Annotated in this window: 57 protein-coding genes and 1 pseudogene (2 of these 58 running past the window's edge); 30 read left to right on the top strand and 28 right to left on the bottom strand. The window is 72.0% G+C overall.

What is annotated here, in order from left to right; translation table 11 throughout:
• The 3 genes from WJM95_RS30520 to WJM95_RS30510 all read right to left on the bottom strand — a co-directional run.
• On the bottom strand, positions 1–535 hold the 5' portion of the coding sequence (locus WJM95_RS30520; RefSeq protein WP_339133575.1) for a glycoside hydrolase family 15 protein. It extends 1358 nt beyond the left edge of the window; only the first 535 of its 1893 coding nucleotides appear in the window; it begins with the start codon at positions 533–535; its stop codon lies off the left edge, out of view.
• Positions 536–677: 142 nt separating this feature from the next.
• A complete protein-coding gene (locus WJM95_RS30515) occupies positions 678–1202 on the bottom strand; it encodes a hypothetical protein (protein ID WP_339133574.1) in 525 nt (174 codons plus the stop codon).
• A 293-nt stretch (positions 1203–1495) separates the two neighbouring features.
• Positions 1496–1915 (bottom strand): ATP-binding protein, encoded by a 420-nt coding sequence (locus tag WJM95_RS30510; RefSeq protein WP_339133573.1) that lies wholly within the window; start codon positions 1913–1915, stop codon positions 1496–1498.
• A gap of 405 nt (positions 1916–2320) precedes the next feature.
• Between WJM95_RS30510 and WJM95_RS30505 the strand changes: the two genes are divergently transcribed.
• Positions 2321–3106: a hypothetical protein gene (locus WJM95_RS30505; RefSeq protein ID WP_339133572.1), complete on the top strand. Its 786-nt coding sequence runs from the start codon at positions 2321–2323 to the stop codon at positions 3104–3106.
• Between the two features lie 109 nt (positions 3107–3215).
• Here the strand turns inward: WJM95_RS30505 and WJM95_RS30500 are convergent, their stop codons facing one another.
• Complete coding sequence (locus WJM95_RS30500) at positions 3216–3707, bottom strand: FBP domain-containing protein (protein WP_339133571.1); 492 nt, start codon at positions 3705–3707, stop codon at positions 3216–3218.
• 79 nt (positions 3708–3786) lie between these two features.
• Between WJM95_RS30500 and WJM95_RS30495 the strand changes: the two genes are divergently transcribed.
• Positions 3787–4356, top strand: a complete 570-nt coding sequence (locus WJM95_RS30495; protein WP_339133569.1) for a WHG domain-containing protein — start codon at positions 3787–3789, stop codon at positions 4354–4356.
• Between the two features lie 394 nt (positions 4357–4750).
• Positions 4751–5809: a helix-turn-helix domain-containing protein gene (locus WJM95_RS30490; RefSeq protein ID WP_339135954.1), complete on the top strand. Its 1059-nt coding sequence runs from the start codon at positions 4751–4753 to the stop codon at positions 5807–5809.
• 1 nt (position 5810) lies between these two features.
• Here the strand turns inward: WJM95_RS30490 and WJM95_RS30485 are convergent, their stop codons facing one another.
• Positions 5811–6551, bottom strand: coding sequence for a flavodoxin family protein (locus WJM95_RS30485; protein WP_339133567.1), 741 nt, complete (start codon positions 6549–6551; stop codon positions 5811–5813).
• A 289-nt stretch (positions 6552–6840) separates the two neighbouring features.
• Between WJM95_RS30485 and WJM95_RS30480 the strand changes: the two genes are divergently transcribed.
• The 3 genes from WJM95_RS30480 to WJM95_RS30470 all read left to right on the top strand — a co-directional run bounded on the left by WJM95_RS30480 (position 6841) and on the right by WJM95_RS30470 (position 10137).
• Positions 6841–7704 carry an oxidoreductase gene (locus WJM95_RS30480; protein WP_339133565.1) on the top strand — a complete coding sequence of 288 codons (864 nt, stop codon included), beginning with the start codon at positions 6841–6843 and terminating at the stop codon, positions 7702–7704.
• A 127-nt stretch (positions 7705–7831) separates the two neighbouring features.
• Positions 7832–9481 carry a protein kinase gene (locus tag WJM95_RS30475; protein ID WP_339133563.1) on the top strand — a complete coding sequence of 550 codons (1650 nt, stop codon included), beginning with the start codon at positions 7832–7834 and terminating at the stop codon, positions 9479–9481.
• Positions 9478–10137 (top strand): hypothetical protein, encoded by a 660-nt coding sequence (locus WJM95_RS30470; protein WP_339133561.1) that lies wholly within the window; start codon positions 9478–9480, stop codon positions 10135–10137. The genes WJM95_RS30475 and WJM95_RS30470 overlap by 4 nt, the downstream gene beginning before the upstream one ends.
• A 15-nt stretch (positions 10138–10152) precedes the next feature.
• Here WJM95_RS30470 and WJM95_RS30465 read toward each other — a convergent pair whose 3' ends face one another.
• The 4 genes from WJM95_RS30465 to WJM95_RS30450 all read right to left on the bottom strand — a co-directional run bounded on the left by WJM95_RS30465 (position 10153) and on the right by WJM95_RS30450 (position 12237).
• Positions 10153–10587, bottom strand: coding sequence for a hypothetical protein (locus WJM95_RS30465; RefSeq protein WP_339133559.1), 435 nt, complete (start codon positions 10585–10587; stop codon positions 10153–10155).
• A gap of 250 nt (positions 10588–10837) precedes the next feature.
• A complete protein-coding gene (locus WJM95_RS30460; protein WP_339133557.1) occupies positions 10838–11329 on the bottom strand; it encodes a hypothetical protein in 492 nt (163 codons plus the stop codon).
• A gap of 397 nt (positions 11330–11726) precedes the next feature.
• Positions 11727–11984 (bottom strand): hypothetical protein, encoded by a 258-nt coding sequence (locus tag WJM95_RS30455; protein WP_339133555.1) that lies wholly within the window; start codon positions 11982–11984, stop codon positions 11727–11729.
• Positions 11971–12237, bottom strand: coding sequence for a DUF6400 family protein (locus tag WJM95_RS30450; protein ID WP_339133553.1), 267 nt, complete (start codon positions 12235–12237; stop codon positions 11971–11973). Before WJM95_RS30450 ends, WJM95_RS30455 begins: the two co-directional genes overlap by 14 nt.
• A gap of 234 nt (positions 12238–12471) precedes the next feature.
• Between WJM95_RS30450 and WJM95_RS30445 the strand changes: the two are divergent.
• The 6 genes and pseudogenes from WJM95_RS30445 to WJM95_RS30420 all read left to right on the top strand — a co-directional run bounded on the left by WJM95_RS30445 (position 12472) and on the right by WJM95_RS30420 (position 17935).
• A pseudogene (locus WJM95_RS30445) lies at positions 12472–12968 on the top strand (lamin tail domain-containing protein).
• Positions 12969–13099: 131 nt separating this feature from the next.
• On the top strand, positions 13100–14842 hold the full coding sequence (locus WJM95_RS30440; RefSeq protein WP_339133551.1) for a diacylglycerol kinase family protein: 1743 nt from the start codon (positions 13100–13102) through the stop codon (positions 14840–14842).
• A 1-nt stretch (position 14843) separates the two neighbouring features.
• Complete coding sequence (locus WJM95_RS30435; protein ID WP_339133549.1) at positions 14844–15797, top strand: YihY/virulence factor BrkB family protein; 954 nt, start codon at positions 14844–14846, stop codon at positions 15795–15797.
• A complete protein-coding gene (locus WJM95_RS30430; protein ID WP_339133547.1) occupies positions 15798–16577 on the top strand; it encodes a phosphatase PAP2 family protein in 780 nt (259 codons plus the stop codon). It abuts the gene before it with no gap.
• Between the two features lie 128 nt (positions 16578–16705).
• Positions 16706–17038 (top strand): putative quinol monooxygenase, encoded by a 333-nt coding sequence (locus WJM95_RS30425; RefSeq protein ID WP_339133545.1) that lies wholly within the window; start codon positions 16706–16708, stop codon positions 17036–17038.
• A 67-nt stretch (positions 17039–17105) separates the two neighbouring features.
• A protein-coding gene (locus WJM95_RS30420) for an IS5 family transposase (RefSeq protein ID WP_339135952.1) occupies positions 17106–17935 on the top strand; the annotation gives its coding sequence in 2 pieces (ribosomal slippage) (positions 17106–17418 and positions 17418–17935; 831 coding nt in all).
• 5 nt (positions 17936–17940) lie between these two features.
• Here the strand turns inward: WJM95_RS30420 and WJM95_RS30415 are convergent.
• The 9 genes from WJM95_RS30415 to WJM95_RS30375 form a co-directional block, all read right to left on the bottom strand.
• Positions 17941–18318 (bottom strand): hypothetical protein, encoded by a 378-nt coding sequence (locus WJM95_RS30415; RefSeq protein WP_339133543.1) that lies wholly within the window; start codon positions 18316–18318, stop codon positions 17941–17943.
• 60 nt (positions 18319–18378) lie between these two features.
• Complete coding sequence (locus WJM95_RS30410; protein WP_339133541.1) at positions 18379–19410, bottom strand: medium chain dehydrogenase/reductase family protein; 1032 nt, start codon at positions 19408–19410, stop codon at positions 18379–18381.
• A gap of 142 nt (positions 19411–19552) precedes the next feature.
• Complete coding sequence (locus WJM95_RS30405; RefSeq protein WP_339133539.1) at positions 19553–20020, bottom strand: DUF5990 family protein; 468 nt, start codon at positions 20018–20020, stop codon at positions 19553–19555.
• Positions 20021–20177: 157 nt separating this feature from the next.
• Positions 20178–21818 carry a phosphoglucomutase (alpha-D-glucose-1,6-bisphosphate-dependent) gene (gene pgm, locus WJM95_RS30400; protein WP_339133537.1) on the bottom strand — a complete coding sequence of 547 codons (1641 nt, stop codon included), beginning with the start codon at positions 21816–21818 and terminating at the stop codon, positions 20178–20180.
• Between the two features lie 171 nt (positions 21819–21989).
• Positions 21990–22988: an MASE1 domain-containing protein gene (locus WJM95_RS30395; RefSeq protein WP_339133535.1), complete on the bottom strand. Its 999-nt coding sequence runs from the start codon at positions 22986–22988 to the stop codon at positions 21990–21992.
• 75 nt (positions 22989–23063) lie between these two features.
• On the bottom strand, positions 23064–23960 hold the full coding sequence (locus WJM95_RS30390; protein WP_339133533.1) for a PP2C family protein-serine/threonine phosphatase: 897 nt from the start codon (positions 23958–23960) through the stop codon (positions 23064–23066).
• Positions 23961–24216: 256 nt separating this feature from the next.
• The gene (locus tag WJM95_RS30385) at positions 24217–26397 is read right to left on the bottom strand and encodes an MMPL family transporter (RefSeq protein ID WP_339133531.1); all 2181 of its coding nucleotides are present in this window, start codon (positions 26395–26397) and stop codon (positions 24217–24219) included.
• A 200-nt stretch (positions 26398–26597) separates the two neighbouring features.
• Positions 26598–27365, bottom strand: a complete 768-nt coding sequence (locus WJM95_RS30380; protein ID WP_339133529.1) for an LmeA family phospholipid-binding protein — start codon at positions 27363–27365, stop codon at positions 26598–26600.
• Complete coding sequence (locus WJM95_RS30375; RefSeq protein WP_339133527.1) at positions 27362–27982, bottom strand: TetR family transcriptional regulator; 621 nt, start codon at positions 27980–27982, stop codon at positions 27362–27364. The genes WJM95_RS30380 and WJM95_RS30375 overlap by 4 nt, the downstream gene beginning before the upstream one ends.
• 240 nt (positions 27983–28222) lie before the next feature.
• On the opposite strand from WJM95_RS30375, the gene WJM95_RS30370 reads away from it, so the two are divergent.
• The 8 genes from WJM95_RS30370 (at position 28223) to WJM95_RS30335 (ending at position 35172) form a co-directional block, all read left to right on the top strand.
• Positions 28223–29158, top strand: a complete 936-nt coding sequence (locus tag WJM95_RS30370) for an ATP-binding cassette domain-containing protein (RefSeq protein WP_339133525.1) — start codon at positions 28223–28225, stop codon at positions 29156–29158.
• Positions 29155–30003, top strand: a complete 849-nt coding sequence (locus tag WJM95_RS30365; RefSeq protein ID WP_339133523.1) for an ABC transporter permease — start codon at positions 29155–29157, stop codon at positions 30001–30003. The genes WJM95_RS30370 and WJM95_RS30365 overlap by 4 nt, the downstream gene beginning before the upstream one ends.
• Before the next feature lie 193 nt (positions 30004–30196).
• The gene (locus WJM95_RS30360; RefSeq protein WP_339133521.1) at positions 30197–31555 is read left to right on the top strand and encodes a sensor histidine kinase; all 1359 of its coding nucleotides are present in this window, start codon (positions 30197–30199) and stop codon (positions 31553–31555) included.
• Complete coding sequence (locus tag WJM95_RS30355; protein WP_339133519.1) at positions 31552–32229, top strand: response regulator transcription factor; 678 nt, start codon at positions 31552–31554, stop codon at positions 32227–32229. Before WJM95_RS30360 ends, WJM95_RS30355 begins: the two co-directional genes overlap by 4 nt.
• A gap of 120 nt (positions 32230–32349) precedes the next feature.
• Positions 32350–32787, top strand: coding sequence for an OsmC family protein (locus tag WJM95_RS30350; RefSeq protein WP_339133517.1), 438 nt, complete (start codon positions 32350–32352; stop codon positions 32785–32787).
• A gap of 126 nt (positions 32788–32913) precedes the next feature.
• Complete coding sequence (locus WJM95_RS30345) at positions 32914–33378, top strand: ATP-binding protein (protein WP_339133515.1); 465 nt, start codon at positions 32914–32916, stop codon at positions 33376–33378.
• Between the two features lie 209 nt (positions 33379–33587).
• Entirely contained in the window at positions 33588–34541 is a 954-nt protein-coding gene (locus WJM95_RS30340; RefSeq protein ID WP_339133513.1) for a hypothetical protein, read from the top strand.
• 271 nt (positions 34542–34812) lie between these two features.
• Positions 34813–35172, top strand: coding sequence for a hypothetical protein (locus WJM95_RS30335; RefSeq protein ID WP_339133511.1), 360 nt, complete (start codon positions 34813–34815; stop codon positions 35170–35172).
• A gap of 135 nt (positions 35173–35307) precedes the next feature.
• On the opposite strand, the gene WJM95_RS30330 is transcribed toward WJM95_RS30335, so the two are convergent.
• From WJM95_RS30330 to WJM95_RS30315, 4 genes are all read right to left on the bottom strand, one after another.
• Positions 35308–37851, bottom strand: coding sequence for a discoidin domain-containing protein (locus WJM95_RS30330; RefSeq protein ID WP_339133509.1), 2544 nt, complete (start codon positions 37849–37851; stop codon positions 35308–35310).
• Positions 37852–38192: 341 nt separating this feature from the next.
• Complete coding sequence (locus WJM95_RS30325; protein WP_339133507.1) at positions 38193–40526, bottom strand: M4 family metallopeptidase; 2334 nt, start codon at positions 40524–40526, stop codon at positions 38193–38195.
• 498 nt (positions 40527–41024) lie between these two features.
• Positions 41025–42524, bottom strand: coding sequence for an MFS transporter (locus WJM95_RS30320; protein WP_339135950.1), 1500 nt, complete (start codon positions 42522–42524; stop codon positions 41025–41027).
• 384 nt (positions 42525–42908) lie between these two features.
• Entirely contained in the window at positions 42909–43082 is a 174-nt protein-coding gene (locus WJM95_RS30315) for a CsbD family protein (RefSeq protein WP_339133505.1), read from the bottom strand.
• Between the two features lie 125 nt (positions 43083–43207).
• On the opposite strand from WJM95_RS30315, the gene WJM95_RS30310 reads away from it, so the two are divergent.
• Entirely contained in the window at positions 43208–43834 is a 627-nt protein-coding gene (locus tag WJM95_RS30310; protein WP_339133503.1) for a hypothetical protein, read from the top strand.
• A gap of 57 nt (positions 43835–43891) precedes the next feature.
• Here WJM95_RS30310 and WJM95_RS30305 read toward each other — a convergent pair whose 3' ends face one another.
• From WJM95_RS30305 to WJM95_RS30295, 3 genes are all read right to left on the bottom strand, one after another.
• Complete coding sequence (locus WJM95_RS30305; protein WP_339133501.1) at positions 43892–44062, bottom strand: hypothetical protein; 171 nt, start codon at positions 44060–44062, stop codon at positions 43892–43894.
• 147 nt (positions 44063–44209) lie between these two features.
• Complete coding sequence (locus WJM95_RS30300; protein ID WP_339133499.1) at positions 44210–45259, bottom strand: SRPBCC family protein; 1050 nt, start codon at positions 45257–45259, stop codon at positions 44210–44212.
• A 4-nt stretch (positions 45260–45263) separates the two neighbouring features.
• Positions 45264–46310 carry a histone protein gene (locus WJM95_RS30295; RefSeq protein WP_339133497.1) on the bottom strand — a complete coding sequence of 349 codons (1047 nt, stop codon included), beginning with the start codon at positions 46308–46310 and terminating at the stop codon, positions 45264–45266.
• Between the two features lie 164 nt (positions 46311–46474).
• On the opposite strand from WJM95_RS30295, the gene WJM95_RS30290 reads away from it, so the two are divergent.
• From WJM95_RS30290 to WJM95_RS30250, 9 genes are all read left to right on the top strand, one after another.
• Complete coding sequence (locus tag WJM95_RS30290; RefSeq protein ID WP_339133495.1) at positions 46475–46825, top strand: gas vesicle protein; 351 nt, start codon at positions 46475–46477, stop codon at positions 46823–46825.
• A gap of 28 nt (positions 46826–46853) precedes the next feature.
• Complete coding sequence (locus WJM95_RS30285; RefSeq protein WP_339133493.1) at positions 46854–47336, top strand: gas vesicle structural protein GvpA; 483 nt, start codon at positions 46854–46856, stop codon at positions 47334–47336.
• A 3-nt stretch (positions 47337–47339) separates the two neighbouring features.
• Positions 47340–48053: a GvpL/GvpF family gas vesicle protein gene (locus tag WJM95_RS30280; protein WP_339133491.1), complete on the top strand. Its 714-nt coding sequence runs from the start codon at positions 47340–47342 to the stop codon at positions 48051–48053.
• A 10-nt stretch (positions 48054–48063) separates the two neighbouring features.
• Positions 48064–48315, top strand: a complete 252-nt coding sequence (locus tag WJM95_RS30275; RefSeq protein ID WP_339133489.1) for a gas vesicle protein GvpG — start codon at positions 48064–48066, stop codon at positions 48313–48315.
• Entirely contained in the window at positions 48312–48725 is a 414-nt protein-coding gene (locus tag WJM95_RS30270; protein WP_339133487.1) for a gas vesicle protein, read from the top strand. Before WJM95_RS30275 ends, WJM95_RS30270 begins: the two co-directional genes overlap by 4 nt.
• Positions 48706–49569, top strand: a complete 864-nt coding sequence (locus WJM95_RS30265; protein WP_339133485.1) for a GvpL/GvpF family gas vesicle protein — start codon at positions 48706–48708, stop codon at positions 49567–49569. The genes WJM95_RS30270 and WJM95_RS30265 overlap by 20 nt, the downstream gene beginning before the upstream one ends.
• Positions 49566–49805, top strand: coding sequence for a gas vesicle protein GvpJ (gene gvpJ / locus WJM95_RS30260; RefSeq protein ID WP_339133483.1), 240 nt, complete (start codon positions 49566–49568; stop codon positions 49803–49805). Before WJM95_RS30265 ends, gvpJ begins: the two co-directional genes overlap by 4 nt.
• Positions 49795–50220, top strand: a complete 426-nt coding sequence (locus WJM95_RS30255; protein WP_339133481.1) for a gas vesicle protein K — start codon at positions 49795–49797, stop codon at positions 50218–50220. Before gvpJ ends, WJM95_RS30255 begins: the two co-directional genes overlap by 11 nt.
• Before the next feature lie 185 nt (positions 50221–50405).
• Positions 50406–52055, top strand: a complete 1650-nt coding sequence (locus WJM95_RS30250; RefSeq protein WP_339133479.1) for an alkaline phosphatase family protein — start codon at positions 50406–50408, stop codon at positions 52053–52055.
• 45 nt (positions 52056–52100) lie between these two features.
• Here the strand turns inward: WJM95_RS30250 and WJM95_RS30245 are convergent, their stop codons facing one another.
• The 3 genes in view from WJM95_RS30245 to WJM95_RS30235 are tightly spaced (at most 49 nt apart) and all read right to left on the bottom strand, a layout consistent with a single transcriptional unit that may run on beyond the window.
• Positions 52101–54131, bottom strand: a complete 2031-nt coding sequence (locus WJM95_RS30245) for a beta-galactosidase (protein ID WP_339133477.1) — start codon at positions 54129–54131, stop codon at positions 52101–52103.
• Positions 54128–55453, bottom strand: coding sequence for a glycoside hydrolase family 36 protein (locus WJM95_RS30240; protein WP_339133475.1), 1326 nt, complete (start codon positions 55451–55453; stop codon positions 54128–54130). The genes WJM95_RS30245 and WJM95_RS30240 overlap by 4 nt, the downstream gene beginning before the upstream one ends.
• Positions 55454–55502: 49 nt before the next feature.
• Positions 55503–56003 carry the 3' portion of a carbohydrate ABC transporter permease gene (locus WJM95_RS30235; protein WP_339133473.1) on the bottom strand. The gene runs 396 nt beyond the window's last position, so only the last 501 of its 897 coding nucleotides appear in the window; its start codon lies off the right edge, out of view; the stop codon is at positions 55503–55505.

Here is a 56003-nt window from a genome sequence, read left to right as displayed (position 1 = left end):
TGAGCGCGGGCGTGGAGAAGACGGCCTGGCCCGCGTCGACGTGCACGGTGTGCGGGACCGTCCCGTAGGCGAAGCGGGGCGCCACCCGGGCGCGGAACGGCAGGGTCCCGCGGACGCACACGACCCGGCGGATCAGGCGGTGCCGGTCGGCCTCGCGGGACTCGTCCACGACCGGCATGAAGTCCTGGATCTCCCCGACCCCGTCGTCCGCGAAGAACCGGGTGATCAGCACGTTCGTGTCGGGGAAGTAGAACTGCTTCGTCCGCGCCGGAACGTCCGCCGCCAGTTCGAAGCAGCCGCCCCGGTCGGCGTCCAGGATGGAGGCGAAGACGCTGGGCGCGTCGAAGCGCGCACAGCAGTACCAGTCGATGGTGCCGTCGGTGCCGACCAGGGCCGCGCTGCGCAGGTCGCCGATCAGGCCGTGGTCGGCGATCGGAAGGTAGCGGGGCGTACCCGTGCCGTACGCGCCACCCGGCGCGCCACGGGGTCCGCCCTCGGCTCCGACACCGGAATGCATGTCTGCCGTACCGGCCATACCGGCCTCCTCTGGGCCGTCACCCGATCCTCCCCCTCCGCTCCAGGCTAACGACTTCCGCGAGGTCCGGGGTGCCCGGACGCTCGGGCACCCCGGACCGCCTGAGGCACATGCGGGACGCACGGCGCCGGTCACGGGATGCTCAGTGCTTCAGGACGACCTTGGCCGTCACGATGGTCAGTCCGAGGGCCAGGTTGACGAAGCCCTCGGCGACGACCAGGCCGCGGGAGGCGCCGGCGCGCACGGCTCCGAGGCAGGCCCACATGACCTGCTGGGCCACCGCGACGGCCAGCGCGATCCACAGGCCCGTGTTCACACTCGTCCCGAACACCGCGCTGAGGGCCACGGCGACGGCGGGCAGGGTGGCCGCCTCGACGATGGACCACTCGTGCGTGCCGATCCGGCGGATCTGGCGCAGGGACCAGGGGCGGCCGACCAGGCGTTCCCCGGCGAGCTGGGCGTACACATGGGTCGCCCAGAACACCACTCCGGTGACCTCCAGCAGCACGACGGCCTGGAGCCGCGGGAAGTCCCCCGTGGTTCCGGCCGTGGCGACCACGGACGCCGCCAGGATCGAGCCGTAGATGGCGCCCGCGTAGTCGGTCCGGTGGCCCGCCTTCCTGGCCGTGCCGTCTCCGTCCTCGGGCGGGACGCTGGAGCCGCTCACCCGTTCACCATAGGCGGGCCTCCACGCCCGCGCCCGGCGGGTGGGCCGACCGGGCGGGCGGGCCGTTCCGGCAGGCCGGCCGGGCGGCAGGTAGGTCGTGCCGTCAGGTCGGCCGAGCCGTCAAGTCGGCCGAGCCGTCAAGTCGGCCGAGCCGTCAAGTCGGCCGAGCCGTCAAGTCGGCCGAGCCGTCAAGTCGGCCGAGCCGTCAAGTCGGCCGAGCCGTCAAGTCGGCCGGGCCGTCAGGTCGGCCGGGCGCAGGCGGCCGGTGACACGCAAGCGTCGGTCACAGCGTCTCAGCCGCCGTCAGCCCGTTCCCGGGCGGCGGCCGGGCGGAAGCAGGCCGTGACCGTCTTCCCGTGCCGTTGGCACTTCATGCCCCACTCGTCGGCGAGCATCCGTACGATGCCCACCCCGCGGCCGGACACCGCTCCCGGCTCCGGGTCCCGCTGGAGCGGCGGTGTGGGGTCGTCGTCGTGGACACTCACATGCAGGCAGTCGCCGTCCCAGGTGAGGACGAGGCGCGCGTCGCTGTGGGCGTGGATGTGGGCGTTGGTGAGCAGTTCGGACACCGTCAGCACGACGGAGTCCACCGTCTCGGGTTCCTCCGCCGTCCATGCCAGGGACTCCAGTTGCCGCCGGGTCCATCGTCGTCCGGCGCTCACTCCTCCGGAAACCGGGAACGAGTGCGCCCAGCCCATCGCCTTGACCGCCATCGCCCGACCTCGCTTCCGCTCGCCCCGTTCATGTCCTGCCGTACAGGCCCGTCTACCCGCGAGCGGCCCGTCCAGTCGGCGCCGTCGCCGACTTCCCCGGACACCCTCGACGACGCTCCGTACGTGTGCCACGGGCGAGTTCGGGCGGCACCTCATGTGCGCGGAACGGGGCCCGGACGGCACACACGGGAGTCAATCCCGGGGCACGGCCCGAACTCCCCTTTGGGGCGAACCGGCACGCGAAAGGAACAACGGGCCAACACTGTCCGTACTATCTGTAAGCCGGGGCATACGCATCAAGTGCGGTCGCCCAGCCATGCAGCCGGTCAACACCAACACACCCTGCCCCACGGCACCTTCCCGGTGTGTTCATGTGCCGACCGCGCGCCGAAGAAAGGTCCCATCGTGCCCGAGACCAAGACTCCCACCGAACTGACATCGCAGTACACGGCCCAGGTGGTCGCCGACCTGGAGCGCAACGCCAAGGAGCAGGAGCGCGTCGGGGCGGAAATGGAGGCGTTGCAGGAGCAGTTGACCGCTCTGCGGCACGACCACGCCGTCCTCACCAACCTTCAGCAGGCGCTCGGAACGACCGGCGCGCCCGCCACGACCGCCCCCGAGCCGGCGGCGACCTCGGTGCCCCGTCAGAAGACGTCCGCCAAGTCCGCGGAAGGCAAGGCCCCGGAAGGCAAGTCCGCCACGGGCAAGTCCGTCGTGGCCAAGGCGGTCGGAGGCAGGACGGCCGGCGGCAAGACCACCGCGGGCAGGCGTTCGCGGGCCAAGAAGGCCGACAGCGGAAGGACGACCGCTGCCGGGGCGTCCGCGGCCAGGAAGCCCGGGTCGAATGACGGCTCGGCCCAGCCCACCCTCATCGACCTCATCCGCCGCTATCTCACGGAGCAGCGGGAACCGCGGTCCGCGGCGGAGGTCTCGACGGCGCTGGGCGAGACGCATCCCGAGCGCCGCATCCAGACCAATGTCGTCCGGACCACCCTTGAGAACCTCGTGGCCAAGAGCCATGCCCACCGCGCCAAGCAGGGCAGTTCCGTGTTCTACACGGCCGTCGACGCCAAGGAGCCGTCCGTGCCGTCGCCCGTCGCGCAGCAGCCGGTGAAGGGCGAGGCGAAGGCGAAGACGAAGACGGAGGCGAAGACGGAGGCGAAGACAGAGGCGAAGACGGCCGGCGCCTAGTCAACTCGGTTCATGCATAAGGGACGTGCATCTCGTCCCGTGGGATCCGGTGAAGTCCGGTGTCACGGCCGCGGCGTTCGCGCCGCGGCCCGCCCCCGCAACACCCGGCTCAGGCCGTCACCTTGGCGATGAACGCGGCGACGTTCTCCACGGTCCGCCGGATCTTCTCCTCCAGGGTCAGTGACTCGTGGAGCCGCCCTCCCATGCCCGCGTCCCTCTTCCCCCGCACATACAGCGAGCAGGCGAGGTCACTGCATATGTAGGCGCCCACCGAGTTGCCCTGCTGCCCGGCCTTTCCCGCCTTGGGCGCGACCATCAGCGAGACACCTCCGGTGTGGGTGGTCACACACATGGAGCACATGCTGCGCCGCAGCTGCCCCACGCCCGGGCTGGGGCAGCGCAGTGCCAGACCCTTCAGACCGTCGTCCAGCTCGGCCACCACATAGGCGCGGTCGGGGGCCTGGGGGTCGCGCCAGCCGAGGTAGTCGAGGTCGTCCCAGGGCCGGTCGGCCAGGTCGCGCGGGACGGAGAGGCGCTTCGCCTCCCCCTTGGTGCAGTTCACGAACGCGGCACGGATCTCTTGCTCGGTCAACGGCTTCATAAGGCTCACGGTAATTTGCCTAAACGCTTTAGGCAAATGCATAATCGGTTACGTCGGCTAGAGGAAGGGCAGGTGGGCCATGGGCCGTGCGGGGCTGAACACCGAACGCCTGACACGGGCGGGGGCGGACCTGGCCGACGAGGTCGGCTTCGAGCAGGTGACCGTCTCGGCGCTGGCCAGGCGGTTCGACGTCAAGGTGGCGAGCCTCTACTCGCACGTGAAGAACTCACAGGACCTCAGGACCCGGATCGCCCTCCTCGCCCTGGACGAACTCGCCGAGCGGGGCGCGGCCGCGCTGGCCGGACGGGCCGGACGGGACGCCCTGACCGCCTTCGCGAACGTCTACCGCGACTACGCCCGGGAACACCCGGGCCGCTATGCCGCCGCGCAGCTGAGGCTCGACCCGGAGACGGCGGCGGCGAGCGCGGGCGTCAAGCACGCGCGGATGATGCGGGCGATCCTGCGGGGCTACGACCTCACGGAACCGGACGAGACCCATGCGGTCCGGATGCTGGGCAGTCTGTTCCACGGCTATGTCAGCCTGGAGATGAGTGGAGGATTCAGCCACAGCGCCCCGGACTCGGGGGAGAGCTGGACGCGCATCCTGGACGCCCTCGACGCCCTGCTGCGGAACTGGCCCGCGCCCTGAGTCCGGCACCCGCGCCGGCCGGGCACGAAAAGCCCTCCGCGCTTCCCGGTCCCGCGCCGGGCACGGAAAGCCCCCCGCGCTTCCCGGTCCCGCGCCGGGCACGGAGGCCCCGGGGGTTCCCCGGGCACCGGCACACCCGCCTCGGCCCTCCCCCGGGCGCCGGCGGCACCCGCCGCACCGGACTTCGGCAGCACCCACGTCACGGTCTTGTCCCGGACACCGGCGACGCTGCCGCTGCCCGGTACAGGACCATCCGTCGTGCTCCCCTGCCGCCATCGTGCATCGCGCCGCATGGCATGCGCATTGCCGGTTCCCGGCAGCGTTGCCTAGGCTTTGTGTGCCGGTCACCACCAAGAAGTCGTCACCGGGCTGTCGAGACACTCCGGGGGACGAACTGATGGAACGGCGGATACCCGAGCAGTATCTGGAGGGCTACGCCCGGATACTGGCCGATGTCTCCGTCACCGGCAGACGCCTCACCCGGGACGAGATCGAGTCCCGCCGCTCACTCGGCGAACGCGCCGCCGACGCCGGGCACGGACTGCCCGCCCTCGTCAGCGCCCACCTCTCCGCGGCGCGTGCCGCCTGGCCCGCCTCGCCCGGTTCCGCCGACCGCGCGCTCGCGGCGGTCCAACAGGTCATCGACGCCTTCGCCGAGGGCTACGACAGGGCCCAGCTCCTCGCCGTACGCAAGGAAGAGGCCGCCCGGCGCGAGTTCATCGACGACCTGCTCTACGGGCGCAGCGACCTGGGCCGCCTGGCCGAACGCGCGGAGCGCTTCGGTCTGCGGCTCTCCCCCACGCACGCGGTCGCCGTCGCCCGGGGCCCGGCCGCCTACGACGAGTCGGCGCCCGTGCCCCGGCAGGTCGAACGGTCACTCATCGCCCGCTTCGGCGACCGCAACATCCTGTTCACCACGAAGGACGGCCGGATGCTGTGCATCGCGCCCGGCGAACAGGACGACGTCCTCACCCACTTCGCCCAGCAGGCGCACGCGGCGACCGAGGGCGGGCAGGTGGCGATCGGACGGCCCCAGCCCGGCGCCGGCGGGGTCGTCCACTCCTACGAGGAAGCGCTCAACGCCCTCGAACTCGCCGAGCGGCTCGGCCTGGACGCGCCCGTGCTGCGCGCCGCCGACCTGCTCGTGTACCCCGTCCTGACCCGGGACCGCCAGGCGATGGCCGACCTGGTCCTCGTCGCGCTCGGCCCGCTGACGACAGCGCGCGGCGGCGCCCGGCCGCTCCTGGACACGCTCGCCGCGTACTTCGACACCGGTTGTGTCGCCGCGGCGGCGGCCCGCCGGCTGTCGCTGAGCGTGCGCGCGCTGACGTACCGCCTGGAACGCATCCACCAGCTCACGGGCGCGGACCCCGCCGACCCAGCGCACCGCTACACCCTCCAGACCGCGGTCATCGGCGCCCGGCTGCTGGACTGGCCCGCGCGGAGCCTGTGACTCAGCGGTAGTCGGGGTTCGGGGCGTCCGGGTGGCAGCCCGCGTCCCAGAGCGAACGCTGGTTGCCGTGCGCCGGGATGCCTCCCGACCGCTTCAGCAGGGCCGCCAGGTGCATCAGGTTCCAGGTCATGAACGTGGTGTTGCGGTTGGTGAAGTCGTTCTCGGGGCCGCCCGAACCCGGGTCGAGATACGACGGGCCGGGTCCGGCGGGACCGATCCATCCCGCGTCCGCCTGCGGCGGGACGGTGTAGCCGAGGTGCTGGAGGCTGTAGAGGAGGTTCATCGCGCAGTGCTTCACACCGTCCTCGTTGCCGGTGATCAGACAGCCGCCGACGCGCCCGTAGTACGCGTACTGTCCGGCGGAGTTGAGGACTCCCGAGCCGCTGTAGAGCCGTTCGACGACCCGCTTGGTCACCGAGCTGTTGTCGCCGAGCCAGATCGGGCCGGCCAGCACGAGGATGTCGGCGGCCATCACCCGCTCCTGGATGGCCGGCCAGTCGTCCGTGGCGAAACCGTGCTCGGTCATGTCCGGGTAGACGCCCGGCGCGATGTCGTGGTCGACGGCGCGTACGACCTCGACCGTGACCCCCTGCGCCTCCATGATCGCGCTGCTTTTGTCCACCAGCCCCTCGGTGTGGCTCAGCTCGGGTGCGGGCTTCAGGGTGCAGTTGACGAACAGCGCCCGCAGGTCTTCGAAGCGGTACGCGTCGTCGGCTGCCGAGGGCGACGGTGACTCGGTCACGGGGGACTCCTTCGTGCGGGGGCTGCGACGTTGCGGGGCGACGCGGCCCGGTGCCGGGTCCCGTCGACGTGCCCGGGAGCAGCGTCTCCCGTGGACGCCTGGTTGTCCCCGAACGACGCACGGAAACGCGGGGCCCGGGCCACGCGGCGGCGCGTCGCCCCCGTACGGGTGTCGGCCGTACGGCGTAGACCGCCCGGCGCGCGGCCCTCGCCGCGGGCCGCGTACGGCACCCGTGGCGGCTGTCCACAGCCCCGGCGGCACCTCGCGCACGGCGTCTATGGTGGTGATCGTGACGACGACTGAACGATGGGAACTCGGCGGCGACTTGAGCGTCGCGCGGATCGGCTACGGCTCGATGAAGCTGACGGGCTGGCCGAGAGGCGAGCGGCCGGACCGTGACACCTCACTGGGGATTCTGCGCCGCGCCGTGGAACTCGGGGTGAACCACATCGACACCTCGAACTACTACGCACGGGACGGGGTCTCGGCGAACGAGCTGATTCGGGAGGCGCTGCACCCGTACCCGGACGACCTGGTGATCGTGACCAAGGTGGGCGCCCTGGTCGAAGGCCCGGACATCTCCCTGCCCGAGGCGCGGAAGACGGGCCTGACCCCTGACAATCTGCGTCGCGGTGTCGAGGCGAACCTCAGATCGCTCGGTCTGGACCGGATGGACGTGGTGAACCTCCGGATGGGCGACATCGGCGCGGCCGACACGGCGTCCCTGGCCGGGCCCCTGGAAGCGCTGCTGGCGCTGCGCGAGGAGGGTCTGATCCGGCACATCGGCGTTTCCAACATCTCGGCCGACGAGTTCGCCGAGGCCCGCAAGATCGCGCCGATCGCCTGTGTGCAGAACCTGTACAACCTCGCCCAGCGCGACGACGATCCCCTCGTCGACGCCTGCGCGGAGGCCGGCGTCGCCTTCGTCCCCTTCTTCCCCGTCGGCGGCTTCCAGCCGGTCACCGCCGAACACCTGGAGACCGTGGCCGCACGCCACGGCGCGACCACGCCCCAGGTGGCCCTGGCCTGGCTGCTGGCCCGATCGCCGAACATCCTCCTCATCCCGGGCACCGGCTCCCTCGCGCACCTGGAGGAGAACATCGCCGCCGGAACGCTCGAACTGACCGCGGAGGACCTCGCCGAACTGGGGTGACGGCGGCCCGGCGAACCGTTCCGCGCCGTCTGCAACCGAAGCGGCCCGGATCGTGTCTCAGCACACGGCTGGAGCGCGTGGGGACCGGAATGCCCCACGCGCTCCACGTCTCGGGGAGGCATGGGTCATGAGCACATGGGCGGTACCGGGCTACACCGAGTCCCGCGAGCTCGGTTCGGGGGCGAGCGGGCGGGTCGCGCTGGCCGTGCACGAGGGGACCGGTCATCCGGTCGCGGTCAAGTACCTCAGCGAGTCGCTGCGTACGCGTCCGGGCTTCGTCCAGGAGTTCCGGGCGGAGGCGCGGCTGCTCGGCGGGCTGCGCAGCGACCATGTGGCCGGCCTCTACGAGTACGTGGAGGGGCCCGAGGGCGCGGCCATCGTCATGGAGCTGGTGGACGGCGTGTCCCTGCGGACCGTGCTCGGCCGGCAGGCCCCGCTGGAACCGGAGGCCGCTCTCGTCCTCCTCAAGGGCTCACTGCTCGGCCTCGCCGACGCCCACCGCCTCGGCGTGGTCCACCGTGACTACAAACCGGAGAACGTGCTCGTCCGCCCGGACGGCACCTCGAAACTCGTCGACTTCGGGATCGCCGCGACCGACGGCACCACCGCCGGCATCGCGGGCACCCCGTCGTACATGGCGCCCGAGCAGTGGACCGGCGCGCCCGCCTCGCCCGCGGCCGACGTGTACGCCGCGACGGCGACGTTCTTCGAGTGCCTGACCGGGCGCAAGCCCTACACCGGCGAGAACCTCGCCGAGCTGGCCCTCCAGCACGTGGACGGGACGATTCCCGCCGACGAGGTCCCCGAGCCGGTGCGCGACCTCGTGCTGCGCGGCCTCGCCAAGGCGCCCGAGCAGCGGCCCGCGCGCGCCGAGGACTTCGTCGCGGAGCTGGAGGCGACGGCCGGCGGCGCGTACGGCGCGGACTGGGAGGAGCGGGGCCGCCGCCGGCTCGCGGCGCTCGCGGCCCTGTCGCTGCTGCTGCTCCCCTCCACCCCCGCCGTGCCGCGGCACGCCACGGACACGGCGCGCACGGTCCTCGGCGGCGCACCCGGCTGGCTGCGGACCTGGCAGCCGAGCCTGCGCGGACTGCTCGTCGCCGGGGCGGCCCTCGTGGCGGCCCTGCTGCTGACGTACGGCATCGACCGCCACGCCCCGGACTTCGGCACACCGCGCAGGGCCGCGGAGGCACTGGCCACGACCAGCGCGCAGCCGGCCGGTGACGGCGGCCCGACGGCCACGGGCGACTCCGGCTCGCCGACGCCGTCCTCGTCGTCGTCCGTGTCGGGTCCGGCCACGCCCTCCGCCTCGGCCACGGACGCGACCGCACAGCCGACGGTGTCGGCGTCCACGACCGCCGGTGTGTCCCCTTCGGCCACCGTGGCACCCCCGACGCCACCGGTCACGGCGACGGCCGAGCCCACCACGGCGTCCCCTTCGCCCAGCGTCACGACCGGCGTCAAGTCCGTGGCGTTCAGCGGCTTCCGGCAGACGGGCAACGCGACGGCGGCGGCGACGGTGACCGTCACCACCGACGGAACCGGACCGGTCACCCTCACGGTCGCGTGGTTCACCGGCGAGGTCAGCGGGCAGTCCGGGACCCAGGACGGCGCGGCGGACACGTACCAGCGCAGCGGTTCGACCCAGTACACCATCGCCCTCGACCACACCTTCGCGGGAACGGGCTGCTACTGGGCCGTCCAGGCCACCACCCGCCCGGCCTCCGCCGACGGCGGCGCCTGGCAGCAGCTTCTGACCCGGCGGTGCACACTGACATGAGCGACAACTCCGGCGCCCCCGGCGCCCCTTCGTCCGACGACGACTACAGCGCGACGGTGCTGGCCAGCCACTGGATCCAGCGGCCGGAGACCTCCGACACGCTTGCGCTCACCGGCGGTCCGGAGACCCTCGTCCTGTCGGGCGGCACGGCCGGGGAGATCCGGCCCGACCGGGTCGAGGGCACCCTGCTGCGCTTCGGCCCCGGCGTGAACGCCGACACCATGCGCCGGGTCGTCGGGGTTCCCCCCGCCGCGCCCGTACGCCGCCGGACCTGGCGCCGGCACGCGCTGCCGGTCCTGGTGCTGCTGCTCGTCGTCGCGTTCCTCCTGTGGCACCGCTCCGGTCCCTCCCTCGCGGTCGAGAGCGTCACGGTCTCCACCGCGTCGCCCTCCCCCGGCTGCGACGAGACCGCCGACGTCACCGGCACGGTCACCACCAATGGCAGGCCCGGCGAGCTGACGTACCGCTGGGTCCGCAGCGACGGCACCTCGTCGAAGGTCCTGCACGAGGACCTGACGCACAACCAGAGGCGGGCGCGGCTGCACCTGCTGTGGACGTTCCAGGGCGACGGCCGTTACGCGGCCCGTGCCGAGCTGCGCCTGCTGTCCCCCGTGCACCGCACCGTCTCGGCGCGGCTCGACTACCGCTGCCCGTGACCGGGCCCGGCGGCGTCAGGCGCTCGCGGGTGCGCAGCCGCTCAGACCGGTGACGTAGTTGAGCTGGGGCCCGTAGCCGGCGAAGGTGGCGATCGCCCAGGGCAGCAGGGTGCGGCACGGAGCGCCCTGCCCGTCGGTGTACGTGACGGTGACGTCCACCGTGGTGTCGCAGTCGTTCACGACGGTCGTGTAGCGCCAGTCGCTGTAGTAGTGCACGCAGTCCGGGACGGGGGTCGCGTCGGCGGCGTCGGCGGCGCGGACACCCCGGTCGGCCTCCAGCGCGGTGGCGGGTGCGCCGGCGGCACCCAGCAGCCCCAGAACCGCGACGGACAGGCCGAGAGCCGTCCGGAGCCGGTGCGGGGGTACGAAGCGGCTGGTGGTGACCATGGAGGCGTCCTTCATGTCGGCGAGTGCCGCGGCCGGGGAGCCGCGGCGCGTGCCACCTTGCAACGCCTGCAAGAGTTGCGCAAAATCCTGCAACGTCTTTCAGTCGATGGTGAACTCTCAACCGACGCACCACTGTTCAGGAGAATGCCCCGATACGGTCCTTGCGCCCGCTTCCGGCACGACATGGACCGCGTCGCCCGAACGCGCGGGCCCGGCGGGCGCGCTGGAGCCGTGGCGGGCGGGGTGCCGGCGGGACCGCGCTGGGCCCGGTGCGGGCGGAGGGCGCGGTCAGCCGTTCACGGGCGGAGCGGGGTCAGCCGCGCGACCTGCCCTGGTCCCTGCGGCCCTGTCGGGGCTGGGTGCGGCCATGTCCGCCGGTACGGCGCCGCGACGGTGCCGGGGGCGCGTCCGCGCTGTTGAAACCGGGCCCGCTCGGGGCGCTGAAGCCGCCGGGAACCGCGGGAGCGGCCACCGGGGCACCGGCGGCGGCCGGCGGCGCGGAGGGCGTGGACGGCGTGCGGGTGCGGGGCAGCGCACGGCCCAGGACGCGGGTGTGCGTCATCAGCGGGGCACAGGAGGCGCAGACTTCCATGAGCGTCCACACCTGGGCAATGGCCGGATCGTGACGCAGCACGAGCAGCACGCTGCCCATGCAGTGCACCTGGCTGCCCTCGTGGGACGCGCACTGCGACTGCCGGCAGGCACAGGCGGCGTCCGCGTGGACGGTGGCCGCGCGGGCGTGCGCCCCGACATGGGCCTCGGCGAAGCGGCGCAGCGCGGCGAGGTCGCGGGACCGCGGCGGCATGGCGCAGGGAGAGGAGCAGGTGACCGACGCGGTGCGGTCGCTGTGGCCGGAGATGCGAACGGTCCATGTGCGTCCAGGACGTCGCGCGGCAGGTGATTCGGAGTGTGGGAGGTCCAAGACCGGCAGTCCTTCGGCAGTGGGATGTTCGCGCAGATGCGCATGGAGTTTCTTTACCCGCGCGGGCCGGTCCGTCATTCACCGGTGGGCCGCGAGCGTGCTCGAATCTACGAGCGATGGCGTGCGCGGGCCCGGACTGCTGTCGCGCGGGGTTGCGATCTTCCCACAGTGGCGCATCGGACGAGTTCGACCCGCCTGGGGCCCCTGAGGATAACCCCGCCGTGACGTGCGGGTCCTCGGGGGTGGGCGAAGTCTGTTCCCACGGGGCCGGCCCGCCGGTTCAGCGTCCGGGGCGGGGGCCCCTGACGCGGCTCCAGAGGGAGCGGGTCGCGCCGAATCCGGTCTCGTGGGCCCACACATGGGTGCACGACGGGCATTGCAGGTGGAGCAGGCTTCCGGTGGTGGAGAGCAGGTAGCGCCAGTGGACGGAGCACGACCGCCGCTCCTCGCAGGTGGCGCATCCGCGGCTGTCGGCGCACCGCGGGCAGGCCACCCAGGCACGGCGCCCGATGTCCGCCTGCGGGTCAAGCGGCAGCACGGCCGTCTCCGCGGCGGGGAAGCACACCGGCGGCGACGAGGCCGTCGTACACGCGCTGCTGCCCTTCGTCGAGGCCGGAGTACAGGAGCTCGTACGCGGCCTCCTCCTGGCGCATGACCTCCATCGGGTCCCAGTCGGGACCGAGGACGGCGAGGACCTGGGCCTGGCGCAGGACCTCCTGGGCGGTGAGGTCGACGGTGAACTCGACGAACCCGGGGGCGTCCGGACGGAGCGGGGGATTCTGTGGGGCCATGGGTAAAAACTTAGGTATGCCTTTCTTGTCGGGACAAGAGGTCGTGGGCGAAGTCACAGCAGGCCGGGGCCGTGGCGGCGAGCCCCTCGGCAGGCCGGCGGGCTGTCCGCGGGGGCCGAACGGAACGCCCGCCGCCGACCGGCGTCTACGCATCCCGCACATCTCCCCCACTCGTTGATCACATCATCGGTATGCTCCGGGAGCTTCATCCGCACCACCGAGGGGGGAATCCTCATGCGCATCCGCACTGTCCTGGCTGTCACCGCCGCCGCTGCCGGCACGCTCGCCGCCGTCGCCACGGCGCCGGCCCAGGCCGCCGAGTACTCGCCGCGCTGAAGATCAAGGGCGTCCAGTACGACGCTCCCGGCCGGGACTCCAACAGCTGCTCCAGCGGCAACACCCGGAACGAGTACCTGACGATCAAGAACTACTCGTCGGGCACGACCGTCAACCTGAAGGGTTACGTCGTCAAGGACGCCACGGGCAACAAGTTCACCTTCACGTCGAACCACTACCTCGAGCCGGGCGACTCCATCAAGCTCCGCGGCGGCCGCGGCACCGACTCGGACGCCGGCAACGTCGTCTACCGCCAGAACTGCAACTTCATCTGGAACAACGACAAGGACACCATCTACCTGTACAAGTCCTCCGGCGCCCGCGCCGACGTCCACGCGTACACCAAGTCGGCGAACGACCGTGACGGGAACGGGTACATCTCGTACCACGGCTGAGCCGGGCTCCCGGGGCGTATCGATGCCCCGGGAGGTCTGTACGCGGCGATCCGGGGCAGACGGCGGTGGACCCGGGGGGAAGCGCGTCCCGGGCGGAACCCGGCCGCACGCGCTGACCCTGGGAGTCCCCGATGCCGACCGCCGTACCGGACAGAACCGCCGGAGTACCCGGCAGCCTGACCGAGACAGGGAAACCCGCCCGCTCGTTCGCGCCGCCCCGGGGCACCGGCAGGACAGCGGCTCGCATCGCCGCGCTGACCGCGTGCCAGGCGGCGACGATGGTGGGCCTCGGACTGCTCATCACCGGTCCCGCGCGCCATCTGTGGCCGCTGACGGCCGAGGACACCGTGAACGAGCGCCTCGAACGGGCCAGGACCGGCACCCTCACCACGCTGTCGTCCATCGCCTCGGAAGCCGGCAACACCCTCACCGTCGTCACCATCACGCTGCTGGCCTGCCTGGGCCTGCTCCTGATACCCCGTCTCCCGATGTGGCGTCAGGCGGTGTTCCTCGCCGTCGCCGTCTCGCTCCAGTCGCTGGTGTTCCTGGCCGTCACCACGTCGGTGGACCGCCACCGGCCCGAGGTGGACCGCCTCGACGCCTCGCCGCCGACGTCGAGTTACACCTCGGGACACACCGGGGCGTCGACCGCCCTGTACGCCGGTCTCGCGGTTCTCGCGCTGTCGCGGATCCGCGGGCCGTGGCGCAGGGTCGTGGCCGGGCTGTTCCTGCTCCTGCCGCTCCTCGTGGCCCTGGCCCGGCTCTACCGCGGCATGCATCACCCGACGGACGTCCTCGGCGGCCTCCTCAACGGCGGGCTGTCGCTGCTGATCGTGGGACGCGCCCTGCTGGCCGGCCCGTCCGTGACCGCGGCGCCGTCCGCGGACGCCACGGCGGACGCCCGCCCCGCCGAGGAGCACCCGCCCGGCACGACCGCCGTGATCCTCAATCCCACGGTGACCGACGCCTCCGCTCGCGACGAGCTGCTGCGGGTCCTGGAACGGCACGGCCACCGCGCACCCCGGTTCCTGGAGACCACCGCGGACGATCCCGGGGCCGGGCAGACGGCCCGCGCGGTCCGGGAGGGCGCGCGACTCGTCGTGGTCTGCGGCGGGGACGGCACGGTCCGCACGGTCGCCGACGCCCTGGCCGGAAGCGGGGTCCCCCTGGCCGTGGTCCCCTGCGGCACCGGCAATCTGCTGGCCCGCAACCTCGGCCTGCCGCTCTCCCCCGTCGCCGCGCTCGAAGCGGCGCTGGACGGCGGCCCCCGCCGGCTCGACCTCGCGGCCGTCGAGGGCGACGGCCTGAGCCCCACCCGCTTCACCGCGATGGCAGGCGCCGGGCTGGACGCGGCGATGATGGAGCACACCGACGCCCGCGCCAAGGCCACCCTCGGCTGGCCGGCCTACGCGCTGGCGGGCATCACCACCCTGCGGACGCCCCGGATGCGGGTGACGATCCGGCTGGACGGATCCCCCGCCTTCCACCGCACGGCCCGCATGGTGCTCGTCGCCAACGTCGGCACCGTGCAGGGCGGGATCACCCTGCTGCCCGCCGCCCGCCCCGACGACGGACTGCTCGACCTGCTGGTCCTCGACCCGCGCGGGCCGGGCGGGTGGCTGCGGGCCGTACGGACGCTGCTGCGCGGGCGCGCCGCACCGGCACGCCCTTCCACCGTGCGGACCGTCGCCGCCGAGGACGACCGGCACGACGAGGTCCCGGTGGAGTTCTTCACCTTCCGGCGCGCCGAACTCACCTTCGCCACCCCGCAGTCCAGAGAACTCGACGGGGATCCGGTGGGACCCGGCCGGCGTCTGACCGCCGAGGTCCAGCCCGGGGCGCTGACCGTCCTGCTGCCCTCCCGGGAGAAGTGACATGGGTACCGCGACAAGGGTCCCCGAGACCCGTGCCATGAGCGGGGAGGAGCTCTCCGCCGACGAGGCGCTCGCGTCCCTGCGCCGCTACGGCGGCTGGCCCCTGCTGCGCGACGCGTTCATCCGCTTCCGCTACGCCGACGGCTTCAGCCATTCCCGCGCGCTCGCCCTCCAGACGGTCCTGGCCCTGGTCCCGCTGGCCATCGCGTTCGTCGGCCTGTCCTCGGTCCTGCACACCGAGGACATCGGCAGGGTCGCCGAACTGACGATCCGCCGGATCAGCGCGGGCCCCAGCGCCGAGGTGGTCGACGACGCGCTGCGCCGCAGCCGGCACACGGCGGGCGACGGGGCCCAGGTCGCCCTGTGGTTCGGGCTGGCCTTCTCCCTGGTCAACGTGACCACCGCGATGTGCCAGATCGAGCGCGGTGCCAACCGGATCTACGGGAACGAGCGCGACCGCGTCTTCCACCGGAAGTATCTGCGCGGTCTGGTCATGTCCCTGAGCGCGGGCATCCCGCTCGGCCTCGGTTTCGTCCTGATGGTGGCCGGCGGCGACCTGGCGTCCGCGGTCGTGACGGTCTACCACCTCGACGGAGGCGCCAAGACCGCCTGGGACATGCTGCGTTGGCCCTCAGGACTGCTCCTCGCCCTGATCTCGGCCAGCGCGATCTTCCGCCGCTCCCCCCGCCGCCGCCAGCCCGGATACACCTGGCTCGCCTTCGGCGCCGCCGTGTATCTGGTGCTGTGGACGGCGCTGACCCTGCTGCTGAGCCTGTATCTCCGGGTGAGCGGCAGCTTCGACACCGTCTACGGCCCGCTCAGTGCCTTCATGTCCCTCCTGCTCTGGGCCTATCTGACGTCGATCGCCCTGTTCCTCGGACTGTCCTTCGCCGCGCAGCTGGAGGCCTCGCGCGCACGGCGCCCCGGTCCGGTCCGACCCGATCCGGGAGTCTGAATGGCGGCACGCACCACGACCCTGAGCCCGCGGGAGCGCCGCCTGACGGCCGACCGCCGGTTCGGCGCCCGGCTGCTCGGCTCGGCCGCGGTGGCCGCCGTCACCGCCGTGCCCTTCGGTCTGCTTCTCGTCCTTGTCGAGGGACAGTGGCGGCCGCTGCGCCGGCTGGACGTGAGCGCCGCCCGCCGACTGCACGAAATCGCCCTGGAGCATCCCGCCTGGACGAGCACGCTGCGCTTCCTCTCCGACCGGGTCTGGGATCCGCTCACCCTGCGTACGGCCGTCGCGCTGCTGACCCTCTGGCTGCTGCACCGCCGGGCCTGGCGTCTGGCCGCGTGGTCGGCGGTGACGGCCGTGGCCGGCGGGGTCATCGGGCTCCTGGTCAAGACGGTCGTCGAGCGGGCCCGTCCGTCGCTGGAGGATCCGGTGGCACGGGCCCCGGGGTTCTCCTTTCCCTCGGGCCATGCCATGACCGCCACCACCTCGTTCGCCGTTCTGCTGCTGGTGCTGCTGCCCGTCGTACCGCGCCGCTGGCGGGCGGTGTGCTGGGGTGCCTCCGTGCTCTCGGTCGTCGGGGTCGGCTTCACCCGGGTGGCCCTGGGCGTCCACTGGTTCAGCGACGTGCTGGGCGGCTGGCTGCTCGGCCTGACCGTCGTCGCCCTCACCGCCTGGGCGTTCGAGGCCTGGCGGGCCGACACGGGGAGGCGTCCCGCCGACGTCGGCGAAGGTCTGGAGCCCGAACTCACCGGCGAGCGGCCCGAAGCAGGAGGCGGCGGGTGAGTCCATGAGGGACGGCACCGGACGGGAGGGCCGCCTTCGGGGCGGTTCCCCCGATCGGCCTGCGGGCCTCGGGTGTCGAACCGGCCCGGACGGCACAGAATGTCCCGGAGGCGACCCGAGGAGCACCCATGATCTTCATCACCGTCAAGTTCAGCGTCCGCCCCGAGGACGCGGAGAAGTGGCCGGAGATCACCGCCGACTTCACGGCGGCCACCCGCGCCGAGCCCGGCTGTCTGTGGTTCGACTGGTCCCGCAGTCTCGACGACCCGACGGAGTACGTCCTGGTCGAGGCCTTCCGCGACGACGCCGCCGGGGCCTCCCACGTCCAGTCCGCTCATTTCAAGGCCGCTCAGCAGGCCCTGCCGCCCCATCTGACCGCGACACCGCGCATCGTGAACGTGACGATCCCGCAGGACGACTGGTCCCTCCTCGGCGAGATGGTCGTCGAGGAGCAGCCCTAGAGCGTGTCTCTTTGGTCGGTTGGTCAGTTGATCGGATGTGTCCGTCCGGTTAGTGATCACTGATGCGATGTGGGACCGGATCGAGCCGCTGATGCCGGCCGATCCGGTCCGCGGTCGGCGGTGGGCCGATCATCGCCGAACCTTGGAGGCCATCGCATGGAAGTACCGAACCTGCTCGCCCTGGCGGGACCTACCCGACGAGCTCGGCTCGTTCCAGACCGCTCACAAACGGCTGATCAGGTGGGCCATGGACGGCACCTGGGAACGTATCTTTGCCGCGGTCCTGGCAGCGGCCGAGGGTGCTGACGACATCGGCTGGACCGTGTCGGTGGACTCCACCGTCTGCCGGGCTCACCAGCACGCCGCCGGAGCCAGGAAAAAGGGGCTCCAGGCCGGGCCGAACCCGACGACCACGCGCTCGGGCGCTCCCGAGGCGGCCTGAGCACGAAGGTCCACCTCGCCAGCGACGGCCATGCACGACCCCTGGCCCTCCGCGTCACCGCAGGCCAGGCGGGCGACGCCCCGGCCTTCGAGAGCGTCATGGCCGGCATCCGTGTTCCGCGAAGCGGACCGGGAAGACCGAGGACCCGGCCCGATGCCGTCCTGGCGGACCGCGCGTACTCATCCCGCGCGATCCGAAGTCACCTCCGCCGACGCGGAATCCGCGCTGTCATCCCCCAGCCATCCGACCAGATCGGCCACCGTCTGCGGCGAGGCCGCGCCGGCGGTCGCCCACCGGTTTTCGACTCCGAGGCGTACAAGCAGCGCAACGCGGTCGAACGGTGCATCAACCGGCTCAAGCAGTGGCGCGGCCTGGCCATGCGAACCGACAAGCTCGCCATCGCCTACCAGGCCGCACTCCAACTCGCCGCCATCCTCATCTGGGTCCGGCGATAGCCCGCTCAGCGATCGACCACCCAGTGCGCGTCCGTCGGCCAGGATCCCGTGGCAACGATCTGCGTCACGAGCCTGAACGCCTCATGGATGGGGACGGTGTCCTCATCCAGATACTCGTCGCCCTGCCCGTTCGAGAGGACGAACCCGTCGCTCGACCCCTGAGCCCCGGGGTCCACGGCATGCTCGCCTGGGTCGCCCTCGTCTTCGAGCAGCATCACCATCGCGCGCTCGGTATTCGTCACGAAGGCCAGCGACCGTCCGGACGAACTAGTCAGCCATGTCTCCAGGTGCCCACTGCCGATCCTCGACCGAAGAGCCTCTGGCACCACCTCGGACGACACAGGGACAGGGCTGTCGTCATTGATCACCCAGGACTCGATCACGAGCACGACGATCTCACGGACGATCTAAGAGACAGTTCCTAGGTGCTTTCCCGCGGCACCCTAGGCGCTGAGGACGACCTTGCCGGCGACCGTGCCGGACTCCGCGAGCCGCAGCGCCTCGGCGGCCTCGGTCAGGGGCAGCCGGGCGGCGATCCGGGCGGTGACGTCACCGCGCCTGAGCGCGTCGAAGACCTGCGTGAGGTCGGCGCGCAGCCGGGCGCGGAAGCGGTCGCGGGACAGTGCCTTGCCGGCCCAGATGTTGAAGAAGTAGGCGTGGCGGCCGTTGGGCAGGGTGTTCCACAGCCACACCCGGCCGAGCAGCTTGAGCACGGGCCACTGCTTGGACCCCGTGTCGTCGCGGGTGGAGGCGCTGCCGTACGAGACGAGCGTGCCGCCCGGGGCCAGCAGGTGCCAGGAGTCGACGGCGCTGCGCCCTCCGACGTGGTCGAACACGGCGTCGACACCGCCGGGCGCGAGTTCCCGTACGCGGGCGGCCACGTTCTCGGTGCGGTAGTCGACGGGGACCACACCCTGTTCCCGCAGGGCTTCGTGATGGCGCGCCGAGGCCGTGCCGATCACCTTCGCGCCCGCGGCGCGGGCGAGCTGGACCAGGACGGAACCGACGCCGCCGTTGGCGCCGTGCACGAGGACGGTCTGCCCGGCGCGGACCCGTGCCTTGCGGTGCAGCATCTGCCAGGCCGTGATGCCGTTGACGACCACGGTCTCCGCCTCCGCCGCGCCGACCCCGGCGGGCACCGGTACGACGTCGGCCGCCTCCACCCGCACATGGCTGGCCCACCCGCCGACCTTGAGCAGGGCGGCGACGCGGGTGCCGGCGAGTCCCGGGTCGACCCCCTGGCCGGTGGTGAGAACGGTGCCGACCAGGTCGTAGCCGGGCACGAAGGGGAACGGCGGCTGGTCGTAGTACCGGCCGCGGCGCATCTGCTGCTCGGCGAAGGAGACGCCGGTCGCCTCCATCCGGACGACGACCTGGCCGGGGCCCGCGACGGGCACGGCGCCGGTCCGGATCTCCAGCCCCTCCGGCTCCACCTTGCCCGGCAGGACGACCTCGACGAGCCCTTCGGCGTTCATGACGACCTCCATTGCGATCCGTGCGAGTAACCCGATCTCGCTTTAGTTAGAGGCTATTACCGAACGACCGTGAACGTCAAGAACTTTCGTTAGAGGTTCTAACGCGACTCCCGTGGGGCACTCCGCCGCAGGCCCGCAGGCCCTAGGCGGCTTCCGCCGTCCACGCGATGTCCGGCGGCACGACACGGGCACAGCGCGGGTTGCCGAGCGGGTCGGTCAGACCCAGGCGGCCGACGAGGAGTCCCTCGCGCGCGGCGGTGGCGAGCACGTCGGCCGGGACGGCGTCGAGCATGAGCTTGGCCCGGCGGAACATGCTGAAGACACCCGCCTCGTCGACGGTGCCCCACGACAGATAGATGAACCGGTGCCCCAGGCGGTACTGCACATAGGGGCCCGTCACCTCGGGGCCCTCCGCCGTGGGCACGACCGTGCAGTCGAGGGTCCAGGTCGCGGACACGCCGTCGCCCGGCTGGGGATCGAGGAGTTCGGCCGGACGGTCACGGCGTTGCACGGCCACGTGGATGTTGTCGTACGCCGAGCCGTCACCGCGTCCCTCGGGGGCGGGGCAGCTGGGTCCGGGCAGGTCGTCGGCGTCGATACGGATGCGCATACGGGCCATCATCCCGCCGAACCGCGAGGGGACTCCCCCACGCCCCGGCGCCTCGTGGGCCGAAGGCCCGAAGGCGTTGGACACCGGCGCCCGGGACCGCCCCGGGAAACGGCGGACGGCGCCGTGTCGTGGGGACCACGGCGCCGCGGGCGCGGCCTCAGCCGGACAGGGCCGCCGAGACCACCGCCCTGGCCTCGTCCTGCACCCGGCGCAGGTGGTCGGTCCCGAGGAACGACTCCGCGTAGATCTTGTAGACGTCCTCGGTGCCCGAGGGGCGGGCCGCGAACCAGGCGTTCTCGGTGGTCACCTTGATGCCGCCGATGGGCGCGCCGTTGCCCGGCGCCTCGGTGAGGACCGCGGTGACCGGCTCCCCCGCGAGCGTGTCGGTGGTGATCTGCGCGGGCGAGAGCTTGGCCAGCAGGGCCTTCTCCTCGCGCGAGGCGGGGGCGTCGATGCGCTCGTAGGCGGGCTCGCCGAAGCGCGCGGTGAGTCCCTTGTAGTGCTCGGAGGGCGTCTTCCCGGTCGCTCCCGTGATCTCGGAGGCGAGCAGGGCCAGGATGATGCCGTCCTTGTCCGTGGTCCAGACCGAGCCGTCGCGGCGCAGGAAGGAGGCGCCCGCCGATTCCTCGCCGCCGAACCCGAGGGAGCCGTCGACCAGCCCGTCCACGAACCACTTGAATCCGACCGGCACCTCGACCAGCCGGCGGCCGAGATCGGCGGCGACCCGGTCGATCATCCCGGACGACACCAGGGTCTTGCCGATCCCCGTCCCGGCGGGCCACTGGTCGCGGTGGGAGTAGAGGTAGGCGATGGCGGCGGCCAGATAGTGGTTGGGGTTCATGAGGCCGCCGTCGGGGGTGACGATCCCGTGGCGGTCGGCGTCGGCGTCGTTGCCGGTGGAGATCTGGAAACGGTCGCGCCGCTCGATGAGCGAGGCCATCGCGTAGGGCGAGGAGCAGTCCATGCGGATCTTGCCGTCCCAGTCCAGCGTCATGAACCGCCAGGTGGGGTCGGTGAGCGGGTTGACGACGGTCAGGTCCAGCGCGTGCTGCTCGGCGATGCGCCCCCAGTAGGCGACCGAGGCCCCGCCCAGCGGGTCCGCGCCGATCCGCACCCCGGCGTCGCGGATCGCGTCCAGGTCGAGCACCTGCGGCAGATCGGCCACATAGGTGCCGAGGAAGTCGTACCTGCCGGTGCCCGGCGCGGCGAGCGCCCGGGCGTAGGGGACGCGCCGTACGTCCTTGAGGCCGTCCCTGATGAGTTCGTTGGCCCGGTCCTGGATCCAGGAGGTCGCCTCCGAACCCGCAGGGCCGCCGTTCGGCGGGTTGTACTTGAAGCCGCCGTCGGCGGGCGGATTGTGGGAGGGGGTGACCACCACGCCGTCGGCGAGTCCTGAGGACCGTCCGCGGTTGTACGTGAGGATGGCGTGCGACACCGCGGGCGTGGGCGTGTAGCCGTCCGCGCTGTCCAGGAGCACGGTCACGTCGTTGGCCGCGAACACCTCCAGGGCGGTGACCTTGGCGGGTTCCGAGAGCGCGTGGCTGTCGGCGCCCAGGAAGAGGGGGCCGTCGGTGCCCTGGGCGTCGCGGTACTCGCAGATGGCCTGGCTCGTGGCGGCGATGTGGTCCTCGTTGAACGCGGTCGCCAGTGACGAACCGCGGTGTCCCGACGTACCGAAGGCGACGCGCTGGCCGGGTTCGGCCGGGTCGGGGTGGAGCGCGTAGTACGCGGTGACCAACCGGGCCACGTCGACGAGGTCCTCGGGGCCGGCCGGCCGGCCCGCTCGCTCGTGCTGCATGTACCCGCACCTCCGTATCGGTGGTTCATCGCTGGTGGTCCCATCTTTCCCCACGGAGCCGTACGGCGGCACGGTGCGGGCGAGACAGCCCGGAGCCGCGCGGACCGCGTCCTCGCGGCGGAGCGGCCCGGCACCCCGCCCGCACGCGACGGCGGCAGCGGCGTGACCCACTCAGCCGTAGCCCTCTTCCTCCGCGGGAGGGGGCGGCCTGGGCGTGGGATTCCCCGCGGTCAGGTGTTCGAGGACCTCCACCAGTTCCTGGCAGGCCAGTTCGACCGAGCGTCTGGTGTTGCGCTGTTCGGTGATCACCGCGGACAGGAGGAGGGCCGTCAGGGCCATGGTCCCGTTGAAGGCCTGGAGTTTGATCATGACCTCCGTGTGGGTCAGCCGCTGGAACGGGCCGACGCCGTCGGTGGCCGCGACGGTGGCCATGACGGAGGCGAACAGGGCGCACACCAGGCTCCCCGGCAGCTCGAACCGCAGGGCCGCCCAGATCAGCAGCGGATAGACCAGGAACATCATGCTGATGGAGGAGCGGGTGGCGACCGGCACCAGGACGGCGGCCGCGCCCAGGATCAGTACGGCCTCCTTCCACCGCGACAGGCTCAGCGGTGCCCGCAGGGCGTACAGCATCAGGATGACCGGGGTGACGATGAGGACGCCCATCGCGTCGCCCACCCACCACGCCAGCCAGACCGGCCAGAAGTCCGCCAGGGCGATCTTGTCGGTGGCCACGAGCAGGCCGACGTCCGCGCTCGCGCTGATCGTCATGGCACCGAGGGCCGCCAGGAACACCAGGGCGAGTCCGTCGCGGAACCGGCTGAGATCGGTGCGGAAGTGCACGGCGGCCAGCAGGAGGTAGGCGCAGACCGGGGCGACGGTGTTGCCGGCGACGATGCCCGTCGCGGAGGGCTGGAGCGAGGCGAACGAGGAGAGGGACAGGACGACCAGGAGGGCGCCCAGCGCGATCCCGAGCCACGCCCACAGCCCGACGAGCAGCAGGGCGGCGACGGCCACCCCCGTGGGCGGCCAGATCGGGGTGAACACCGCTCCTTCGACGCTGAGCCGCCGCATGAGTCCCAGCCGCCCTGCTCCGTAGTAGCAGGCGGCGATCACGAGCGTCTGAAGAGCGACGACGGCCGGCCGGCGCATCTCCTGTGTAGCCACCACAGAGACATCAGACACCGCCCGCGCCCTGTCGGCGAGGCGAGCGGCCGCCACCCGCGGCACGGGGCGGCGGGCCCGTCAGCGGACGGGACGCTGGGCGCTGTGCTCGTCAGCGGACGGGACGCTGGGCGCTGTGCTCGTCAGCGGAACAAGGACGGTGGGCGCGCCGTGGCGGACCACGAGCACGGCCGCGTCGTCCTCGTGCCCCACGCTCTCGGCTCCCTTGATCACCGCGGCGGCCAGCGAACGGGCCGACAGCCCCGCGACGGCAGCGACCCCGGCGAGCCGTACGACCTGGTCGAGTCCGTCGTCCACGTTCATCGAGGGGCCCTCGACCACGCCGTCGGTCAGCAGGACGAACACTCCGCCGGTGGTGAGGCGGTGCCGGGTCACCGGGTAGCGGGTGCCGGGCTCGACGCCGAGGGGCGGGCCCCCTTCGTCCTCGGTGATGCCGGACTTCCCGTCCGCCGTCGCCCAGACGCAGGGTATGTGCCCGGCCCGTGCGCTCTCCACCATGCCGGTGGCCGGGTCGAGCCGCATGAAGGTGCAGGTCGCGAAGAGGTCGGAGCCGAGGGACAGGATGAGGTCGTTGGTACGGGCGAGGAGCTCCCCGGGATCTCCCGTGACGGACGCCAGGGCCCGCAGACCGACCCTGACCTGCCCCATGAACGCCGCCGCCTCGATGTTGTGGCCCTGTACGTCGCCTATGGACAGGCCGATGCGGTCGCCGGGCAGCCCGAAGGCGTCGTACCAGTCCCCGCCCACGTTGAGGCCGTAGCAGGCGGGCGCGTACTGGACGGCCACGTCGAATCCCGGGGCGGACGGCAGGTCGCCCGGAAGCATGCCGCGTTGCAGCGCGATGGCCAGTTCGACCTGTGAGCGCTGGAACTCCGCGCGTTCACGCGCCTGGGCGGTCAGCGTGCCGAGCCGGGTGAGCAGCTCGTCGTCGTCGCCCGTCGGCGGCTTGCGGGACATCGACCACCCCGGAGGAAAAGACCATGCAGGAAAGTAATGTCAAGAAAACGCCACTATCGGATGATAACGAGCCAGCGGACAGGACCCGACATCGGCGAGGTGGCGATGGCGGCGGGGTGGCGGCGAGGCGGTGGCGGTGGCGGCGAGGCGGTGGCAGTGGCGGTGGCGGTGGCGGTGGCGGTGGCGGTGGCGGGGAAGCATGCCGCTGCCGGTGCCCCGGCTCCGCTCCCCCGCCGCGCCACCCGCGCGCCCGGCCTCAGACCGTCGTGTGCGGCAGACGGCGGTCCAGCCACCGCGGCAGCCACCAGTTCGCCTTCCCCATCAGGAACATGAGCGACGGCACCAGGACCAGGCGTACGACGGTGGCGTCGAGGACGACACTGACGGCCAGGCCGAGGGCGAGCATCTTGACCACGACGGCCGGTGAGCCGGTGAAGGACAGGAACACGGCCGTCATGATGAGCGCGGCGCAGGTGATGACCCGGCCGGTGAGCGAGAGGCCGGTGCCGACCGCCCGCTCGTTGTCGCCGGTCGCGTGCCACTCCTCGGCGATCCGGGAGAGCAGGAAGATCTCGTAGTCCATCGACAGGCCGAAGACGATGGCGAACATCATCATCGGGACGTAGGACTCGATCGGCACGGGCTCGCCCAGGCCGAGCAGCCCGTCGCCCCAGCCCCACTGGAAGACGGCGACGAGGACCCCGTACGACGCGCCGGTGGTGAGCAGGTTCAGGGCGACCGCCTTGAGCGGGATGACCAGGCTGCGGAAGACGACCGTCAGCAGCAGGAACGCGCAGACGAGCACGATGGCGATGATGAGGGGCAGGCGCTCGGTGACGGTGTCGCGGAACTCGATCTGGCCCGCGGTGCTGCCGGTCACGTACCCCCGCGTTCCGGTGCCTTCGAGCGCGTGGGGCACGGCGGTGTCGGTGAGCGTGGCGAACAGGGCCCCGGTGGCGGCCGATTGGGGGCCGGTGGCGGGAACGACGGTGGTGACGAGGACCTTGCCGTCGGCGCTGGTCCGCGGTGGCGCGACGTTCGCGACGCCGTCCGTCCTCGTCAGTCCGTCGGTGAGGCGGCTCGCGACCCGGTCGGCGGGCACGGTCGCGTGGGCGAGGTCGACGACCAGGGTGAAGGGGCCGTTCACACCCGGCCCGAAGCCGGGACCGTCGGCGTCGGCGATCCAGTCGTAGGCGTCGCGGGTCGTGCTGCCCGCCGGATCCGTGCCGTCGTCGATGTGCCCGAGGCGCATCGAGAACAGGGGTACGGAGCAGAGGGCGACGAGGACGAAGCCGGCGGTGAAGAACCGCCACGGGTGCCGGGCGACCAGACGTGCGTAGCGGTGCCATCCGTCGTGGTCGCCCGCGCTCTCGGCGACCGGCCTGCGCCGCACACGGAGTACGTCGACACGGCGGCCCACGAGCCCCATGGCCGCGGGCACCAGGGTGAGCGCCGCCGCGGCCGTGACAACCACCGCGATCGTGGCGGCGAGACCCAGCCGACCGATCATGGTCAGTCCGCAGGCGTAGAGGCTGAGCAGGGCCACGGCCACCGTGACGGCGGCGACCAGAACCGCCTTGCCGCTGACGGCGGTCGTCCGCCCCACGGCCGTTCGGGGATCGTCCCCGTCGATCACGTACTGCCGGAACCGCGTGATGAGGAAGAGCGCGTAGTCGATGCCGACGCCGAGCCCGATCATCGTGGCCAGGGTGGGTGCGGAGGTGGCGAAGGTCAGCGTGCCGGCCACGATGCCGACCACCCCGAGGCCCACGCTGACACTGATCAGGGCGGTGACCAGGGGCATGAGGGCGGCGGCGACGCTCCCGAAGGCGAGCAGCAGCACGATGAGCGCGGCACCGACGCCGGTCGCCTCGGCGACGGCGTCGTCGGCGGGTGCGCGCACGATGTCGTGCAGGTCGCCGCCGTAGCCGACGCCGATTCCCGCGTCCCGGGCGGGAGTTGTCGCCTGGTCGAGCCGTTCGGTGTAGCCGTGGCCGAGGGACTTCAGCTTCCGGTCGAAGGACACCGCGATGTACGCCGTCGCACCGTCCGCGCTGGTCACCGGCGCGGCCACGGCGGTGGCGTGGGGCAGGCCCTTCAGCCGGCCGAGCGTCTCCTCCAGCGCGGCGGCGTGGTCGGACACCTTGCCCGAGTCGACGTGGAGGACGACCTTTCCGCCGGCCGCGCCCGCCGTCGGGTCGGACCTCTCCAGCAGGTCGGCGCCCACGGCCGTCCGGCTGCCGGGCAGGCTGACCTGGTCGCCGAAGGTCGCCCCGACCGCGTGCCGGCCCGCGAACGCGGCCGCCAGCACCAGCAGCCAGGCGGTGATCACCCACACCGGGTGCCGGGCGCAGAAGGCGCCCGTGCGGTGCAGGGCGGACGGCCGGGCCGCGACGGAGGGCGGCGCCAGGGACAGCGGGGCAGGGGGAAGGGACACCACGCCTCCAGAAGAAGTGACAGGACTGCCACAACTTAACCGGGAAGATGACAGTGCCGTCAATTGTCATCCCTGCCATTTTTCGCGCACGCGCAAGCTCGCGGCTCCGCACTCGCGTCAGCCGGGGCGCTCCGGCGGCTCCCCACCCACGAATCGGCGCCCTCGGTCATGGACGGCTCCGCCCTCGCGGGCGCGCGGCTTCAGCTCTCGGCCCGCCCCTTCCCCGCCCCGCACGCCGACACCGCACCGGCCGTCCGTGCGGTCGTCCCCTCACCGGCCGGGGCCACCTTGAAGTCCAGGACGAGACCGGCGCTTTCGGCGTGGGCGCCGACGAGGGTGGCCCCCCGCGGCGGCTTCCGGATGTCGATGGTGCGCGGCTTGAGCTTCGCGGCGAGGCCGCCGGCGCCCGGCAGCGCGGAGAGCTCCGACACCGGTATGGCCCGGCCGAGGATCTGGACGCTCACGGGGGTGATGGTGAGACCGCGGGGCGTGGTGGACAGCTCGGTAATCACGGTGACGGGCAGACCGGACCCGCCCGCAGCGCCCGTGAGGACGAGGTGCCCGCCCTCCGTTCCCGTCTTCAGCCCGTCCGCGCCGGCGCCGTCACGGACACCGGCGCTCCGGTCCAGGGCGTCGTACGCGATGGTGGCGGTGGCGGTCCCGCCCGAGGTGGCACCGCCGGTCGACACGTCCCGCAGATGGACGTCGACGTCCATGTCGGTGCCCTGGCGGCGCACGCCCTCGGCGCTGACGTGGACGGCGCCGACCGTGCCGGTGAGCGCCTGGAGTCCGGCCAGGGTGTCGCCGAGGTCGACCCGCACCGCCTTGGCCCCGCCCAGACGGCACTCGGCGGTCTCGGCGACCTCGCCCCTCACCTTGTGTTCGACGACGAGGTCGGTGGTCACGGCGGCGGCGACCACGGCGGTCGTGCATATGACGGCGAGGACTGCGCGACGGCGACGGTTCACGAGGAGGAGGCTCCGATCATGGTCAGGAAGGTGAACGCCTGCGGGAGCAACCGGTCGGGTTCCACGGGGACCCCGGCCGTACGGCGGTCGCGCAGGGTGCGCAGGACGGCGCGCGCGGCCGACAGCGCGCAGTTGGCGATCACCGCGGCCTGGAGGTCGGCGTCCGGCGCGTCCGCCGGGAGGCGCTCCTGGACGAGTGCGGTCAGGCGTGCCTCGAACTGCTGGAACTGCCGGGACAGGCCCTCGCGCGCCTGTTCGCGGATCTCGCCGAGGGGATGCGCGAGCGCGGTCAGACTGCTGGAGGCGAAGTAGGAGACCGCGTCGGTGATGGCGCCGCAGGCCGCTTCCAGCGGGGTGTCGCCCTCCGGCCGGGCCAGGAAGGCCTCCTCTATGCGCGCGAAGAGCTCGATCCCGTCGGGGAGAAGCAGGGCTTCCTTGCTCTCGAAGTAGCGGAAGAAGGTCCGTTCCGACACGTTCGCCTCGGCGGCGATGTCGGCCACCGTGGTCTGCGCGAAGCCGTGCTCGGCGAAGAGCCGTCCGGCGGCCTCCCGCAGCCCGCGCCGGGTCTCTTCCTTCTTGCGCTCGCGCAGACCGGGCTTCTCGGTTCTCTCTGGCATGGTGCCACCCTCACCACCGGCGCCGGTTCTGTCAATTGTCACCCCTGCCATTTCGGCGACCCCTTGAGAGCCGCCCCTGACCGGCCCTGTCATCCGAGCGCCGTAGCGGGGTGATACCGCGGTACTACGTGCCCCGCCCCAACCGAGCTCTCGGGTACCACGGATCCGGGGCCGGCGTCTCCTAGCGTTGTGGGTGAGCAGTCAGGTGGGGGGCCTGCCCCCGAAAGCAAGGGAACTTCGATGATCGAGGCACAACAGCTGACGAAGCGGTACGGGGAGAAGACGGCGGTGGACCAGCTGGACTTCGTCGTGAAGCCCGGCACCGTCACCGGCTTCCTCGGCCCCAACGGCGCGGGCAAGTCGACCACCATGCGCATGATCGTCGGACTGGACGCGCCGTCCGCCGGCAGCGTCACGGTCAACGGCAAGCAGTACGCCCGGCACACCGCCCCGCTCCAGGAGGTCGGCGCGCTCCTCGAGGCCAAGTCGATCCACCCGGGCCGTTCCGCTTTCGACCACCTCATGGCCCAGGCCTACACCCACGGCATTCCGCGCCGCCGGGTGGAGGAGGTCATCGAACTGACCGGACTCCAGTCCGTGGCCAAGAAGCGCGCGGGCGCCTTCTCCCTCGGCATGGGCCAGCGCCTCGGCATCGCCGCGGCCCTCCTCGGCGACCCTGCCACGATCATGCTCGACGAGCCGGTCAACGGACTGGACCCCGAGGGCGTGCTGTGGATCCGCAACCTGCTGACCGGACTCGCGGCGGACGGCCGTACGGTCTTCGTCTCCTCGCACCTGATGAGCGAGATGGCGCTGGTCGCCGACCACCTGATCGTCGTCGGACGCGGTCGTCTGCTGGCGGACACCACCGTGCGTGAGCTCGTCCAGCAGGCCGGCGGCGACACCGTCACCGTGGCGTCCGACCAGGCGTCCCGGCTGCGCGAGGTCCTGGCCGGTCCCGGCGTCGAGGTCACCGGTGCGGCCGGGTCCGAGGAGCTCCAGGTGACGGGTCTTTCCGCACGGGACATCGGCCTCAAGGCCGCCGAGCACGGCATCGCGCTGTTCGAGCTCAGCTCCCGGACCGTCTCGCTCGAAGAGGCGTTCATGGAGCTGACCCGCGACGCCGTCGAGTACCACGCCAGCGTCACCGTCGAGGCCCCTGGGAGGGCGGCATGAGCACCGTCACCGTCACCGACAGCCCGGCACCCGCACCCGTTCGAGCGGCACGTCCGGAGTACAAGGTCACCGGACGCCGTGTGCTGCGCTCCGAGTGGGCGAAGCTGTGGTCCCTGCGTTCCACCTGGATCACGCTCGGCCTCGGACTGGTGTTCCTCGTCGCGTTCGGCGTGATCGCCGCCGCGCACTACAAGTCCGAGCTCAACTCCGGGCGCCCCCTGCACCGGGACGACGTCGCGGCCACCGCGCTCAGCCTCTCCGTGTTCGGCACGAACTTCGCGCAGCTGGCACTCGGTGTCCTGGGTGTGCTGATCACCGCGGGCGAGTACTCGACCGGCATGATCCGCTCCACCCTGGCCGCCGTGCCGCGCCGCCTGCCGGTGCTGTGGTCCAAGGCCTCGGTGTTCGGACTGGTCGCGCTGGTCGTCGCCACCGTCGGTGTCTTCGTCGCCTTCACGATCGACAGCGGGATCGTCTCGGGCACGCCCGCGGCCCTGACCATGTCCCACTCCGGCGTGGTGCGCAGCCTGCTGGGCGCCGGCCTCTACCTCGGTCTGGTCGGCGTGATCGGCACCGCCCTCGGCGCGCTGCTCCGCTCGGTCGCCGGCGGCATCTCGGTCCTGGTCGCCTCGCTGATGCTGGTGCCCGGCCTGATCTCGCTGCTGCCCAGCTCGTGGCAGGACAACATCAGCCCGTACCTGCCGAGCAGCGCGGGTGAGTCGATGTTCGCGCTGACCCACGACTCGACCTCGCTGTCGCCGACGGCCGGTCTGGTGGTCTTCCTCGGCTGGACCGTGCTCGCGCTGGCGGGCGCCGCCTACCGGCTCGTCCGCACGGACGCCTGACCCACCGCACGCCGGACACCCCGTCCGACGTACCGCCACCGACACGGCACGGCACCCGACCCCCCGGTCCGGTGCCGTGCCGTTCGGGCACCGGACCCGGCGACGGCCGTACGAGGAGACCCCACAGGCGCGTACGAGAACGCGGCCGGACCCACAATGGACAGGTGAGACCCATGAGCGCGGACCGACTCCCATGAACATCGACGACACCGCCCCGCGCGAGGCCGCGGACGATCCGCCCTTCGCCGAGGCGGAACTGCCGTGGAACCACCCCCTGGCCCGTGCGCTGTCACGGCTCGGCCGCCGTTTCAAGCGCGGCGACCGGGGCCGGCCGTGGATCCTCGACTCGGCGGTGACGGCCGTCGTCGCCCTGCTGTTCTGTGTGCCGGACCTGGTGCACGACGGGGACGGCCGGCACCATCCGTTCGACTCCCAGTTCACCCACCTGTCGCTGCCCGGCACGCTCGCGCTCCAGGCCGGTCTCGTGGTCCCGCTGCTGTGGCGGCGCAAGCGGCCCTTCCCCGCCTTCGGCGTGATCACCGCGGTGTTCATCCTCCAGCTGGCGCTGGGGGTCTGGCTGCGCGCCGACGTCGCCGTCCTGATCGGCCTGTACAGCCTGGTCCTGCACGGGGAACTGCGGCGGCTGCCGCTGGCCTGCGCGGTCATCGCCGGCGCGCTGGGCCTCGTCGCCGTACGGCTGCCGTCCGACGTGCATGTGCTCGACGCGCTGTTCTTCCTCTTCTGCGCCATAACCGCGGCCGTCGCGCTCGGCCTCGCGGTCCGGATCCGGCGCGCCCAGCTCGCCGTCCTGCGGGACCGCGCGACCCGTCTGGAGGTCGAGCGCGACCAGCGCAGCAGACTGGCCGCCGCCGCCGAACGCACCCGGGTGGCCCGCGAGATGCACGACATCGTCGGCCACAACCTCTCCGTCATCATCACCCTCGCCGACGGCGGCGCGTACGCGAGCGACGTCGCGCCCGAACGCGGGAAGCAGGCCCTGCTGCTCATCGGTGACACCGGGCGCCAGGCGCTCGGTGAGCTGCGCCGCATGCTGGGCGTCCTGCGTGAGCAGCCCGCGGTCCCGAGCGCGCCCGAGCTCAGCCCCCAGCCGGGGATCGGGGACATCGACGCCCTGTGCGAGCGGATCCGGGCCGCGGGCCCGCGGGTCGTCCACCGCAGCAGCGGCGAACTGGGCAGCCTGGACCGGGGTGTCCAGCTGGCCGTGTACCGCATCGTCCAGGAGGCTCTCACCAACGCCCTCAAGCACGGGGGCCCCGAGACGCGCGTCGATCTCGCGGTGAGCGTCGAGGAGACGCTGCTGCACATCGACGTCCACGACACCGGCCCGGGTACCGGCAACGCCCGTCCCCGGCCGCACGACGACGAAGGACACGGGATCCCCGGCATGAGAGAACGCGCGGCCCTCTACGACGGAACGGTCGTCGCCGGGCCCGCGCCCGACGGCGGATGGACCCTGCGGGCCACCCTCGACCTCACCCCTCCGCCCGGGACCGACCTCGCGCCCTCGGCCGTCTCGGGCGGTGCCACGTGACCAGTGTGCTCATCGTCGACGACCAGCCGCTGCAACGCCTCGGCTTCCGCATGCTCCTGGAGAGCACCCCGGACACCGATGTCGTGGGCGAGGCGTCCCACGGCGGCGACGCCGTCCGCAGGGCCGCCGAGCTGCGCCCGGACGTGATCCTCATGGACGTACGGATGCCAGGGATGGACGGCATCGAGGCCACCCGCCGGGTCGTGGCCTCCGGCGGACGTTCCCGCGTACTGATCCTGACGACGTTCGACCTGGACGAATACGCCTACGCGGCGCTGCGGGCCGGGGCCAGCGGGTTCCTGCTCAAGGACGCCCATCCCGAGGAGCTGCTCGCCGGGATCCGGGCGGTCGCCGCGGGCGACGCGGTGATCGCGCCCGCCCTGACCCGGCGTCTTCTGGACACCTACGCCAAACACCTCCCGCACGACCCGTCGGGCGCCAGGCCCCAGGACGATCCCCGCGTCCACGCCCTGACGGAGCGCGAGTTCGAGATCTTCGTCGCGATCGGCGAGGGCTGGAGCAACAGCGAGATCGCCGAGCGTCTCGTCGTGGCGGAGTCGACCGTCAAGACCCATGTCGGGCGCGTCCTGTCGAAGGTGGGCGTCCGCGACCGCGTCCAGGCCGTCATCCTCGCCTACGACCTCGGTGTCGTCCGCCCGAACCCGCCCGACTGACGCCGCGCCCCCGGGACCGTACGGCCTCCGCGCGGTCACCCGGGCCCACGGTTGCGGCTGCACGTCCGCGCACGCGGGCACCCGAGGCGGACGGGGCGGCCCGACATTAGGGTCGGCGGTATGACTGACGACAACCTGCGCAGCGTCACCGTCGAGCGGACCGGCACCGGCGCCTTCACGGCGACGAACACCCGCGGCGGGACGATCACCTTCGGCACGGGCGGGCCCGGCGCGGAGGACGCGTTCACCCCGGTCGAACTGCTGCTCGCCGCCATCGGGGGCTGCACCGCCGCCGACGTCGACGTGGCGACCGCCCGGCATGTGGAGCCCACGCGGTTCACGCTCACCGTGTCCGGCGACAAGATCAGCGACGAGCGGGGAAACCGGATGACGGACCTCGCCGTCACCTTCTCCGTGGCCTTCCCCGAGGGTGAGGCCGGCGACCGCGCCCGCGCCATCCTCCCCCGCGCCGTCAGGACCTCCCACGACCGGCTCTGCACGGTCAGCCGCACCATCGAGGCCGGCACCCCCGTCACCGTGACGGTCGCCGACGTCTGACCTGCCCGGACCCTCGCACCACGGCCTCCGGACAATCGCGACGCCCGATGGAGTGAAGCCCGTTTTCCGGGGCAGACGGCCAGAGTCGAAGAGGTGAACACGGGGACGGATCGTATGGGCCATCGGGTGAGCGAAGCGGGACAGCAGGAACAGCGGGGTGCACTGATCGAGGCCTCAGTCGCGTACGACGGTGAGTCCGCGTGCATCGCCGAGGCGCGGGCGTTCACCCGCGACTTCCTGACGCGGGTGCAGGCGGTGGCCGGGCTGCCCGTCTCCGGACGGGTGATGGGCATGGTCCCGCTGGTCGTCAGCGAACTCGTGACCAACGCGGTCAAGTACGCGGGCGGACCGTGCCTGTTGTCCCTGGAGGTCCGAGAGGGGGCGGTACGGGCGACCGTGTGGGACTCCGACCCGACCCTTCCGGTGGCGCGCGCCGCCGAGGCGGGCCGTGTCGGACAGCACGGGCTGGAGATCGTCATGGCCGTGTGCCACGCCTTCGAGGTGCGCCGCGAACCCGTCGGCAAGCGGATCACCGCCGTGGTCACCCTGGCCGACACGCCGGACAGTGACATGAGCCACTCCGTCACCTGACGCCGCGCCCCTTCACCCGCGCGCGGTCCGCCACCCCTCAGGACGCCAACTCGCCCCGGACGGACGCCCGGTGCCGCCGTGGCACCTCTGCGGGCGCCCGCCACGCCCTTGGCGGGCGCTTGACGAGCCGAAACGAAATCGTGTCGCGTCACTCCGGCCGCCTTGCGGGACAATGGTGAGTTCGCGGATCCCCTTCGGCAGGAAAACGGGTGGTTAACACAGTGCGGCAGGCAGGTGTACTAGACGTCGGGTGTCACAGCGCTCTGCTCACCGTGGCGGGGCGCCGCGCCGGGGTCGCCATGGAGGAGGTGCTGTCCCGAAAGGTTCGGCTCCAGCTGCACGAGACGCTGGACGCCACGGGACGGCTGGGCAAATCGGGCGTACGCAGTGTGCAGCGGGCCGTGGCCGAAACGCTCGCCGAGGACCGCGGGGCCCTGCCCGAGGTGTACGCGTTCGCCACCTCGGTGATCCGGGACGCGCCCAACCGCGACGAGGTCCTCGCCCAGGTGGCCAGCGCCACCGGCACCCAGCTGCGGGTGATGTCCGGCGAGGAGGAGGCCCGGCTGGCCTATGTGGCCGCGCGCCACTGGGCGGGCGAGCGGCCCGGGTCGCTGCTGGTGCTCGACATCGGCGGGGGCACCGTGGAGGTCGCCTCCGGAACCTCCAGACGACCCAGGACGGCCCATTCCCTGCCGCTGGGCGCCCGGACGGTCACCCGGGTCTGGAAACTCGACGAGGCCGTCTCCTCGAAGCGACGGCTCGCCGAGGTGCGCGACCATCTGAGCGGCCGGCTCGCCGAGGTGGCGGACCTGCCGCGCGCCGATCCGGACGGGCGGGTGCTCGCCTGCTCCAAGACCTTCACCCAGCTCGCCCGCTACACCACAGCGGGGCGCGACCGTTCCGGGGCACCTCAGCGTCTGACCCTCGACGAGGTACGGGCCGCGGTGGGCGTGCTCGCCAAGAACGGGTCCGCGGGCCGCGGCCGGCTGCCCGGCATCTCGCGTCACCGGGCCGGACAGTCCCTGGCCGGGGCGCTGGTCGCGGAGGCCCTGATGGAGGCGTGCCGGGCGACGAGCGTGGAGATCTCCCCCTGGTCGACCAGGGAGGGCCTGCTCCTGGAGCGCCTCGGGGCGCTGCGCACCAAGGGTCCCCTCCCCCGCTGACCCCGACCGGCAGCCGCCGGGCCGGACGCTCCCCTTCCGGGTACGGGGCGGACAGGCGTCAACCGCGGGCACAGCGCCCTGTGTTCGCGCGGGCAGGCAGCGGCGGGCGGCTCCCGGCGACCGGTCACGAGGACGTCCGGTGCCCGGAGGCGGGGAACAAACCCGTACGTCCCGACGCTGACGTGAGCAGTCCGGCGGATGCCGGAGAGCGGCGTTCCACCCGTTGCGGTGGACCCACCGGCGGTTCTGCTCGTGGAAAGGCGTGAGAGCGATGACGGCGTCCGGACAGCGGCGGCTGCGAGCCGCGGAGGCGGGCGAGTTGCCCCTGGTGACCTCCTGCGGCCGCACGATCTACGTGAAGGAACTGCGGCTGCCCACGCCGGGCCGGACGATCGGCCGGGTGACGCTGGACGTCGGGCCCGACCAGGGCGACGAACACGGGGTCTGGGCCTCGCTGACCCCCGCCGAGGCACGTGAACTCGCCCACCGGCTCCTGGCCCACGCCGCCGGAGTCGAACCGGCCGGACCGCCCGACCTGGAAACGCCACGGGGTCACGGCCTCCCGCTCGACTCGGCTCCCGACGCGGCGCGGGCCGCGGCGGGCCCCGGCTCGGGACACCGCCCTCTCTGAGCGGACGACGGCCGCCCGCGCCGGGCGCGGATGACACGCGAGTGCCGGCGCTCCCCCGGAGAAGGGCGGAGCGCCGGCACCAGTGCAGCGGTCAGCCGGCCCCGTTCGGGATCACGGGAAGCCGGTGACCCGGGATCACGGGAACTGAGTGACCTTGGACGGGACGGTGTCCGTGCCCGAGGTGGGCGCCCCCGTGTTGTTGACGACGTGGGCGTACTGCCCCTTGCCGCCCAGGGAGATCACCAGGATGTCGTGCAGCTTGACCCCGGTCTTCACCGGGACCTGGAAGCCGTGCGCCTGGACGATCGACGGGTCCGTGGTGAAGTTGCAGTAGCTTCCCAGACCCCAGGCCTCGTGCGTGGAGACGGAGTCGGCGACCTTGTAGGCCGCGTATCCGACGATGCCGTCATGGGTGACGGCGGCCGCGTTGGGCACGTCGTACGCCTTCTCGTTCTGGAAGAAGATCGTGCGCCCGTTCTCGCCGTTCCACAGCACGTCGTACTTGTTGAAGTGCTCGACGAACAGGCCGGTCGCCAGGACGTCGTCACCGTTGACCACGAGTCCGTAGTCGGCGCGGTTGGTGTCCCAGCCGACTCCGTCCCCGTGGTCCGCGCGCCACAGCCAGGTGTGGTCGATCACGACGTCGTCGCTGTTGACCACGACCGAGTTGGTGGCGAGGCCGGGGCCCGCGCCGCCGATGCGCACGAACACGTCCTGCATGGTGGTGGGGTTGGCGGAGTGGTCGGCCGAGGAACCCGACGGGCCGATCTGGAGCAGGGTGTCGGAGTTGGAACGGCCCGCGTCGATCAGGAACCCGGCGAGCCTGACCCCGTCGACGTCGGCGACGTGCATGGCGTCGATCCCGTTGTCCGGCACGATCGTCGCGAGGCCGAGGCCCAGGACGACGGTGTTGGCCCGGGTCACGTTGATCGTCTGGTCCAGGTGATAGACACCCGGGGTGAACAGCAGGTTGAGACCCTGGGCGAGGGCCGCGTTGATCGTCGCCGCGGTCGCGCCGGCCTTGACGACGTAGAACTGGTCGAGCGGGACGGACGTACCGGCCGTGTTGGGCCAGGAGACACCGCGCGCGTTGGTGCGCTTGGAGGGCACGAACACCTTGTAGGTGCTGCCGTCCAGGTAGAGGTAGGGCTTCTCGCGGGAGACCGGGGTGCTGTCCAGGGTGGTGTACGGGCCGGAGTCGAAGTTCGTCGCCGGTGCTCCCTGGACGCCCGAGAAGGTCATGTTCCAGACGCCGTTGGTCCAGCCTCCGACCGAGCTGTCACGGGTGTACCACTGCTGCTGGGAGTACGGGCCGACGGTGCCGTCGATCTTGGAGTCGGCGATGTAGCCGCCCGAGGCCCAGCCGTAGCCGTTCGGGGCCAGGTTGAGGCCGCCCTGGACGTGGATGCGCCGGAACGGCGCGGCCTGGGCGACCGCCCAGCGGTCGGTGCCGTTGGAGGGGGTGATCGACAGGTTCTCCGCCGAACGCCAGAAGTTCTGGGTGGCGTTGCCGTTGAACCAGCCCGCGTCCACGGTGATGTCGCCGTTGATGTGGACGTCGTCGGGGTTCAGGCCGAGGCCCGAGACCGAGGTGTAGAAGCCGACCTGGGCGTTGATGCCGTTGTAGGTGCCGGGCTTCATCAGGAACTGGTAGCGGCCCGAGCCGAACTGGTTCGACTCCTGCTGGGCGAAGACCTGGTCGAACTTGCCCTGGAGATCGGGGGTCGAGGGGTCCACGACGATGACGTTGGGCCCGAGGTCCCCGCCGCCCTGCACGGGCGGGGTGCTGCTCCCCGTACCGGTGTGGACGGCGACCTCCCACAGTGAGTACCCGTACGCGGTGCCCCGGGTCGTTCCGTAGATCCGTACGTAACGGCCCTTGCCGGAGACGTCGTAGGAGGCGGTGCCCCCCGTGCCGTCCGTGACGGACTTCAGGACGGTCCAGTTCTGGCCGTCGGTGGAGGACTGGATCTGGAAGGCCTTGCCGTACGCCGCCTCCCAGTTGAGGTCGACCCGGCACAGATCGGTGGAGGCTCCCAGGTCGACCTGGACCCACTGCGGGTCGGAGAAGGCGCTCGACCAGCGCGTTCCGGTGTTGCCGTCGAACGCGGCGGAGGCGGAGTTCGCCGCGTTCTCGCTGGAGGAGGCGGTGGCCGTCTTGCCCTGCGCCGCGTTGGCCGTGTCACAGGTCGCCGGCGTCGTGGTGCCGCTGGTGCCGAACACCTGGAACTCCCAGAGGGAGTAGCCGTATTGAGTGGCCCGGTGGACACCGTACATACGGACGTAGCGGCCCTGGCCGGAGACGTCGAGGCTGTCGGTGCCGCCGTCGCCGCCGGTCACCGTCTTGACGTCGGTCCAGGTGCTGCCGTCCGGTGACGTCTGGATGCGGTAGTCGCTGCCGTACGCGGCCTCCCAGTTGAGGACGACCTTGGTGATCGTCGCCGAGGCGCCGAGGTCGACCTGGAGCCATTGGGTGTCCGTGGCGGCCGAGGACCACCGGGTGGCGGTGTCCCCGTCGACGGCGTAGGCGGCTGGGGTGCCTCCGTTCTCGACCGACGAGGACGTGGCCGTCTTGCCCTGGGACAGCGGGAGTTCGGCCGCTGCGGCCGGTCTCTGCAAGGGCAGGGTGATGAGCGCGGCCATAGCGGCCAGCGCGACACCCAGGGTTCTGAGTTTCATGCCGTGACTCCATGCGGGTGGGGTGACGAGTGGAGCGGACACACTTGTTGAGCAGCTGTGGACACAGCTGCTTGCGAAGGGATGACCGTGAACTGACCGAGCGGCTCTCTTAGTTCACGCTTTGATTTAAGTAATGAACCATCAGGGTGACAAGTCCCGTGACACGGATTTCTTCAACTGATGTTCGCGGGAACCGCGTTGAGTGGCCATCAGAGGGGGTTTGGCCTGGGCCGCGACGTCGTGGAGGGGCCGGGGGCCGCGGGGATCCGTCAAGTCTTGAAGACGCGAAGAGCCCGTCCGGACCGTGGCGGCGGTCCGGACGGGCTCTGAGGGGCTACGGGTCAGGGAGTGATGCGCCACTCCCGGATGTACCCCACGTCGATCGACGCGAGGTCGCGCACCCGCAGCTTCCAGGTGCCCTCGACCGGTTGCGCGGAGGCGTCCACCGTGAACGTCTGGTCCACGTCGTCCGCCGAGCCGCCGCTGCGGTTCAGCAGCGAGTACACGGTTCCGTCGGGGCCGACCAGATCGACCGTCAGATCACCGCGGTAGGTGTGGACGATGCCGACGTACACCTCGGTGGTCGCCGAGGCGTTGCCCGGCCGGCCGGTGATGGTGATGGGCGACTCGACCGCGGGACCCAGGTCGGGGATGTCCACGCGGGTGGCGTTGGCGTAGACGTACGCGATCCGCCAGCGGAAGGACAGCGACACGGACGCGCCGGTGCTGTCGGTCACCGTGACGGTCGTGTCGCTGGTCCCGGGGGTGACGGGGACTCCGGAGATCAGCCCGGTGTCGCCGATGGCCAGGCCCTCGGGGAGTCCGGTGGCCGCGTAGGTCAGGCTCGCGCCGGTGTTGGTGGTGTAGGCGTCCACCTGGAGGGAGACCTGCTGGCCGACCCCGGAGGTCTGGTCGGGGACCGGGGCGGCGTTGACCCCCAGGGCGATGCGGTCGCCCACGTTGATGCCCGCCCAGGCGTCGGCGACGGCGAGATAGGTGGGGCTGTACGCCCCGAAGAGATCACCCGCGGCCCGCAGGGTCGCGGTCCTGGCACCGTGGTAGTCGGTCGTCGACGTCATGTACGTGGTGAGCGCCCGGTACCAGATCCGGGCGGCGTTCTCGATCCCGATTCCGGTCACCGGCAGACCGTCGTGGGTGGGGCTGTCGTACGACACTCCGTTGACGGTCTTCGCCCCGCTCCCCTCGGACAGCAGGTAGAAGAAGTGGTTCGCCGGACCCGAGGAGTAGTGGACGTCGATGCCGCCCAGCGAGGAGTCCCAGTAGTCGCGCGAGGAGCCGTCCCTGGACGGCTTGTCCATGTAGCGCAGGGGCGTGCCGTTGCCGCGGATGTCGATCTTCTCGCCGACCAGGTAGTCGGGAACGTCGGCCGCGAGGTTCTCGTGGAACTCCACCGCCGCGGCGAAGATGTCCGACGTCGCCTCGTTCAGCCCACCGGACTCACCCGAGTACGTCAGGTTCGCGGTGGCGCTGGTGACGCCGTGGCTCATCTCGTGCGCCGCCACGTCCAGCGCCGTCAGCGGCTTGGCGTTGTTCGCCCCGTCGCCGTAGGTCATGCAGAAGCAGCTGTCCGACCAGAAGGCGTTGACGTAGTTGTTGCCGTAGTGGGCCCTGCTGTAGGCGGCGACGCCGTCGTTGCGGATCCCGTTGCGGCCGAAGACGTCCTTGTAGTAGTCCCAGGTCGCCGCCGCTCCGTAGGCGACGTCGACACCGGCGGTCTGCCGGTCGCTCTGGGTGCCGTTGCCCCAGACATCGTTGTCGTCCGTATAGAGGGTCCCGGTCCCGGAGGTTCCCTGGCCCAGGTCGTAGGTGCGGTGACCCGCGCGGTCGCCGTCGACCAGTTGGTACGACGTTCCGGACGGCGTGGTGGAGAGCGGCACCGTGCCGACGTACTGGCCCGTGCCCGTGCCCGTGTCGACGCCCTCGTACCGGGTGGCGACCTTGCCGGAGGACGCGTCGGTCACGACGTGCAGCTCGGCCGGTGTGCCGTCGCGCTGGACGCCGTCGACCACCGTCTCCCAGGCCAGGACCGGCCGGGTGCCTGCGGCCCAGACGACGCGCCGGGGCGCCTCGCCGATCCTGGGCCTCGCCACGGCCGCCTCCCGGCCCACCGCGAGGGCCCGGGCCGCGGCGCCCGCGGCGGAGATCCTCGGAGTGACGCTCCCAAGGGTGACGGTGGCCCGGGTCGCCTCGGACACCGTGCTCCGGCCGTCCCTCAGGTGCACGACCAGATCACCACCGAGCACCGGCAGTCCCGCGTACGTGCGCTCGTAGCGCGTGTGGGTCGTCCCGTCCCGGTCCTGGGCGACGTCCTTGACCACGAGTCCTTCCCTGGTGCCGAGGCCGAGCAGCTTGGCCGTGGCGCCCGCCGCCGCTCCCGCGTTCCTGACCAGCTCGGCGTGCCGGGCGGGCGACAGCGGGGCCGCGAGGGCCCGCGCGCGGGGCTCGGCGACGATCCGGGCGGTGGCCCTGACGGAAGCCGGGTTCCCGGCGGCGGTGATCTCGGTGACGGCCCTGCCGGGAGCGAGGTCCGCCGAGGCCGCGGACGCGGAGCCCGGCCGGACGGCGAGGGCCAGTAAGGAGCTCGCGGCGGTGAGCGCGAGGACGGTGGCGCGTCTGCGCCTGCGGACGGAGGAGTGGTGCCGGTTCAATGCCATCTCCTTCTGCGGGGGGGCTTGCCCGGGTGGAGCCCCGGGCGTCCGGGGCCGGCGGAGTACGGCCGGTCCGCGGTGGTCGAAGGGCCGGGCGGCAGGCGGAAGCAGCACGCGGTGCCGCTGTGCGGCGCTGGTGCACGCGGGAGCGCGGGGCGCGTGGGTCCCGGGGACGCGGATGCGCCGACGGGAGGGGGCTCGAAGGGGCCTGGGGGCCGGAGGGTGGGGGCCCGAGCGAGGGACGCCGGGGGCACGGAGGGCGGCGGAGGGGGGCGACTGCGTGGAGGAGGTGTGAATGAGGTGTGAGCGTTCGGCAGCAGCCTGGCATCCTGCCGACGGACTTGTCATGAAGGCGACAAGACATCGGCTTGAACTGACCATGGTCTGCTGCGGGTTCACGCCTCCCGCGCAGCCTTTCGGCCGCTGTGCGTCAGCTGTGAACGCGACCGGTGCCCCGCGCCCCTACGGCACCGTCACGACGTCCGCCGCGCGCGGGTCCGGGGATCAGGGCCGACCGGCGCGGGTGGGATCGTGGGACGGCTCGGACGGATTCCGCGGTGGCCCGGGCGCGTGGTCGCGCAGCCAGTCGTACACGGCGAGCGCGAACGCGCAGAGGATCGCCACGATCCCGGAGCCGACGGCGACCGTCACGGCCGGGCCGAACGCGTGCCGGCCGGTGCCGAGCACCACGTAGAACAGTCCGGGCAGCGCCGCCGTACCGATGGCGCCGCCCAGACGCTGGGCCGTCTGGAGGGCTCCGCCGGCCGCGCCAGCCATCCGTACCGGCACGTCCCGGAGCGTCATCGTGACGTTCGGGGAGATCACGCAGCCGCTCCCCATTCCGCCGACGAGGAGCGCCGGAGCCGCGTACCAGGGGGCGGTCCCCCCGGGCGCGAGGCGCAGGATCAGCACGGCACCGCCGAGACCGAGCGCGACGGCGGCGAGACCGCACACGGTCAGCAGCCGGCCCAGCCGCTCGACGAGTCGTCCCGCCACCACGGCGGCCGCGGCCGAGCCGATGGCGAACGGCGTCACCGCGAGCCCCGAACGCAGCGGGGAGTAGCCCTGGCCGTTCTGGAAGTACAGGGCGAACACCAGCCACACCCCGCTGAACCCCACGAAGTACAGGGCGGCGATGGCCGCTCCTGCGGCGTAGCCCCGCGTGCTCGTCACCAGGCGCGGATCGAGGAGGGGCTGCCCGCCGGCCGCTGTCAGACGCCGCTCCCACCAGGCGAACACCGCGAGAAGACCCAGGCCCGCCGGGAAGAGCCACCACAGCCTCTGTACACCGCCGGACTCGGCGAGGATCAGCGGAAGCATCAGCGCGAGGACCCCGCAGCCGAGCAGCAGGACACCGCGCAGATCGAGCCGCTCACGGCGGCGCGGGGCGACCCTGGGCAGCAGGCGCAGGCCCAGCAGGAACGCGACGGCTCCGACCGGCACGTTCACGTAGAAGATCCAGCGCCAGCCCTGGGGGCCGTCGGCGAGCATCAGGATCAGGCCGCCGATGACCGGGCCCACCGCGCTGGAGACACCGACGACCGCGCCGAACAGTCCGAACGCCCGCCCCCGCTCGGCTCCCCGGAACAGCTGCTGGATGAGGGCGGAGTTCTGCGGGGCCAGACAGCCTGCGGCCGTGCCCTGGGCGAGCCTGGCCACGACGAGGAGCGTGATGGTGGGCGCGGCGCCCGCGGCGGCGCTGCACAGGACGAAGGCGGCGAGGGCCAGCAGGAAGATCCGACGCCGGCCGATGGCGTCGCCCAGTCGTCCCGCCGTCACGAGGACCAGGGCGAAGGTGAGGGCGTACCCGGAGACGACCCATTGGATCGACGGGGCGGAGGCGTGCAGGTCCCGCTGCATGGAGGGCAGTGCGACGGCCACGATGGTGACGTCGAGCAGGCTCATGAACCCGGCCGTCAGGGTGACCCACAGGGCGCGCCACCGGCGCGGATCGGCCCCTTCGGCCGGTCCCCGCTCACGGCCTCGCCGGCCGTCCGCCCGCACGTCCCGTTCCACGCCGGGGACTCCTCTCCGCCGTCCCCACCATCTTCGGCCGGTGGGGGGCCGGGGCAACACGAGGTCGGGGCCGGGCGGCGGCAGGAGCGTCGGGGGCGCGGCTCGGCGCGACTCCGGGTTCGCCGCTCGGCACGAGGTCCGGGTTCGCGGCCCCGCGCGAAGTCCCGCGGGACGGCGAACGGGATTCCCGGACCGCTGTGCCGGTCCTGGGGGCGGCGGAGGACGCTGGAGCCGGGGTCAGGGCATGGGCGTGGGGCCCGTTCCGCGGAACGGGCCCCACGTGGTCGGGCTCGGCGGCCGCGCCGATTCCTCCGACCCGGGCCTTCCGCCCTCTCGGCCGTCAGCCCTCGGGTCCTTCAGGAGTTCGGGCGTTCAGCCTTTGAAGACGTCCTTCATCTTCTCCTTGGCCTGGCGTGTGTCGCCCTTGGCCTTCTCGGCCCGGCCCTCGGCGGTCATCCGCTCGTTGCCCACGGCGCGCCCGGCCGCTTCCTTGGTCTTTCCCTTGGCCTGTTCCATCTTGGCCTTGGCCTTCTGCTCGCCACTCACGATGTCTCACTTCCCATCACGATCGGCTTCGAGTGTCGAGGCTCCGAGTGACCCGTGTGACCGGCTTCAAACGTGGAGGCCGCGCCGTGGTTCGGTGACTCTCCGTGGTCGCGTGCGGTTCCGGCATGCCGGAACCGGTGCGCTGGGCGAGCCTGGAGACACGGGCCGATGGCCCTCCGTCTCCCCGGAGGGTCGCGCCCGTCCTGGGCAGCCAGAGCGAGGACGACGTCATGGGCGATGAGGTCTACCAGCCGGGAGGTCCCGACATCCGCGAGGACGAAGGCCTCCTCGATCCGGAGGACACCCTCGAGTACCGGGGCTCGGACCCCTTCGACGACGGATGGTCGCCGCCCGAGCGCCCGCTCGCGGTGGACCATCGGGGTACCACTGCGCGTGAGCAGCGCGAGGGGGAGAGCCTGGACGAGAAGCTGGCCGAGGAACGGACGGATCCGGCGCTGGAGGAACCCGACGAGGACGACGGCCTGGACGATGCGGCGGGTGACGGAGGCGACCTCCCGGACGACGAGGTGGGCGCGGACCCCGAGGAACGGATCCTGGCCCTCGACGTGGGCGCCCACGACGACGCCGAGCACGACATGATCGCCGAGGACGACGGCGCGGACCCCGGGGAAGAGGAGGCCGCTCACCTCATCCCGGACGACGACATGCCCGAGCGGCTACTGGGCGAGGGCCCGCGTCCCCCTGAGGACGAGGTCCGCCGACTGCGCTCCGAGACGGACGCCTCGATCTGAGGGCCGCGCTCCGAGGCACCCGTAACTCCGCCCGTACGGCCGTGAAGTGACGCCCGGTCAGTCCTCGCCCCGGACGATGTTCCAGTCGGGGGCGGTCCGGTCCCGGCGGGCCGTTTCGACGATCGTCGCGGGAAGGCAGGTCCGCGGGCCGGACCGCCTCGTGCGGCGCGTCATCGCCCATCCCGTCTCCGGTCGTGCGGTGCTCCTGGTACCGGTGTCCGCGGTCATGACTGCTTCTCGTCCCTTCGGTGGAGCGGCCCCGGATCCCCGCGTGTCCGGGCCGTTTCTGCCCGGTACCTCCCGCCGGATCCGGGCTGTCCTTGTCGGGTCCCCCGCTGAGCCGGGGAGAAACGGGCCGCGCGCCCTGCCGGTACCTCATTCCTCCTCGTCGTAGCCCTCGTCCTCTTCCTCCTCGTCGTACTCGTCGGCCGCTTCGCCGTCCTCCTCAGGGAGCTCGTCGGGGTTCTCCTCGTCCTCCTGCTCCGGGTTCTCCTCGTCCTCCTCCGGGAATTCCTCGTCCTCGTACTCCTCCTCGCCTTCCTCGGCGCCCTCCTCGGCGCCTTCCTCCTCGGCGGCGGCCGCTTCCTCCTCCTCCATGGCCTCTTCGTGCGTGCGGACCACGTCACCGCCGCGGATCTCGCCGCGCCAGCCCTCGGCCTCCTCGTCGGTGAGCGTGACGTACCGCTGGAAGTTCTTGAAGTCCAGCCGCAGACGGCGGCCTTGGGCGCGCCATATGTTGCCGGTCTTCTCGAAGAAGCCGGAGGGGTAGTACTCGACGACGAGCACGATGCGGGTCAGGTCCGGGGTCAGCTCGTGGAAGCTGACGCAGCCGCGTGTACTGCCCTTGGCGCCTTCCGAGGTCCATTCGATCCGCTCGTCGGGCACCTGTTCGCGGACGGTCGCCTTCCAGCCCCGGGTGGACGGTCCGACCTTCACCTTCCAGTCGCTGCCGCCCTCGCCGTCCTGCGAGGCGCTGCGTACACCCTTGGTGAAACTGCTGAACTTCTCGAACTGGGTCCAGTGGTCGTAGGCCTTGCGGAGCGGCACGCCGACGTCCAGCACCTCGATGATGTTCATGGTCTTGGTGCTGCCGGACTTGGCCTTGCCCCCTCCTCCCTTACCGCCGCCGAAGGCGTCCTTCACCTTGCCGAAGACGCTGTCCTTGGCGCTCTTGGCCTTCTCCCCCACGATCGCCTTCAGCGGGGAGTCCCCCTGGAGAATGCGCGAACCGGCCTTCAGGAGGGGTCCGCCGTTGTCGGCGACGTCGAAGAGGTGGTCGGTGACATCCGCGACCTTGTCCCCGGCCTTGTCCACCAGCTGTCCCAGCTGGGCTCCGAGGAAGTCCGTGAACTCGCCGCGCAATGCGTCGAGGCCCGAAGGCTCCGTCTGCTCCGTCTTGTCCTTGTCGCGTTCCTTGGTGGCCATGGCTCTACCTCCGACGTCCGGAAGCGGTCTTGGCCGTCCTGGACGCGGACCTCTTCGTCGCGGTCTTCTTCGCCGGCGCCTTCTTGGCTGCGGCCTTCTTGGCCGGAGCGGTCTTCTTCGCCGCGGCCTTCTTGGCGGGGGACTTCTTGGCCGCCGTCTTCTTGGCCGGAGCGGTCTTCTTGGCCGCGGCCTTCTTCGCCGGTGCCGCCTTCTTCGCGGGCGGCGAAGCCTTCTTCGCGGCCTTCTTCGCCGCCGGCCTCGACGGCGCCTTCTTCCGGGCCTCGGTCCGCTTCGCCGCGGACCCCCTGCCGGAGCCACTGTCGTCCGATGACGCGGTCTTCTTCGCGGGACCCCTGCGCGAAGCGGAACCCGTTCCCGAGGAACGCCTGTCCGCCGCGCCTCCGGTGTTCCGGCGCTGCCTTCGCGGTCGTTCCGGCTTCTCCTCTTCCTCTTCCTCCCCTTCGTCCTCTTCCTCTCCCTCCGGCTCTTCCTCGTCCGCTTCCGCGTCCGCGGCCTCTTCCTCTTCTTCTTCCTCCTCCGGCTCTTCCTCGTCGGCCTCGACCTCGGCCTCGGGCTCCTCGTCCTCGGGCTCCTCGTCCTCCGGCTCCTCGTCCTCCGGCTCCTCGTCCTCCGGCTCCTCCTCGTCCGGCTCGTCCCGGTCGGCCTCCTGCGCCGGCTCCTCTTCGTACTCGTCCTCCTCGTAGTCGCCCTCCTCGTCCTCCTCTCCGTCCTCGTCCTTCTCGCCTATGCGCAGCCTCCGCTCATGAAGACTGGTGGCCAGTTCACCGAGACGGCGGTCGGCCGCGGCCTTCAGGGCCTCACGGCCGGCACCCATCAGTTCGCCCCGTACCTGCTCCTGGAGCTCTGCGACACCCGGAACGTCCGAGAGCCGCTTGAGGCCCTCCGTGGCCAACTGCTGTGGGTTGAGGGCGAATCTGCGGCCCGCGATGTAGGTCGCCGCGGCGAACGCGAGGCGGCCCTTCTTCGTACGCCCGAGCACATAGCCTCCGGCGACAGCCGCGGCCAGAGCGAGCTTGGTTGTGTCGTTCATGGACTCTTTCCCTTCGGACAACGCAGCCCCCAGCTCCCCCGGGACGGCGTGGTCGACGGGCGGCCCCGGGAGAGGTCCTCCTTACCTGACGCCCCAAGTACCCCTATATGATGAGATTGCACATATGTCGGAGTACGGCGTCCGTCCCGACGACCGGAGACACCATGGCCGCAGCAGAACCCGCCAAACGCCGATCGAGCGCCGGCCGCGGTACGGCACGACGCCCGGCCGGGGACGGCGCGGCCCCGTCCCGCCGGTCCGGAGGCGCCGCACGGGCCATGCGCTCGGCGGTGGAGCAGCTCACCTCGCTGCTCGGCCGAGCCCCCGAGTCCGTTTCCGCGATCAGACCCACGGACGACGGTTGGGACGCCGATGTGGAGGTACTCGAACTGGAGCGCGTCCCCGAGACCACCAGTGTCATGGCCACCTACCGAGTGACCCTGGACAAGGAGGGCGAACTGGTGGCCTACGAGAGGAAGCGCCGATACACGCGTGGACAAATCGACCGGCGCTGAGACATCACGGCCGGTGAAGGGAGGCACCATGACTGTGGTGCCGCAGAGCAGCGGCGGCGTCGCCCGGGGCGGTGGAAGCAGCAGCCTCTACGACGTCCTGGAACTCATACTCGACCGCGGTCTCGTGATCGACGTCTTCATCCGGGTGTCCCTCGTGGGCATCGAGATCCTGAAGATCGACATACGCATCGTCGTGGCCAGCGTCGACACCTATCTGCGCTTCGCCGAGGCGTGCAACCGTCTCGACCTGGAATCCGGCAGGAAGGCACCCGCCCAGCTGACCGACATCGTCGGCGACACGATGGAATCCGGTGCGCGGGGCAAGTCCAAGGGAGCCCTGAGCGGCGCCGCCGAAGCGGTCACCGACACGATCCGGGAAGTGACCGGCAAGGGCGGCGGCGACGAGGACGAGGCGGAGGGAGAGGAGGAGGCGGAGACGGTGGAGCGGAAGCGGCGGCCGGCCCGGCGCTCCTCCCGGCGGGAGCGAAGCTCGTCTCGCGACGAGGAGTGAGCCATGGCGGTATACATCTACTCGATCACCTTCAAGGACCACCCGCTGCGCCTCGACGGCCTGGAGGGAGTCGGCGCCTCCTCGCCGCCGCTGCGCACGGTGACCGCGGGACCGCTCTGCGCGGTCGTGAGCGACGCGCCGGACGAACTGCGACCCAAGCGCCGCGACATCGGCCGGCACCAGGAGGTCCAGCAGCGTCTCCTGACGGACGGCACCGTGCTGCCCATCAGGTTCGGCTACACCGCGCCGGACGAGGACGCGGTCAGGGACGCGCTGGAGTCGGGCGCCGACGACTACGCGGATCGGCTGCGCCGACTGGAGGGCTGCGTCGAGTACAACCTGAAGGCCGCGCAGGACGAGGAGACGCTGCTGCGGGAGATCCTCACCGACTCCGAGACGGCCCGGCAGCTCAACGACGAGATCCGCGCCGGCACCGCGGCCCCCGACGCGCCGTTGCAGCTCGGCGAGCTGGTGGCCAACGAGACACGGGCCCGACAGGAGGCACTGGCCTCGGGCGTGATCGAGGCGCTCCGCCCGTTCGCCCGGGAGATCGACTCCTCACCGCCCGCCGGAACGGACTTCCTCAGCGTCTCGTTCCTCGTGAGCGCCGACCAGGACGAGCTCTTCCTCGCCACCGAGCTGAGTCTCGCGCACCAGATGGGCGAGGCGTTCACGTTCCGGCTCAACGGTCCGCTCCCTCCGTACAGCTTCAGCTGATGGGGACACCATGGGACTGTTCACACAACTCGTCACGCTTCCCCTGGCGCCCGTGCGCGGGGTCGCCTGGGTGATGGACCAGGTTCTGGAGGCCGCCGAGAACGAGTACTACGACCCCGCGCCGATCCGACTCCAACTCGCCGAACTGGACAGGCAGTTGGTAGCCGGTGAGATCGACGAGGAGACGTTCGACGGGCTGGAGGACCAACTCCTGGACCGGCTGGACGAGATCAGGGTTCATGAACAGGGCGGCCCGTCGTGAGCGAACCTCTCTCCCGCCGGCTGGGGGACTATCCGTCCCGGGCCGCGCCCGCGTACGCGCAGGGATCGTCCGCCAACCTGGCCGACATCCTGGAGCGCGTCCTCGACAAGGGCATCGTCATCGCGGGCGACATCAAGATCAACCTCCTCGACATCGAACTGCTCACGATCAAGATCCGGTTGCTGGTCGCCTCGGTCGACAAGGCCAGGGAAATGGGCATCGACTGGTGGGAACACGACCCCTCGCTGTCCTCCCGGGCCGCGGACGAGCCGTCGCTGGCCGAGCAGAACCGCAGACTGCGCGCCGAGCTGAACGCCCTGCGCCGGGACAGGAACATCCCCGAGGTGGAAGCCGAACCGCGCGCCACCGCCCGCCGAAGAGCTGAACGCGATGACGACGCCGGCGAGTGAGGACGTCACCTACGCGTACGCCGTGGCCCGCGCGCACCCGGACCTCGCGCCGTCCCTGACCGGGCTCGCGGGAGTGGCCGGTACGCCGGTCCGCCTGATCAGCGGGACCGGGGACGAGGACGGCGGCGACATCGTGCTCGTGGTGAGCCGGGTGCCGGCGGCGGACTTCCGCGAGGAGGGGCTCCGCCACCATCTGGAGGACCTGGACTGGCTGGAGGCGGTCGCGCGGGCGCACCACGCGGTCGTCGAGGAGGTCGCGGCCCGCACCCCGGCCCTGCCGCTGCGTCTGGCGACCGTCTACGTGGACGACGGCAGCGCCCGTGACATGCTGCGTTCCGCCCTGCGGCTGTTCGCCGAGCGTCTGGATCTCCTCGCCGGCCAGGTCGAATGGGGGGTCAAGATCTATGTGGAGGCGACCGCGCCCGCCGATCCGGCGGCGCGGGAGGCCGCCCCGGCGGACCCGGACTCCGCCCCGGCGGACATGACGCCGGGGCGTGCCTATCTCAACGCCCGCAGGCGGCAGCGCGGCGACCGGGACGCCGTCTACCGGGCGGCCGGACGGGCGGCGGAGCGGGTCGCGGACGTGGCACGCGCGTACGCGACCGACCGGGCGGCCCACCGGCCCCAGCAGGGCGTCCTGGCCGGTGACGCGGGGGAGAACGTGTTCAACGACGCCTTCCTGGTGCCCCGTGGGCGGAGCGAGGCCTTCCGCGCCGAGGCCGCCCGCGCGGGCGACGGCCTCGCGGGGGTCCGCGTGGAGGTCACGGGCCCGTGGGTGCCGTACTCGTTCGCGATGCCCGAGGACGGCACGGACGACCGCGCCGTACCAGGTGGCGAACCATGACGGGGTCCGGCGGTTCCGCCGCCGCGCAACCGCTGCCGGACCGTCAGGTCGCTCTCGTCGACCTGCTGGACCGCCTTCTCGCCGGAGGGGTGGTCCTGGTGGGTGACGTGGTGCTGTCCGTCGCCGACATCGATCTCGTACGGGTGTCGCTGCGCGCGCTGATCGTGTCCGTCAGCTCGGAGAACCCGTCGCCCTGGGACCGGCCCGACCCCTTGCGGGGCGGCCATGACGGCTGAGCGCGACGGCGGCTCCGGGCCCGCCGATCCCCTCGAAGAGGCGGCGGAGGCCGCGGCGCGGGCCTTCCGGCTGCTGCCGGCCGAGCCCGCGGACGGACCACGGCCGGGTGTACGGGGCCGTTCCGCGGCCGGGCGGATCAACACCGACCCCGACACGGTCGAACGCGACCTCCTGCGCCTGGTGTTGACCCTGGTCGAGCTGCTGCGCCAGGTGATGGAACGTCAGGCGCTGCGGCGGGTCGACCAGGGCGACCTCAGCGAGGAGGACGAGGAGCGGCTCGGAACGACGCTGATGGTCCTGCACGACCGGATGAGGGACCTGTGCGCGAGCCACGGACTCACCCTCGAGGATCTCAACCTCGACCTGGGGCCGCTGGGCCCGCTGCTGCCCCCGCCCGACCGGCCGCTGCGCTGAGGACGTACACGACCGAACGGTGCCATCAAGTGCCCCTTGGGTGAACGGACTTGAGCCCCGCCGGGCCCGCTTGGCGAAGTACCGACCGGTCATTCCGCATGCGTTCACACATGTGCCGTTTGCGGTACACGGGACGCGACTCTGATGGCTGCGGCAATCGCACCCCGAACACCTGGGAGAACTCGATGTCCAGACACCATGTCAGGTCCGCGGCCCTGCTCACCGCCGCCGGGGTGCTGACCGGGGCGACCCTGGCCCAGCCCGACGCCTTCGCCGCCTCCCACCGCCGGGACGACACCCGGCACGTGCTGCTCGTCTCCGTCGACGGACTGCACCAGGCGGACCTGGCCCGGTACGTCTCCCTGCACCCGAAGTCGGCGCTGGCGCGGCTGGTGGGCGGCGGTGTGGAGTACACCCACGCCAGGACCACGACCCCGTCCGACTCCTTCCCCGGCATGGTCGCCCAGGTGACGGGCGGCGGCCCGGGCACCACCGGCGTCTACTACGACGACACCTACGACTCCGCGCTGCTCCCGGCCGGGACCACCGCCTGCCAGGGGGTGCGGCCCGGCGCCGAGGTGGACCTCACCGAGGACCTGGACCGCAAGCCCTCCTCGCTCGACGCGGGCCAGGGCCTGACCGGTCTGCCGGACGGCATCCTGTCGATGACGGGCGCGCCGGCGGGCCTGCTCGACACCGCGAAGCTGCCGGTCGATCCGCACACGTGCCGGCCGCTCCCGCCGCACGCGTACCTCAGGGTGAACACCGTCTTCGAGGTGGCCCGCGCGGCGGGCCTGCGCACCGCGTGGTCGGACAAGCACCCCGCGTACGAGATCCTCGGCGGCCCCTCGGGCAGCGGTGTCCAGGACCTGTTCACACCAGAGATCAACAGCGACGCCCTCGGCTACCCGGCCGGGAACGACTGGACGAAGGACAACCGGGCCACCGAGCAGTACGACGGCTACAAGGTGAAGGCCGTCCTGAACGAGATCGACGGCTACGACCACGGCGGCACCCACCGGGTCGGCACCCCGGCGGTCTTCGGGCTGAACTTCCAGTCGGTCTCCACCGCGCAGAAGCTGCCGGCCTCCGACGGTCTCAAGGGCGGCTACACGGCCGGGAGCGTGCCCGGGCCGCTGCTGGAGAAGAACCTGGACTTCGTCGACGCCCGGATCGGCGAACTGACGTCGGAGCTCGCCCGGCGCCATCTGGCCGGCAGCACCACGGTCATCCTGTCCGCCAAGCACGGCCAGTCGCCGACCGACCCGGCCGCGCTCACCCGGATCGACGACGCCCCGCTGCTGGCCGGCCTCGACGCCGCCTGGAAGCAGCTCCACCCCGGTGCCGGGAACCTGGTCGCGCACGCCGTGGACGACGACGCGATGCTCCTCTGGCTGACCGACCGCTCCCGGGCCGCCACGGAGTTCGCCAAGGACTACCTGCTCGGCCGCAGCGGCACCGGCACCGACATCGACGCGGCGCCCAGGTCCTTCACCCACGGCGGGCTCGCGAAGGTCTACGCCGGACGGGCCGCGGCCCGGTACTTCCACGCCGCGGCCGGCGACACCCGCGTTCCCGACGTGTTCGGTCTCACGCAGTACGGGGTCGTCTACACCGGTGGGACCAAGAAGATCGCCGAGCACGGTGGCGCCCACGCCGACGACCTCGACGTCCCCCTGGTGGTGTCCGGCGCCTCGGTTCCGGAGGGTGTCCGTGACACGGCGGGTGTGCGGACCGCACAGATCGCGCCCACGATCCTGCGCCTGCTGGGCCTGGACCCCCGTTCCCTGGACGCCGTGCGGGAGGAACACACCGCCGTGCTGCCGCTGCACTGATCCGTTCGGCGGGGCGGGCCCGGACCCGCCCCGCCGGACGGCGCCTCACCCGTCGGTCGTCCGAGGCTCCCGCACCACCGCGATCTCACCGGGTTCGATCCTCACCGAGCCCGACAGGGGCTTGCCGGTGAGGAGTTCGGTGGCTCCCGGCGGGACGGGGATCTCCGCGCCCCGGCCCGCGTGGTCGATGAGGAACACGTAGTCGGCGTCCCGGCCGCGGCGGCGGACGCTCTCCACTCCCGGCGGGACGTCACCCGCGTCGGCCACCCCCGCCTCGGCGCGCACGCGGTCCAGCAGCGCGGCGAGGGTGTCCGGGTCCGGGAACGTCGCCAAGTACCAGGCGGTGCCCGTCCCTTGGGCGTTCCGTGTCACGGCGGGAACACCGGCCAGGGGTCCGTCCGTGTACGTGGCGATCGCCTCGGCGCCGTTGAGGCGCACCCGCTCCGACCACAGGGTGGCCGTGGCCCCCGGTGGCACCTGGCCCGTCAGGCCCGCGGACTCGCCGGGGAGCAGGGGGAACAGCTCGTCGCCGCGGATGCCGAGGGTCTCACGGAACGCTCCCGGGTAACCGCCCAGCCTGATGTGGCAGTTCTCGTCGACGGCGCCGCTGTGGAAGCCGACGGCGAGGGTGCCACCGCGCTCGACGTGCGCGCTCAGGTTGGCCGCGCCCGCGTCGTCGACGAGGTAGAGGCTCGGGGCCAGGACCAGGCGGTAGGCCGACAGGTCCGCGTCCGGGCGGACGAAGTCGACGGCCACGCCCGCCCGCCACAGCGGCTCGTACCAGGCCCGCACCAGGTCCTGGTACCGCAGGGCGCCGCTGGGCTGGGAGGGCAGCTCCAGGGCCCAGCGGGCGTTCCAGTCCCAGACGATGGCAACCTCGGCCGTGCCGGTGCTGCCGCGCACCTCGGCCAGGGCCCCGAGGTCGGCGCCGAGGCGGACCACGTCCTGCCAGATGCGGCTGTCCGTGCCCGCGTGCGGGAGCATGGCCGAGTGCCACTGTTCGGCGCCCGCCTTGGCGGCCCGCCACTGGAAGTAGGCGATGCCGTCGGCGCCGTGGGCCACGTGGGCCAGGGCGTTGCGGCGCATCTCGCCGGGGACCTTGGCGCGGTTGACGGGCTGCCAGTTGACGGCGCCCGTGGAGTGCTCCATGAGCAGCCAGGGACCGCCGGCGAGCGACCGGGTCAGATCGCCGCACAGGGCGACGTCGATCTCGGAGGCCGGGTCGGCGGACATCAGGTAGTGGTCGTTGGAGACGATGTCGAGTTCCGGGGCCCACCGCCAGTAGTCGAGCGCGTCGAAGACGTCCATCACCATGAAGTTGGTGGTGGCCGGGGTCGACGGGGCGGCGGCGCGCAGGACGTCCCGCTCCGCCGTGTACAGCGACAGCAGTTCGTCGGAGCAGAAGCGGCGCCAGTCCAGCTGGTGCGTGGGGTTGGGTACGGCGCCGGTGGCGCGCGGCGGCAGGACCTCCTCCCAGTCGTGGTACCACTGGCTCCAGAACGTGGTGCCCCAGGCGTGGTTGAGGGCCGCGAGGTCGTCGCCGTAGCGGGCCCGCAGCCAGCGGCGGAAGGACCGGGCGCTGGTGTCGCAGTAGCAGGCCGCGTTGTGGCAGCCGTACTCGTTGTGGACGTGCCACATCACGACGGCCGGGTGGGCGGCGTAGCGTTCGGCGAGGGCCTCGGTGACGCGCAGGGCGGCCTCGCGGTAGGCGGGGCTGCTCGGGCAGAAGGTCTGGCGGCTGCCGTAGGTCAGCGTCCGGCCGTCCCGGTCGACCGGGAGCGCCTCGGGATGCGCCCGGAAGAACCAGGCGGGGGGCGCGGCGGTCGGGGTGGCGAGGTCGGCGGCGATGCCGTTCTCGTGGAGGAGGTCCAGGACCCGGTCCATGCGGGTGAAGTCGTACGTGCCCTCGGCCGGCTCCATGAGTGCCCAGGAGAAGATGCCGACGCTGACCATGGTGACGCCGGCCTCGCGCATCAGGCGCATGTCCTCGGCCCAGGTCTCCTCGGGCCACTGCTCGGGGTTGTAGTCGCCGCCGTAGACGATGCCGGGGACGGACAGGGTGCGTTCGGCGCTCATGCGGACCCTCCCGGGGACAGCAGTCGGCGGGTGGTGGCCACGCCCCACTCGTCCAGGGACAGCAGCCGGTCGCTGGAGGCCATCAGGCCGCCCGTGGCCTCGACATGGGCCGCCCAGCGTTCGCGGGTCTCGACGGCGGGGCGGGCCATCAGGCAGTCGGGATCGTTGATCCACAGGCGTCCGTGCTGCCATTGGCGGCCCGCGCCGGTGAACTCGGCCGCGTCCTGGCCGGGTTGGCTGTAGTCGCCCGCCTCGGGGCGCCGGTGCGGTGCCGTGTCGGGGCTGACCCGCATCGCGTCGAACAGGCCGATGGACGGCAGGGCCGGGGCTCCGCAGCCGAGGAGGTAGGCGTCGGGGCCGATGGCCTCGCGGATCAGGGCGATTCCGTCGCGGTAGGCGGTCGGGGCGTCGGCTCCGGAGTGCCGTACGCCGTCCAGGGCTCCCGCGTAGAGGAAGTCCGTCTTGAAGTAGTCGTAGCCCTCGGCGCGCAGGGTGGTGAAGACCTCGGACAGATACGCGCGGGCCTCGGGGTGGGTGATGTCGAGGGTGAACAGGTCGTGGTTCCAGTTGTGCCCGGCGTGCACGGGCGCGCCCTGCTCGTCGTGGACCAGCCACTCGGGGTGGTGTGCGGCGAGTTCGCTGTGCGGCGCGACGAGGAACGGGGCGGTCCAGATGCCCGCGCGGCGGCCGCGCGCGCGGATGGTGTCGGCGAGGGCCGCGCGGGAGCGGAAGCGGCCGGAGAGGGTGAGCCAGTCGCCGAGGGCGCTCTGGTAGCCGTCGTCGATCTGGACGACCTCGACGGGGAGGCCGAGGGTGTCCATCGCCTGGAGGTTCTCGTGGATGTCGTCCTCGGTGACGGCGGTGAAGTACTCGTACCAGGAGCACCACACCGTCGGCGCGGGCCGCGGCGCGGGGATCGCGAGGGCGTCGGCCCAGGCGGCGAGCGCGCCCTGGATTCCGTCCGGTCCGGAGTGGGAGGACTCGGTGACGGGGCCGTCGGCGCTGATCTCGGCGCGGCCGTCCCGGACGGTCAGCCGGATCGAGGGGACCGGTCCCGCCGGGTCGGGCGCGGCCCACAGCCGGACCGGGGAGCCGTCGCCCGGGTCCAGCGCGAGCAGTCCCTCGCCCTGGAAGGTCGCGGGCGGGACGGTGCGGCCGGGCCGGTAGCAGACGGTCGCCCAGTTGTCGTTCGTCGGGCGGTACGGAGTGTCGTCGAGGGCGTAGGAGCCGCTGGGGCTCCAGGACTGCCAGCCCTCCTCGTGGACCCGTGCGGTGCGCGGGTCCACGGGTACGGAGGCCACGGGGGTGAAGGATGGGGGCACGTCGTTCTCTTTCACGTGAAGCCGCCTGGGAGTTCCGGAGGGTGTCGTCTCAGCTCTTGTTGGCACCGAGGGTCAGACCGCTGACGAACTGCCGCTGGAGCGCGAAGTACACGACGAGCGTGGGGATCGCGGTGAGCAGGGCGCCGGAGGCGACGAGGTTGGGGTCGGTGAAGTACTCGCCGGAGAGGTTGTTGAGCGCCGAGGTGATCGGCATGTTCTCGCCGGTCGAGATCAGGACGAGGGCCCAGAAGAAGTCGTTGTATATCCAGATCGACAAAAGCGTCGCCAGTGCCGCCATCGCGGGCTTGCACAGGGGCAGGGTGATCTGCCAGTACAGCCGCCACACCGACGCTCCGTCCACGAGCGCGGCCTCGGTCAGCTCGTGCGGCAGCGAGCGCATGTAGTTGCTCAGCACGAACGCGCAGAACCCGGACTGGAACGCCACGTGGATGAGCACCAGACCGAGCGCGGAGTCGTACAGCTTGCCGCTCGCCGTGATGCCCGGCAGGTCGGTGAGCAGGTACATCCGGTACAGCGGGGTGATGACGAC

Origin of the sequence: Streptomyces sp. f51 (assembly GCF_037940415.1) — a bacterium.
Lineage (GTDB): Bacteria > Actinomycetota > Actinomycetes > Streptomycetales > Streptomycetaceae > Streptomyces.
Note: the sequence above shows the minus strand (reverse complement) of the source record. Positions and strands in the feature narration are given on the sequence as shown.

Bases quoted from the DNA above. Each gene is read 5' to 3' on its own strand.
- WJM95_RS30510 (WP_339133573.1), bottom strand. From the start codon at position 1,915: ATGGCGGTCAAGGCGATGGGCTGGGCGCACTCGTTCCCGGTTTCCGGA.
- WJM95_RS30500 (WP_339133571.1), bottom strand. From the start codon at position 3,707: ATGAAGCCGTTGACCGAGCAAGAGATCCGTGCCGCGTTCGTGAACTGC.
- WJM95_RS30495 (WP_339133569.1), top strand. From the start codon at position 3,787: ATGGGCCGTGCGGGGCTGAACACCGAACGCCTGACACGGGCGGGGGCG.
- WJM95_RS30475 (WP_339133563.1), top strand. From the start codon at position 7,832: ATGAGCACATGGGCGGTACCGGGCTACACCGAGTCCCGCGAGCTCGGT.
- WJM95_RS30470 (WP_339133561.1), top strand. From the start codon at position 9,478: ATGAGCGACAACTCCGGCGCCCCCGGCGCCCCTTCGTCCGACGACGAC.
- WJM95_RS30460 (WP_339133557.1), bottom strand. From the start codon at position 11,329: ATGCCGCCGCGGTCCCGCGACCTCGCCGCGCTGCGCCGCTTCGCCGAG.
- WJM95_RS30450 (WP_339133553.1), bottom strand. From the start codon at position 12,237: ATGGCCCCACAGAATCCCCCGCTCCGTCCGGACGCCCCCGGGTTCGTC.
- WJM95_RS30440 (WP_339133551.1), top strand. From the start codon at position 13,100: ATGCCGACCGCCGTACCGGACAGAACCGCCGGAGTACCCGGCAGCCTG.
- WJM95_RS30435 (WP_339133549.1), top strand. From the start codon at position 14,844: ATGGGTACCGCGACAAGGGTCCCCGAGACCCGTGCCATGAGCGGGGAG.
- WJM95_RS30430 (WP_339133547.1), top strand. From the start codon at position 15,798: ATGGCGGCACGCACCACGACCCTGAGCCCGCGGGAGCGCCGCCTGACG.
- WJM95_RS30425 (WP_339133545.1), top strand. From the start codon at position 16,706: ATGATCTTCATCACCGTCAAGTTCAGCGTCCGCCCCGAGGACGCGGAG.
- WJM95_RS30410 (WP_339133541.1), bottom strand. From the start codon at position 19,410: ATGAACGCCGAAGGGCTCGTCGAGGTCGTCCTGCCGGGCAAGGTGGAG.
- WJM95_RS30405 (WP_339133539.1), bottom strand. From the start codon at position 20,020: ATGCGCATCCGTATCGACGCCGACGACCTGCCCGGACCCAGCTGCCCC.
- pgm (WP_339133537.1), bottom strand. From the start codon at position 21,818: ATGCAGCACGAGCGAGCGGGCCGGCCGGCCGGCCCCGAGGACCTCGTC.
- WJM95_RS30390 (WP_339133533.1), bottom strand. From the start codon at position 23,960: ATGTCCCGCAAGCCGCCGACGGGCGACGACGACGAGCTGCTCACCCGG.
- WJM95_RS30375 (WP_339133527.1), bottom strand. From the start codon at position 27,982: ATGCCAGAGAGAACCGAGAAGCCCGGTCTGCGCGAGCGCAAGAAGGAA.
- WJM95_RS30370 (WP_339133525.1), top strand. From the start codon at position 28,223: ATGATCGAGGCACAACAGCTGACGAAGCGGTACGGGGAGAAGACGGCG.
- WJM95_RS30365 (WP_339133523.1), top strand. From the start codon at position 29,155: ATGAGCACCGTCACCGTCACCGACAGCCCGGCACCCGCACCCGTTCGA.
- WJM95_RS30360 (WP_339133521.1), top strand. From the start codon at position 30,197: ATGAACATCGACGACACCGCCCCGCGCGAGGCCGCGGACGATCCGCCC.
- WJM95_RS30350 (WP_339133517.1), top strand. From the start codon at position 32,350: ATGACTGACGACAACCTGCGCAGCGTCACCGTCGAGCGGACCGGCACC.
- WJM95_RS30335 (WP_339133511.1), top strand. From the start codon at position 34,813: ATGACGGCGTCCGGACAGCGGCGGCTGCGAGCCGCGGAGGCGGGCGAG.
- WJM95_RS30330 (WP_339133509.1), bottom strand. From the start codon at position 37,851: ATGAAACTCAGAACCCTGGGTGTCGCGCTGGCCGCTATGGCCGCGCTC.
- WJM95_RS30325 (WP_339133507.1), bottom strand. From the start codon at position 40,526: ATGGCATTGAACCGGCACCACTCCTCCGTCCGCAGGCGCAGACGCGCC.
- WJM95_RS30310 (WP_339133503.1), top strand. From the start codon at position 43,208: ATGCCGGAACCGGTGCGCTGGGCGAGCCTGGAGACACGGGCCGATGGC.
- WJM95_RS30305 (WP_339133501.1), bottom strand. From the start codon at position 44,062: ATGACCGCGGACACCGGTACCAGGAGCACCGCACGACCGGAGACGGGA.
- WJM95_RS30300 (WP_339133499.1), bottom strand. From the start codon at position 45,259: ATGGCCACCAAGGAACGCGACAAGGACAAGACGGAGCAGACGGAGCCT.
- WJM95_RS30295 (WP_339133497.1), bottom strand. From the start codon at position 46,310: ATGAACGACACAACCAAGCTCGCTCTGGCCGCGGCTGTCGCCGGAGGC.
- WJM95_RS30290 (WP_339133495.1), top strand. From the start codon at position 46,475: ATGGCCGCAGCAGAACCCGCCAAACGCCGATCGAGCGCCGGCCGCGGT.
- WJM95_RS30285 (WP_339133493.1), top strand. From the start codon at position 46,854: ATGACTGTGGTGCCGCAGAGCAGCGGCGGCGTCGCCCGGGGCGGTGGA.
- WJM95_RS30280 (WP_339133491.1), top strand. From the start codon at position 47,340: ATGGCGGTATACATCTACTCGATCACCTTCAAGGACCACCCGCTGCGC.
- WJM95_RS30275 (WP_339133489.1), top strand. From the start codon at position 48,064: ATGGGACTGTTCACACAACTCGTCACGCTTCCCCTGGCGCCCGTGCGC.
- WJM95_RS30265 (WP_339133485.1), top strand. From the start codon at position 48,706: ATGACGACGCCGGCGAGTGAGGACGTCACCTACGCGTACGCCGTGGCC.
- gvpJ (WP_339133483.1), top strand. From the start codon at position 49,566: ATGACGGGGTCCGGCGGTTCCGCCGCCGCGCAACCGCTGCCGGACCGT.
- WJM95_RS30255 (WP_339133481.1), top strand. From the start codon at position 49,795: ATGACGGCTGAGCGCGACGGCGGCTCCGGGCCCGCCGATCCCCTCGAA.
- WJM95_RS30250 (WP_339133479.1), top strand. From the start codon at position 50,406: ATGTCCAGACACCATGTCAGGTCCGCGGCCCTGCTCACCGCCGCCGGG.
- WJM95_RS30245 (WP_339133477.1), bottom strand. From the start codon at position 54,131: ATGAGCGCCGAACGCACCCTGTCCGTCCCCGGCATCGTCTACGGCGGC.